Source organism: Psychrobacter okhotskensis (genome assembly GCF_013248965.1).
GTDB classification, from domain to species: Bacteria; Pseudomonadota; Gammaproteobacteria; order Pseudomonadales; family Moraxellaceae; genus Psychrobacter; species Psychrobacter okhotskensis.
The window spans coordinates 1-57671 of sequence record NZ_JABRVQ010000002.1 but is presented as its reverse complement, the minus strand read 5'-3'; the positions used below and the strand labels follow the sequence as shown (position 1 = coordinate 57671).

Annotated in this window: 45 protein-coding genes, 1 other RNA gene and 2 pseudogenes; 16 read left to right on the top strand and 32 right to left on the bottom strand. The window is 43.3% G+C overall.

Translation table 11 applies throughout. The annotated features are described in order from the left end of the window. Window positions 1-26: 26 nt before the first annotated feature. From HQR03_RS01680 to HQR03_RS01660, 5 genes are all read left to right on the top strand, one after another. Window positions 27-728, top strand: a complete 702-nt coding sequence (locus HQR03_RS01680; RefSeq protein WP_101211715.1) for an NAD-dependent epimerase/dehydratase family protein — start codon at window positions 27-29, stop codon at window positions 726-728. 89 nt (window positions 729-817) lie between these two features. Further along, window positions 818-1333 carry a ribonuclease E activity regulator RraA gene (rraA, locus tag HQR03_RS01675; protein ID WP_244951957.1) on the top strand — a complete coding sequence of 172 codons (516 nt, stop codon included), beginning with the start codon at window positions 818-820 and terminating at the stop codon, window positions 1331-1333. Window positions 1334-1567: 234 nt separating this feature from the next. Beyond that, window positions 1568-5341, top strand: a complete 3774-nt coding sequence (gene mfd / locus HQR03_RS01670) for a transcription-repair coupling factor (RefSeq protein ID WP_173238920.1) — start codon at window positions 1568-1570, stop codon at window positions 5339-5341. A 219-nt stretch (window positions 5342-5560) separates the two neighbouring features. Beyond that, the gene (locus HQR03_RS01665; RefSeq protein ID WP_173238919.1) at window positions 5561-5992 is read left to right on the top strand and encodes an HIT domain-containing protein; all 432 of its coding nucleotides are present in this window, start codon (window positions 5561-5563) and stop codon (window positions 5990-5992) included. A gap of 315 nt (window positions 5993-6307) precedes the next feature. Beyond that, window positions 6308-8509: a neutral/alkaline non-lysosomal ceramidase N-terminal domain-containing protein gene (locus HQR03_RS01660; RefSeq protein WP_244951954.1), complete on the top strand. Its 2202-nt coding sequence runs from the start codon at window positions 6308-6310 to the stop codon at window positions 8507-8509. A gap of 87 nt (window positions 8510-8596) precedes the next feature. On the opposite strand, the gene HQR03_RS01655 is transcribed toward HQR03_RS01660, so the two are convergent. Next, a complete protein-coding gene (locus HQR03_RS01655) occupies window positions 8597-8761 on the bottom strand; it encodes a hypothetical protein (protein ID WP_156915669.1) in 165 nt (54 codons plus the stop codon). 40 nt (window positions 8762-8801) lie between these two features. Here HQR03_RS01655 and HQR03_RS01650 point away from each other — a divergent pair, with 40 nt between their 5' ends. Then, window positions 8802-10202 carry an adenylate/guanylate cyclase domain-containing protein gene (locus HQR03_RS01650; RefSeq protein ID WP_101211719.1) on the top strand — a complete coding sequence of 467 codons (1401 nt, stop codon included), beginning with the start codon at window positions 8802-8804 and terminating at the stop codon, window positions 10200-10202. A gap of 474 nt (window positions 10203-10676) precedes the next feature. Here the strand turns inward: HQR03_RS01650 and fdx are convergent, their stop codons facing one another. The 8 genes from fdx to HQR03_RS01610 all read right to left on the bottom strand — a co-directional run bounded on the left by fdx (window position 10677) and on the right by HQR03_RS01610 (window position 18077). Continuing rightward, window positions 10677-11015, bottom strand: a complete 339-nt coding sequence (gene fdx / locus HQR03_RS01645) for an ISC system 2Fe-2S type ferredoxin (RefSeq protein ID WP_173238918.1) — start codon at window positions 11013-11015, stop codon at window positions 10677-10679. A gap of 93 nt (window positions 11016-11108) precedes the next feature. Further along, window positions 11109-12989: a Fe-S protein assembly chaperone HscA gene (hscA, locus tag HQR03_RS01640; protein WP_173238917.1), complete on the bottom strand. Its 1881-nt coding sequence runs from the start codon at window positions 12987-12989 to the stop codon at window positions 11109-11111. Between the two features lie 249 nt (window positions 12990-13238). Then, window positions 13239-13820, bottom strand: coding sequence for a Fe-S protein assembly co-chaperone HscB (hscB, locus tag HQR03_RS01635; RefSeq protein WP_025653018.1), 582 nt, complete (start codon window positions 13818-13820; stop codon window positions 13239-13241). Window positions 13821-13997: 177 nt separating this feature from the next. Beyond that, window positions 13998-14318, bottom strand: a complete 321-nt coding sequence (iscA, locus tag HQR03_RS01630; RefSeq protein WP_025653020.1) for an iron-sulfur cluster assembly protein IscA — start codon at window positions 14316-14318, stop codon at window positions 13998-14000. Between the two features lie 266 nt (window positions 14319-14584). After that, window positions 14585-15001, bottom strand: a complete 417-nt coding sequence (gene iscU / locus HQR03_RS01625; RefSeq protein ID WP_025653021.1) for a Fe-S cluster assembly scaffold IscU — start codon at window positions 14999-15001, stop codon at window positions 14585-14587. A 194-nt stretch (window positions 15002-15195) separates the two neighbouring features. After that, window positions 15196-16422 (bottom strand): IscS subfamily cysteine desulfurase, encoded by a 1227-nt coding sequence (locus tag HQR03_RS01620; protein ID WP_025653022.1) that lies wholly within the window; start codon window positions 16420-16422, stop codon window positions 15196-15198. Next, the gene (locus tag HQR03_RS01615; RefSeq protein ID WP_173238916.1) at window positions 16419-16928 is read right to left on the bottom strand and encodes an Rrf2 family transcriptional regulator; all 510 of its coding nucleotides are present in this window, start codon (window positions 16926-16928) and stop codon (window positions 16419-16421) included. Before HQR03_RS01615 ends, HQR03_RS01620 begins: the two co-directional genes overlap by 4 nt. A 504-nt stretch (window positions 16929-17432) precedes the next feature. Next, window positions 17433-18077 carry a hypothetical protein gene (locus HQR03_RS01610; protein ID WP_101211722.1) on the bottom strand — a complete coding sequence of 215 codons (645 nt, stop codon included), beginning with the start codon at window positions 18075-18077 and terminating at the stop codon, window positions 17433-17435. A 572-nt stretch (window positions 18078-18649) separates the two neighbouring features. Between HQR03_RS01610 and HQR03_RS01605 the strand changes: the two genes are divergently transcribed. Together HQR03_RS01605 and HQR03_RS01600 are read left to right on the top strand one after the other, a co-directional pair. Beyond that, the gene (locus tag HQR03_RS01605; RefSeq protein WP_025653024.1) at window positions 18650-18922 is read left to right on the top strand and encodes an HU family DNA-binding protein; all 273 of its coding nucleotides are present in this window, start codon (window positions 18650-18652) and stop codon (window positions 18920-18922) included. A gap of 374 nt (window positions 18923-19296) precedes the next feature. Beyond that, window positions 19297-21171, top strand: coding sequence for a SurA N-terminal domain-containing protein (locus tag HQR03_RS01600; protein ID WP_173238915.1), 1875 nt, complete (start codon window positions 19297-19299; stop codon window positions 21169-21171). Window positions 21172-21325: 154 nt separating this feature from the next. On the opposite strand, the gene purH is transcribed toward HQR03_RS01600, so the two are convergent. The 6 genes from purH to mrcB all read right to left on the bottom strand — a co-directional run bounded on the left by purH (window position 21326) and on the right by mrcB (window position 29317). Further along, on the bottom strand, window positions 21326-22906 hold the full coding sequence (purH, locus tag HQR03_RS01595; RefSeq protein ID WP_173238914.1) for a bifunctional phosphoribosylaminoimidazolecarboxamide formyltransferase/IMP cyclohydrolase: 1581 nt from the start codon (window positions 22904-22906) through the stop codon (window positions 21326-21328). Window positions 22907-23058: 152 nt separating this feature from the next. Beyond that, window positions 23059-23304, bottom strand: coding sequence for a helix-turn-helix domain-containing protein (locus tag HQR03_RS01590; protein ID WP_037026284.1), 246 nt, complete (start codon window positions 23302-23304; stop codon window positions 23059-23061). A gap of 325 nt (window positions 23305-23629) precedes the next feature. Continuing rightward, a complete protein-coding gene (locus HQR03_RS01585) occupies window positions 23630-24826 on the bottom strand; it encodes a DUF3426 domain-containing protein (protein WP_025653028.1) in 1197 nt (398 codons plus the stop codon). A 196-nt stretch (window positions 24827-25022) separates the two neighbouring features. Beyond that, window positions 25023-25949, bottom strand: a complete 927-nt coding sequence (gene prmA, locus HQR03_RS01580; RefSeq protein WP_173238913.1) for a 50S ribosomal protein L11 methyltransferase — start codon at window positions 25947-25949, stop codon at window positions 25023-25025. A 122-nt stretch (window positions 25950-26071) separates the two neighbouring features. Continuing rightward, window positions 26072-26938: a tetratricopeptide repeat protein gene (locus HQR03_RS01575; RefSeq protein ID WP_173238912.1), complete on the bottom strand. Its 867-nt coding sequence runs from the start codon at window positions 26936-26938 to the stop codon at window positions 26072-26074. A 33-nt stretch (window positions 26939-26971) separates the two neighbouring features. After that, a complete protein-coding gene (gene mrcB, locus HQR03_RS01570; protein ID WP_418889561.1) occupies window positions 26972-29317 on the bottom strand; it encodes a penicillin-binding protein 1B in 2346 nt (781 codons plus the stop codon). 536 nt (window positions 29318-29853) lie between these two features. Between mrcB and HQR03_RS01565 the strand changes: the two genes are divergently transcribed. After that, on the top strand, window positions 29854-32688 hold the full coding sequence (locus HQR03_RS01565; protein WP_173238910.1) for a heavy metal translocating P-type ATPase: 2835 nt from the start codon (window positions 29854-29856) through the stop codon (window positions 32686-32688). 118 nt (window positions 32689-32806) lie between these two features. Here HQR03_RS01565 and HQR03_RS01560 read toward each other — a convergent pair whose 3' ends face one another. Further along, a complete protein-coding gene (locus HQR03_RS01560) occupies window positions 32807-33529 on the bottom strand; it encodes a Bax inhibitor-1/YccA family protein (RefSeq protein ID WP_173238909.1) in 723 nt (240 codons plus the stop codon). Window positions 33530-33826: 297 nt separating this feature from the next. Here HQR03_RS01560 and HQR03_RS01555 point away from each other — a divergent pair, with 297 nt between their 5' ends. Then, complete coding sequence (locus tag HQR03_RS01555; RefSeq protein ID WP_173238908.1) at window positions 33827-34831, top strand: NAD(+) kinase; 1005 nt, start codon at window positions 33827-33829, stop codon at window positions 34829-34831. 38 nt (window positions 34832-34869) lie between these two features. Beyond that, window positions 34870-35181: a YeaC family protein gene (locus tag HQR03_RS01550; protein WP_025653035.1), complete on the top strand. Its 312-nt coding sequence runs from the start codon at window positions 34870-34872 to the stop codon at window positions 35179-35181. Window positions 35182-35448: 267 nt separating this feature from the next. Here the strand turns inward: HQR03_RS01550 and HQR03_RS01545 are convergent, their stop codons facing one another. From HQR03_RS01545 to HQR03_RS01525, 5 genes and pseudogenes are all read right to left on the bottom strand, one after another. Further along, the gene (locus tag HQR03_RS01545) at window positions 35449-35823 is read right to left on the bottom strand and encodes a HopJ type III effector protein (protein ID WP_037026278.1); all 375 of its coding nucleotides are present in this window, start codon (window positions 35821-35823) and stop codon (window positions 35449-35451) included. A gap of 168 nt (window positions 35824-35991) precedes the next feature. Continuing rightward, window positions 35992-36159 (bottom strand): annotated as a pseudogene (gene csrA / locus HQR03_RS01540) (carbon storage regulator CsrA); the annotation flags it as partial. Window positions 36160-36530: 371 nt separating this feature from the next. Beyond that, window positions 36531-37817 carry an aspartate kinase gene (locus tag HQR03_RS01535; RefSeq protein ID WP_101211731.1) on the bottom strand — a complete coding sequence of 429 codons (1287 nt, stop codon included), beginning with the start codon at window positions 37815-37817 and terminating at the stop codon, window positions 36531-36533. Between the two features lie 342 nt (window positions 37818-38159). Beyond that, window positions 38160-40835 (bottom strand): alanine--tRNA ligase, encoded by a 2676-nt coding sequence (gene alaS / locus HQR03_RS01530; RefSeq protein WP_173238907.1) that lies wholly within the window; start codon window positions 40833-40835, stop codon window positions 38160-38162. A gap of 155 nt (window positions 40836-40990) precedes the next feature. Further along, window positions 40991-42874: a DUF389 domain-containing protein gene (locus HQR03_RS01525; protein WP_173238906.1), complete on the bottom strand. Its 1884-nt coding sequence runs from the start codon at window positions 42872-42874 to the stop codon at window positions 40991-40993. Between the two features lie 309 nt (window positions 42875-43183). On the opposite strand from HQR03_RS01525, the gene HQR03_RS01520 reads away from it, so the two are divergent. Then, window positions 43184-43396, top strand: coding sequence for a hypothetical protein (locus HQR03_RS01520; protein WP_025653040.1), 213 nt, complete (start codon window positions 43184-43186; stop codon window positions 43394-43396). Between the two features lie 297 nt (window positions 43397-43693). Here the strand turns inward: HQR03_RS01520 and HQR03_RS01515 are convergent, their stop codons facing one another. Then, window positions 43694-45094 (bottom strand): L,D-transpeptidase family protein, encoded by a 1401-nt coding sequence (locus tag HQR03_RS01515; RefSeq protein WP_037026291.1) that lies wholly within the window; start codon window positions 45092-45094, stop codon window positions 43694-43696. Window positions 45095-45620: 526 nt separating this feature from the next. On the opposite strand from HQR03_RS01515, the gene prmB reads away from it, so the two are divergent. Both prmB and aroC read left to right on the top strand, forming a co-directional pair. Next, window positions 45621-46796, top strand: a complete 1176-nt coding sequence (gene prmB, locus HQR03_RS01510) for a 50S ribosomal protein L3 N(5)-glutamine methyltransferase (protein ID WP_173238905.1) — start codon at window positions 45621-45623, stop codon at window positions 46794-46796. A gap of 76 nt (window positions 46797-46872) precedes the next feature. Next, window positions 46873-47976 (top strand): chorismate synthase, encoded by a 1104-nt coding sequence (gene aroC / locus HQR03_RS01505; protein ID WP_173238904.1) that lies wholly within the window; start codon window positions 46873-46875, stop codon window positions 47974-47976. Between the two features lie 154 nt (window positions 47977-48130). On the opposite strand, the gene HQR03_RS01500 is transcribed toward aroC, so the two are convergent. The 5 genes from HQR03_RS01500 to HQR03_RS01480 all read right to left on the bottom strand — a co-directional run bounded on the left by HQR03_RS01500 (window position 48131) and on the right by HQR03_RS01480 (window position 53627). Further along, window positions 48131-48616, bottom strand: a complete 486-nt coding sequence (locus HQR03_RS01500; RefSeq protein WP_157824067.1) for a hypothetical protein — start codon at window positions 48614-48616, stop codon at window positions 48131-48133. Window positions 48617-48642: 26 nt separating this feature from the next. After that, window positions 48643-48843 carry a hypothetical protein gene (locus HQR03_RS01495; RefSeq protein WP_101211734.1) on the bottom strand — a complete coding sequence of 67 codons (201 nt, stop codon included), beginning with the start codon at window positions 48841-48843 and terminating at the stop codon, window positions 48643-48645. Between the two features lie 110 nt (window positions 48844-48953). Continuing rightward, window positions 48954-50714: a two-component system sensor histidine kinase CreC gene (creC, locus tag HQR03_RS01490; protein ID WP_173238903.1), complete on the bottom strand. Its 1761-nt coding sequence runs from the start codon at window positions 50712-50714 to the stop codon at window positions 48954-48956. Window positions 50715-50796: 82 nt separating this feature from the next. Beyond that, entirely contained in the window at window positions 50797-51612 is an 816-nt protein-coding gene (locus HQR03_RS01485; protein ID WP_173238902.1) for a response regulator, read from the bottom strand. A 653-nt stretch (window positions 51613-52265) separates the two neighbouring features. Continuing rightward, on the bottom strand, window positions 52266-53627 hold the full coding sequence (locus HQR03_RS01480; RefSeq protein ID WP_025653047.1) for a glycerophosphodiester phosphodiesterase family protein: 1362 nt from the start codon (window positions 53625-53627) through the stop codon (window positions 52266-52268). 160 nt (window positions 53628-53787) lie between these two features. Here HQR03_RS01480 and HQR03_RS01475 point away from each other — a divergent pair, with 160 nt between their 5' ends. Next, window positions 53788-54459 (top strand): alpha/beta hydrolase, encoded by a 672-nt coding sequence (locus tag HQR03_RS01475; RefSeq protein ID WP_173238901.1) that lies wholly within the window; start codon window positions 53788-53790, stop codon window positions 54457-54459. A gap of 85 nt (window positions 54460-54544) precedes the next feature. Beyond that, window positions 54545-54922: a transfer-messenger RNA gene (gene ssrA / locus HQR03_RS01470) on the top strand. 77 nt (window positions 54923-54999) lie between these two features. On the opposite strand, the gene HQR03_RS01465 is transcribed toward ssrA, so the two are convergent. From HQR03_RS01465 to HQR03_RS01445, 5 genes and pseudogenes are all read right to left on the bottom strand, one after another. Then, window positions 55000-55995, bottom strand: a complete 996-nt coding sequence (locus tag HQR03_RS01465; protein WP_101211750.1) for a hypothetical protein — start codon at window positions 55993-55995, stop codon at window positions 55000-55002. Window positions 55996-55998: 3 nt separating this feature from the next. Beyond that, window positions 55999-56481 (bottom strand): peptidoglycan recognition protein family protein, encoded by a 483-nt coding sequence (locus tag HQR03_RS01460; protein WP_265089684.1) that lies wholly within the window; start codon window positions 56479-56481, stop codon window positions 55999-56001. An 85-nt stretch (window positions 56482-56566) separates the two neighbouring features. After that, the gene (locus tag HQR03_RS01455) at window positions 56567-56977 is read right to left on the bottom strand and encodes a DUF5991 domain-containing protein (RefSeq protein ID WP_173238900.1); all 411 of its coding nucleotides are present in this window, start codon (window positions 56975-56977) and stop codon (window positions 56567-56569) included. A 16-nt stretch (window positions 56978-56993) separates the two neighbouring features. Continuing rightward, a complete protein-coding gene (locus HQR03_RS01450) occupies window positions 56994-57425 on the bottom strand; it encodes a hypothetical protein (protein ID WP_173238899.1) in 432 nt (143 codons plus the stop codon). Between the two features lie 65 nt (window positions 57426-57490). Further along, window positions 57491-57671, bottom strand: a pseudogene (locus HQR03_RS01445) (IS3 family transposase); the annotation flags it as partial.

The following is a 57671-nucleotide window of genomic DNA, read 5'->3' as shown; positions in this document are numbered from 1 at the left end:
TTATACAAAATACAAATGGATAGGGTATGCAGCGAAAAGCAATTATGATTGGCGCGACAGGATTGGTAGGTCAACATCTTGTAAAGCAGCTTAGTGAGATTTATGATACGTTGATCGTGATTGCTCGGCGTCCACCACGCTATATCAATGCCAGTATGCGTTTTTATCAGGTCAATGATTTTGATAATTTAAGCGAAATCTTTGCCAGTGTTGGGGTTGATCGAACAACGGATGCCTTTAGTTGCCTTGGTACTACTAAGAAACAAGCGGGTAGTGATGAAGCTTTTCACAAAGTCGATCATGATTATAATGTCAATTTCGCTAAATTATGCCGCGATAAAGGTGTTGAAAACTTCTTTTTGCTGTCATCGATGAACGCTGATATCGACAGTCGCTTTTTATACAATCGGGTCAAAGCGGAAACTGAGCAGTCGATTGTGGCCTTGGATTTTGCCCAGCTAGTGATTTTTCGCCCGTCTTTGTTACTTGGCAAACATAAAGGTCGTCCACTTGAAAGTATTGGCCAAAAAGCCTTTCAGCTTATATCACCGTTGGTGTCTGAATCGTTATCATTGCATCCTATTTCGGCCAAGCGTGTTGCCAGCGCCATGGCTATGAGCGCCCATGACATTTATCAGCGTAGCAAATACCGGACCGAACCGTTATTGGAGCACACGGATATCATTGAAAATAAGCAGATGCTGGCAATGACTAGAGTGAAAAAATAGCCTAAGCAGCACATAAAAAAATAGTTAAAATCAATTATAAGTAATTAAGGAGCCTCATCATGTCAAACACGATGCCAGAAGCAACCGCAATGAATAAAGAGAGCTTTGTGACCTGTGATTTATTGGATGCCAATCCTGAATCGCAGGTATGCCTGCCCAATATCGAAGGCAAGTCATTTCATAGCTTTGGTGGCAAGGACAAGTTCTGCGGTGAAATCGTGACCGTTAAATGCTTTGAAGACAATAGCCGCGTAAAATCGTTATTAAACAGCGAGGGTAAAGACAAAGACGGTAATGGCAAAGTATTGGTGGTCGACGGTGGTGGCTCAATGCGTTGTGCGCTGTTAGGCGATATGATTGCGCAGTCAGCGATTGATAATGGCTGGGCAGGGGTTGTGGTGTACGGCTGTGTCCGTGATGTTGATGATATGGCAGCAATGGACATCGGTGTCATGGCACTAGGTTGTATCCCGCGCAAGTCAAATCGCCGCGATGAAGGACAAACCGACATTGAAATTAGCTTTGGTGATTTAACCCTAAATTCTGGTATGTTTGTTTATGCAGACAATAACGGCATTATCGCGAGCGACAAGCCATTAATTTAAAAACCGCTTATAATTTAAAAGCAGCTCAATGCATACAACTCAAAAACCTCAGCTTAACCGTTGAGGTTTTTACATTTACTCTGTCTTTATATACGAATATAAGTTTTATCAACTATTTAGCTATTGGTTTTTTATTAAAAATGCTAAGTGACAAACCGTTACGGCATAAATTTTGGTAATTGCTGAAATATTCGTATAATAGCTTTCTGACTCTTAACGTTGATCCTATTCTTTATGCCTATCACTGCTTTGACTGACGCCTTTGACCCGATTAACCAGCAGTTATTCCCTATCCAGAATGCCCAGCGCCGTTGGCTGGCACCTGTGCATGGGGCAGTCAGTAGTTTGTGGCTGGCAAGTCTGGTGCAAACGCCGCTATGGAATGTTGCCGACCGTTTGAAAGTCGTGGTAACTCGTGACCAAAACCAGCTTAACCAGATAGAGACAGAGTTGGCATTCTGCGGCGTCGATGCTTATGTATTCCCTGATTGGGAGACATTGACCTATGATGAGCTGTCACCGCATCAAGATATCGTCAGCGAACGTATCAATCTATTAACCGATATGCCAGCGTCAGGCGTGCTGCTCATCTCGGTACAGGCGTTGATGCATCGGGTCGCACCGCCAAGCTGGCTGATAGGGCAGCATTTTGATTTGAGTGTCGGTGATCGATTCGATATCAATACCCAACGTGGCTTATTGGCAAAGGCCGGTTACCGTGCCGTTGAAAACGTCTTTGAGCCGGGCGAATTTGCCGTACGCGGTAGTATTATTGATATCTTTGCCATGGGTCAGCCGTTTCCGCTACGTCTAGATTTATTCGATGATGAAATTGAAACCATTCGCTTCTTTAATCCGCAGACTCAGCGCACACTGACCGTCGATGACATCAAAACCATGATGAGCGGCAACGATAGCAGCATGGGCAAAGAGTCGCTGTCGCTACTGCATAAACTGCCAGATATCTCAAAGCCCATTAAGCAGTTTCAAATCTTACCCGCCAAAGAGTTTCCGCTTGATGAGGGGCGCGAGACCTTTCGCACTAACTTTGCTGCGATGTTCCCTAATACCAGCAGCCGTAAGTTTGAGCTGCATAAAGACGTCATGGCAGGTATCGCCAGTAGCGGACTTGAATACTACCAGCCACTATTCTTTGACTTAAAGGATTGGGAAGCTGAGAGTAGCTTATTTGCTTACCTACCAAGTGATGCGCTATTTATAACAGATGAGCTGATCAACGAAAAGCAAGCAGATTACTGGTCACAGATTCAGCGCCGTTATGAAGAACGTCGTCATGATATTGATAAACCCATCGTCGCGCCTGAATGGTTGTATTTATTATCAAATACGCTTAACGAGCACCTCAATCATTATCCACGCGTGATACTCAGTGCCCGTAATGAATTGGCTACCATGACCGATGTCGCTGCGATTGATAGCGATGCTTCGCTATTAGAAGATGCGTCATTGTTAGCAGACAAATCATTGCTGCAAGTTGAAGAGCAGTCAGATTCACAGCCACAACTGCCGCTTGTGGCAAATAAGCAGCAAGGCTTGGTGACGTTAAGTGCGCTAGAGCCGCCGCAATTATCAGTCAATCATCAAAAAGCTGAGCCACTGACTGAACTGCTAGAATTTTTAGCGCTGCAAGCGCAAACAGCAACACCTGTATTGATTGTCGCTGAAACAGCGGGTCGCCGCGAGATTCTCATCGAGCTGTTTAAAGGTAAAATTGATATCAAAGCTTATGACAGCTTTGAGGCATTTTTAGCCGCCGACAAAACTACTGGTCTTAATGCTAAAAAGCTGCCACAGGTTGGGCTAACCGTTGCACCTATTGAGCGCGGGGTATATGTCCCTGAACGTTTGGTATTAATTAGTGAGACACAGTTATTTGGTCGGCAAGTACTACAAACGCGCCGCCGTCGTCAAAGCGGTGTGTCAGAAGAGTTTTTGGTTAAAAGCGTTACCGAGATAACCGAAGGCAGTCCAGTGGTGCATATCGAGCATGGTATCGGACGTTACAATGGACTGATTACGCTAGATGTCGGCGATGGTGAACAAGAGTTTATTCATTTGAAATATGCCGATGATGCCAGTATCTATGTACCGGTTGCCAATTTACAAATGATTAACCGTTATAGCGGCGGTGATCCTGCACTTGCGCCATTGCATAAAATTGGCAGCGGCAAATGGGATAAAGCCAAGCAAAAAGCGCTCGAGCAAATCCATGACGTGGCGGCTGAACTGCTTAATATGCAAGCACGGCGCGAAGCCAAAGTTGGTATTCATTTTAAAATAGATCCATCACAGTACGAGCTGTTTGCCAGTCAATTTGCTTTTGAAGAAACGCCCGATCAAGCCAATGCTATCCATGCGGTGATGGAAGACATGAGGCAAAACCAACCAATGGATCGCCTTATCTGCGGTGATGTCGGTTTTGGTAAGACTGAGGTGGCCATGCGCGCGGCGTTTATCGCGGTCAGCGCCGGTTATCAAGTGGCAGTATTGGTGCCGACAACCTTGCTAGCCGGCCAGCATGAAGACAATTTCCGCGACCGTTTTGCTGATTGGCCAGTGCGTATCGAAACGCTATCGCGCTTCGGTGGCAAAAAACATCAAGAGACGGTATTGGCTGATTTAGCAGCTGGCAAGGTTGATATCGTTATCGGCACGCATAAACTATTACAACCCGATGTGAAATTCTCTAATTTAGGCTTGATGATTGTTGATGAAGAGCATCGCTTTGGCGTGCGTCATAAAGAGCGTATCAAGGCGATTCAGACTGATGTGGATAGTATGTCGATGACTGCGACTCCCATCCCTAGAACGCTTAATATGGCGCTCTCAGGTATGCGTGATATGTCGATTATTGCCACGCCACCGGCACGTCGTTTGGCTATTAAAACCTTTGTCATGCAAAAAACAGAAGCCCTAATGAAAGAGGCTATCTTGCGTGAGCTACTGCGTGGCGGGCAAGTTTATTTATTGCATAATGATGTGGCGAGCATTGAGCGTATGGCAGAAACCATACGTGAACTGGTTCCTGAAGCACGAGTAGGGGTTGCTCATGGACAAATGCAAGAGCGCCAACTTGAACAAGTCATGCAGCAGTTTTATCATAAAAAGTTCAACGTGCTAGTCTGTTCGACCATTATCGAAACCGGTATTGATGTACCCAATGCCAATACCATTATCATTGAGCGCGCCGATAAGTTTGGCTTGGCGCAATTGCATCAGCTGCGAGGTCGTGTTGGCCGTAGTCATCACCAGGCTTATTGTTATCTGCTAGTGCCTTCTATCAAAGGTCTTAAAGGCGATGCTAAGCGCCGTCTGCACGCGATTGAGCGCGCTAATACACTGGGCGCAGGCTTTATGCTGGCAAGTGAGGATTTAGAGATTCGCGGTGCTGGCGAGATACTTGGTAAGCAGCAAAGTGGTAATATGCAAGCGATTGGCTTTAGCTTATATATGGATATGCTTGAGCGAGCGACAAAAGCGATTAAAGCTGGTAAAGAGCCTGATTTGAGTACGCCATTGTCGCTGACCAGCGAGATTAACCTGCATAGTTCAGCGTTGATACCAGAAGAATATCTACACGATGTGCATCAGCGCTTATTATTTTATAAACGCATCAGTAATGCCGATGACAAAGAAGCTCTGACTGATATTCGTACCGAAATGATTGACCGTTTTGGCATATTACCCGATAAAACCAAGCAGTTGTTCGCTATTCACGGACTGCGTATACAAGCTGAGCCGCTAAAGATTAATAAGATTGATGCCAATAGTAATAGCATGACATTAGAGTTTGCACCTGATACGCCAGTCGATGCCTTAGCAATTATTAAGTTAATTCAGAGCAATGGTCAGCGCTACCGTATGAATGGTGCCTCTGGTATTCGTTATCAGGATGCCGATAAACTGGCAACTCCGCAGCAGCGCGTCAGCGCGATTCAAGAGCTATTACGCTATTTTAATGAGCATATGGTGGCAGAAACTGTTTAGCTTTATTGATTTATTCGTTTAACCTAAGTAGATTCGCTAAATGAATTAGCTCAGGTAAATATCAAACCTTAAGTCAATCAGTCATGGCGCTATTTTATCGATTGGATAACTGATAAAATAGCGACATCCTATATTTAGCTTATTATCCTTATAGCTTATTAATTTTTGAATTAATTCTAATTCCTTTTATTCAAGCGTCATAACAAGAGAACCGTCATTATGTTCCAACTTCATCATAAACTTGCTGCTGATAGTTTTTTAGTGGGTGATTTCCCATTATCGACCTGTCGTTTAATCAATGATTGTCAGTTTCCTTGGTTGATATTGGTACCACGCGTATCCGGTATCAAAGAGTTATATGAGCTATCTGAGGCTGACCAAGTACAGTTTTTGCGTGAATCTAGCTGGTTATCAAGCCAATTGGCCAAGACCTTCCAAGCTGATAAAATGAACGTGGCAGCACTCGGCAATCAAGTACCGCAGCTACATTTCCATCATATCGTTCGCTATCAAAACGACATGCAGTGGCCAAATCCAGTATGGGGGGTACCTGCTATACCGTATACCAACGAAGTATTGGCGCAGATGCAGCAAACGCTGATGATGGTATTACGTGGTCATTATCAAATGCCGTTTGATTGGCAAATGTAATCAGGCATTAAATGATGAGTTGTCAGTTTTGCCTCAATGTTTTTATTAAAGTAGTTTTTATTTAAAAAAAGTCATAGTAAAGTTAGATTTAATGATAATTTCAGCTGAGTTAACATAAATCGTTTTACATTTGTCTGTTATTCATTATATTAGAGAGTGAGTTGGTTAAATGGATATAGCCAACTTATCTGCTCGCAGTCGTTCTTTGCGTATTAATCAGTATGCTTGATTTAATGCTTTGGAAACGCTTCGAGGTATTTAGTCTTAGATTGAAAGTTTTCAGTCTGAGATTTTACTCTATGTTAAGGATAACAGATGGCTACTTCCTCTATTACATCCCCATTACTACGACCTTCTATGTTACTTATCTCTATTTGTACCGCGGCTCTCGGTTTGACTGCCTGTGAGACGGATTCAACTGAAGACTCCCCAGTAGATAGCTCTGTCACATTAAATTATAGTGCTTCTACGGCAGCGACATCTACAAGAGCAATGCCGACAACACAATATCTCGTTGGTAGCGGTAAGGCAGATATCACCGGTGCTGCTGCCGAGACGGGCATGTTTGGTTATGCTTCTGGACAGGTTGTGCAAGGTATTAATGACCGCTTATATTCTCATGCTTTTATTATCGGAGAGGATACGAATAGTCAAAATCAAGGTAAACGCGTCGTTTATGTCTCAGCAGATATGGGGGCGATGTTTACCGCGGTAAAGCTTGAGGTCATCAAGCGCTTAGAAGCAGATTATGGCGAATTATATAATGATGATAACGTCATGCTTACCGCCACTCATACCCACGTGGGTAATGCCGGCTACTCGCATCAACAGCTGTATCAAATTGCCAGTACTGATGATACCTTATCAGGCTATAGCAGCCAAAACTTCAATGCTATCGTTAATGGTATTGTCACCTCGATTAAGCGTGCTCACGATACCTTGGCTCCCGGGACGCTATCTTTGGCGCAAGGCGAGCTAAAAGGTGCAACGCTCAATCGCTCAGAATTTGCTTATGACAATAATGTCGATGCAAAAGACTTTGATAGTAATGTTAACGAGACCATGACTCAGCTGCGCCTGAATGCTGCCGATGGCACGCCAGTAGGTCTGATTAATTGGTTTGCACTGCATCCAACCAGTTTTAGTAATCAGTTTATGCATCTAAGCGCTGACAATAAAGGTTTTGCTCAGCGCGGCGCTGAAAAGATTTTTGGTAAAAATTCAGACAAGCCGTTTGTCGCAGCTTTTGCCAATGCTGATGAGGGTGATGTGCTGGCGGCAGGCGGCAATGCCAACTCAAAGCCAGGCTATCAAGGCAGTGATAATGAGTGGGAAAACGTCAGGCGTGATGGGCAACTGCAGCTTGATAAGGCGGTTGAGCTTTGGAATCAAGGCGTGGCCGTTGCTGGACCAGTAGACGTACGCGCCCGTTGGGTTGATTTAAAGGGCTATCAAGTCGATGGTAGATTTACCAATGGCGCGGGCAATAAAATTCTATGTATGCCAGCTCGCGGTTACTCGTTTGCTGCTGGCGGCGAGAATGGTCCATCGAACATACCGGGTATGTATGAGGGCATGACGCGAGAAAATTTCCGCATTAATGATGATATTAATAAAGTCGACCAGTCTTTCCTAGGTAGTTTGACGCGCGGCGCCTTTGGTATTGTTTCAACCGTCAGCCAAGATGATTGTCAGGCTGAAAAACAGGTGTTATTACCGACTGGCAGCTGGGGCTGGATTAATACTGAACAACCTGTTCAGCTGATGCGTATCGGTAATATCGCTCTCGTTGCTATTCCTGGCGAGCCGACCACCATGGTCGGACGACGGATGCGCGCGGCAGTACTTGCACAGCTAAAAGACTCAGGAGTTGATACCGTTATTATTAATGGCTTGGCCAATAACTATAGCGGCTATTTAAGTACGCGAGAAGAGTTTGCCACCCAGCATTATGAAGGGGCGTCTACTGAGTATGGCCCTTATCAAGCTGCTGCTTATGTCCAAGAATATACGCAACTGGCCGAAGCGCTACGGGATGGCATAGAGGTTTATGACAGCGCCACGCCGCCTGATCGCTCAGGCAAATCGTTTAATGAGCGTCCGGGGGTGGTGTTTGATGACAAGCCTTTAAGACAAAGTTGGGGACAAACCCTCACTCAGCCCAAAGCCAGTTATCAAAAAGGTCAGGTTGCCACTGCGGTATTCCGCGGCGCTCATCCTAAAAACAATCTACGTACCGAAGACAGTTTCTTAAAAGTACAGCGTTTTGAGAATGGTCAGTGGGTCGATTATTTGAGTGATAGCGACTTTGATACCACTTATACTTGGCAGCGTGAAGGCGCGGCTTATAGTAAGGCTATCGTTGATTGGCGAATCAGTAACGATACCCCAGCGGGTACTTATCGATTGACCCATCAAGGCGACTGGAAAAATGGTTGGACACGTAAAATTAAGCCTTATTCAGGCATTTCTAATACTTTTACTGTTCAACAGACCCTAGTATTTTCCATCTTTTGAATGCTAAAAAGCCAGATATTAAATATCTGGCTTTTTGATAATTGTTTTAAGTGATAACTTCCGTAAATTATTTTTATTTTGAGAGTCTTAAAAGTATTTGAAAGAAAAAGGAACGACCAAGGGTATTCTTTTGGTTACCAATGACATAGGTTGTATAAGCTTATTGTCGTATAATAAGCAATCACTATTATTATCCTCTTTTTTGTCATTGTCATCATGGCTACTATAGACATGCGCTGATGTATTTGTCATTGACTCTCATTAGTTTGTCTTGCTTAAGCGAACATTCCTTATGACCCTTTTAGATAAGTTAAGACCGAAAATCCTGTTGCAGGACGATGGGATTTATCGATTTGACTATCCAGAAGTCTTCGTTTTAATCCTAACTGTTGTACTGATGGCTGTGCATTTTGAGTTTAGCCCAATGTCAATGGCTTTGCTCGTTATCATCTCTCTGCCAAGCCTCATGATTCTTATTTACAACTATCGTCGCCAAACCAGCTTTTGGACGTCTAATATTGTCATTATTTTGTTGTCTGCAGTGATAGGTTCTCTACAGTTCTGCACCGTGATGTCCATTAGCTTAGCGGCGTTGATAGCTATTCGTATTATCATAAGTAGTCCTGAAAATCACTTAAAGCTGATAGCGGTATCGGTAGTAACCATCATTATTTTTTATTATGTCAGCGTTACTTTACACGGTACTGGGATGGACTGTTATGAAGGTTGGCTACCGGCCATCGTGCTGATTACGAGTATGACCGTCATTATTTTTCATTTTCGCTACATTTATCATCAATACATTGGCTACGAAGCCAGCGCGTTACAAGCAGGTGGGCGTCTAAATACTATGGTGTCTGTCATTAGTAAACTGACACGCTTTGTTCCTCTACAAATTTGGGAGCCCATTGTAAAAGCAGATAGCCCTATTAGTGTCTCGAATAAACGGGCCAAGCTCACCATCATGTTCTCAGATATCGTTGGCTTTACTGAATTGTCTGATAGTCTAAGTGCTGATAATTTGGCCGATATTCTGAATACCTATATGCACTGTATGACCTTGATTGCGCATAAACACGGCGCAGTACTTGATAAGTTCATTGGTGATGGTATGGTGTGTTTTTTTGGCGAACCGGACAGTCGTGGCGCTCGGCAAGATGCCTTGGACTGTGTTGCCATGGCTATAGATATGCGCCGTGAAATGCGCACGTTACGACAAAAATGGCGACTCATGGGTTTTGATGGTTTATACATACGTATTGGTATTACCACCGGTTACTGCCATGTCGGTAATTTTGGTAGTAACAATCGCCTGAGTTATACGCTGATTGGCAAAGAAGCCAATTTAGCATCAAGGCTTGAAGCCAGTGCTGGCAAGGGTGAAATACTCGTTAGCGAAAGTACGCATGATTATATTTGTCACGATTATGAGTGTGATTATTCAGGTGCTTATCAATTAAAAGGCTTCGATGATAAGATTAAAGCATGGCAAGTACTTGATCCTGATGCCAATAAAGGTCGTTTATCAAAGTGGGTCGACCACACACTCCCTGGCTTTAATTTGCACCTCAACTTCAAAGATATGAAAGACAGTGATTATCAAGATGTGAGAAACCGCCTAAATCTTGCACTTGAACGTATTGAGCAAGAAGAGGCGGTGGCGCTTGAGGCTAATATAGTCGATACTAAATAAAATGGATACGTTATTTAATAACGCGAAACTGTTATAAGTTTTTCTGGCTTGCTGTGCCTACGCCGACAGAGGCTGCAAAACTCATATTAAAAACTAAGCATCCCAGTCCCGCTGTATCTTTTTAATATTGGACTGACTATAGCTTGAATAAGAGTAATAATAATCGTCATTAGGGCGTGTCCTCAATTCAACCAATAGCAATCTAAATGGGTTAAAAATGGTTAAATCTTGCCAAACATCGTCAAATAGCTAGGTAATATCTCGATATTATCTGCACTATTTTCCTTGTTTGACTGCAATCTACCTCATTTTTATCACCATTTTTAAAATGAGGACACGCCCTAGAAAAGCTTTAGATACGCTCTTTCTTTAAGTTTTTCCAAAAAAAAGGTCAGTTCATTGTTTTAACAATGAACTGACCTTTTTTACAATACCTAGATATTATAGGGAGCAAGAAGCTAATGCTGCGAGTGCTTAATGATTTTCTTTTGCATGGTTAAGCGTATATTTAGGAATCTCAATAGTTAAGTCATCATCATCAAGCATGACCTGACAGGACAAGCGTGAGTCAGGTTCTAATCCCCAAGCACGATCTAATAAGTCAGCTTCGATATCATCCATCTCATCTAAACTATCAAAGCCTTTACGGACAACTACATGGCAAGTCGTACATGCTTTTGACATCTCACAAGCATGTTCAATCTTAATGCCTTTTTCTAATAATGCTTTACATAAATTTTTGCCAGCTTCTAGCTCGACTTCAGTGCCTTCAGGGCAAATTTCATGATGGGGTAGTACGGTAATCTTTGGCATAAATTGTCTGTCCGATGCTAATCAATTAAAAAAATAAAAATATAAGAGGTCAGCTTAGTAAAATTGCTAAGCTGTATTGGTTCGATATTTTTGCTACCAGTCTTTAGCACTCGTACCTGCCATGCTGGCTTTGACGCTTTGATTCATAATTCGAGCAGCAAAGGCATCGCTATGAGGCTTGAGTTTTGTTTGCTGTGCCTCAATAAGCGCCAAATCATCAGTACTGAGCGTGGTTTGTAATGCTTGTATTTGCTCAGCCAATAATTGCTGTTCATCAGATGTCAGTAAGGCAGCAAATTCATTAAGTGCTGATTGCAGTGCTAAAACTTCACGTTCCGCTTCTACTTTGGTCTCAATTAAAGAGCGTGCATTTTTATCTTCTTCTGCGTATTTAAATCCAGCAATCAGTAACTGTTCTTTTTGTTCATCAGATAGCCCATAAGACGGCACGATTTCAATCTTGCTTTCTGTCTTAGTCGTGGTTTCTTGCGCACTGACGGTCAGCTGACCATTGGCATCAATACTAAAGGTCACTTCAATACGGGCAAAGCCAGCTTTCATTGGCGGGATACCGTATAGCTCGAAGCGGCCCAGTGAGCGGCAGTTATCTACTGTCTCACGCTCGCCTTGTACCACATGAATCACCATACCTGTTTGACCATCTTGATAGGTAGTGAATACTTGGCGTTTTTTGACAGGAATAGGTGTATTGCGTGGAATCAGTACCTCAACCAGACCACCCATGGTCTCAAGACCGAGCGATAGCGGCGTTACGTCTAATAGCAATAGATTGTTATCACTATCACCGTTGACCAATTGATGCGCCGTTTGGGCAGCGCCTAAAGCCACAACTTCATCTGGATTTAGACGGCAAAGCGGCTCTTTAGCAAAAAACTCAGTCACTACCTGCTGTACAGCTGGCATACGGGTAGAGCCACCGACTAAGATAACTTCATCTAAGTCTGAGGTAGATAGCTTGGCATCACGCAGTACTTGTTCACAGACACTTATCGTGCGGCGGCTAACGGGCTCTGCAATAGTTAGCAAGTCTTCACGGCGTAGCACACCTTGATAAGACTGCTCATTGACAGTGATATCAATATCGACCTGTTCAGCATCAGTTAGTGCTTGCTTATAAGCTTTGGCTTGTTGCGCAAGTATTGACTTGTCATGCAAGCTTACGTCTTTGGGGTCGATATTTAATTGCTTAATCAGCCAATTGGTCAGTAAGCGGTCAATATCATCACCGCCAAGCGCACTATTGCCGCCTGTGGCCAATACTTCAAAAACGCCGTCATTTAGTTTTAAGATAGAAACGTCAAAAGTGCCACCACCCAAATCATAAATTAAGTAATAACTTTCTTTATCACCTTCTTGATTAGGCTGATCGAGACCATAGGCAACGGCTGCGGCAGTCGGCTCATTTAATAGACGCAGTACATTGATACCAGCCGCTTGCGCCGCATCTTTGGTCGCTTGACGCTGCGCTTCATCAAAATAAGCAGGTACGGTAATGACAGCACCTGCAATACTATCTTCAGGCAATGCGCTTGCTGCACGTTGCTCAAGAGCGGCTAATATACGAGCTGACACCTCAACAGGAGATACTTCACCCTGAGCGGTGACAAAAGCTGGCATGTCATCTTTATTGCCACTTAATTCGTAAGGATGAGAGAATTTTATATCCGCTTGGCTGCGACCCATAAAGCGCTTAGCCGAGACGATCGTATTTTTTGGATCATCCGCTAAGTGGGCTAGGGCATCATACCCAACCAATGGCTTGCCAGTACTTGGATAATAGACCACAGAAGGTAGTAAAGTGTCATTAGCTGCGCCTGCTTCTAATACTTGCGCCTTGCCTGAGCGCACCACAGCGACCAATGAGCGCGTGGTACCAAGGTCTATCCCTAGGCCAAAACGATGCTGATGAGGTTGGGCACTTTGATTGGGTTCGGCAATTTGCAATAAAGACATAAGATAACTCAAAGATAAAATGAATAAGTGAAATGGGGCAAATACAACATAGGCGCTATGACAGTTAACGGCTGCGATTCTTCTCTAACATAGAAGAGAGTAGCGTTTAATAGCGCTTAAAATATGGGATTATACGGTATCGTTGAGACTATTTTAACCACCGCTTTAGAATATTGCTTTAAATAAGAGCGATAAATTAGAAAAGCTTACACATACTATCAATGATACAAGCTTTTGAGTATTCATTGTCTAAACGTATAAATCATCATCATCTGAATGCTCAGACGTTGCGACCTCATCAAGACCCGTTGTCACATCAGCATTTAACTTGACCAAGAATTTTAATTTTTGCGTCGCATCAATCGCGGTTTGCCAGTCTTTGCTTTGGTAAGCATTATTAAAACGCTGAGACTGTTTGGTCAAACGTTCTGTAATCTGCGGATGTAGCTGTTGTAACGTTGAGAGATTTTTATCTTCAATCGCCTCATCCAATTCGATACGCATCTGCATCGCATCTTCTAAAAAGTCTAAATCAGCGATTGAGTGTTCTAGGTTTTGTGCTTGTCCTGCCACATCTAACAGATAGCTTGCACGGCTATCAGGCGCACTCAGCGCTTGATAGGCTTGGTTAATCAATGCTGATGCTTGCTCAGACTGCTGTTGCGCTTGGGCGGCGTCTGTCAAGTTCTTGGCGACATTATCAGGATGATAGCGTTTTTGTAGCAGACGTAGATGCTGATCGAGACTCTCTTGATTGACGTCAAACTGTACCGGCTGCTCAAATAGGGCAAAGAAGTTATCAAACTGGGCTTCTTGAGTAATGTCTGTCATATCATACGCCTTGCTTTTTTTATTTATTTTTAAGGTTTTATCTAGCCAGTGGCTACTTTACTATTTGGTTGGCTGCACTGCTTACTGATTTAAGATTGGCTATTGCAGCACTTATTTACCATCGCCCGAATGTTAGGTCAAAAACCCTAAACTCAGAAAAATCAAATTATTTTATCATTAAACCGTAAAGGATTCGCCGCAACCACATTCGCCTTTCTGATTGGGGTTGGTGAACTTAAAGCCTTCGTTTAATCCTTCTTTTTCGTAGTCCATCAACAAGCCATCTAAATATACCAAGCTCTTAGGATCAATAAAAATACTGACGTCACGGCTTTCATAGCGCGTGTCATTTTCGTCAGGGGTATCTACGAACTCTAAAACGTAAGCTAAACCTGAGCAACCCGCTGTGCGGATACCCACTCGAATACCTTCGCCTTTACCGCGATTGTCCAAAAAGTCTCGAACATGCTGAGCGGCGCGTTCTGTCATTTCAATCATGCCAACTCCCATTGACTATCAATAATAGAGATAATAATTTAAGAAAACTGTAGATGATCTGACAACCAAAACAACGGGCTTGCCAAAATAACATCTGGATAACGATGAGTTAATAACTAAATTAATAATTAATAACTGCTAGAAAATAAAAGGTGACAATTACATAAGCGTCATTGTCACCTCTATAGCGTTAGTAGCGATGCTAAACACAACTACTAAAGTATTGCTATTATAATACTCAAAATACAATGCTTACGCTAATAGGCTTAGCTAGTCGCTTCTTCTGCCATAACAGCAGCTGCTGCGCCATGCTTACCTTTATAGTCGCTAATAGCGGCTTTAATGGCGTCTTCTGCAAGAACAGAGCAATGCACTTTTACGGGTGGTAATGCTAATTCTTCAGCAATGTGACTGTTCTTAATCTCACCAGCTTGATCCAAGCTTTTGCCTTTTAGCCACTCGGTAACGAGCGAGCTTGAGGCAATTGCTGAACCGCAGCCGTAAGTTTTGAAGCGTGCATCTTCGATGATACCGTTATCATCGACTTGGATTTGTAGACGCATCACATCGCCACAAGCTGGGGCACCAACCATACCAGTACCAACGTTTTTGGCATTTTTATCAAGATTGCCGACGTTGCGTGGGTTTTCGTAATGATCAATAACTTGGTCACTATAGGCCATGGGGTTTTCTCCTAGTTAGATGATGAGCAGTGGCTTCTGAAAGTTGAAACACTACCCACTCATCGATAATTGGGGTCAAACATTTAGGTAATAAAAACGGTATTTATAAAATAAAATTCATAAAAACTATATTTATAATTGTCTGATTCATCATTTAATAGCTGTATCTAATAAGTACTTCATTGTTTCAGGTTTTAGTGTTCAGCCCACTCGACTGAATCTAAATCAACACCTTCTTGATACATATCCCAAAGTGGTGATAGGGCACGTAATTTATCAACCGCTTCGTGCATCTGCTTGATAATCGTATCGATGTTTTCTTCAGTAGTATAACGACCGAAACTAAAGCGAATTGAGCTGTGTGCCAATTCGTCTGGACGACCAATAGCGCGCAGTACATATGATGGCTCAAGGGTCGCTGATGTACAGGCTGATCCTGACGATACGGCTAAGTCTTTTAGCGACATCATCAACGACTCACCTTCAACGAAGTTAAAGCTGATGTTTACAATGTTAGGAACGCTGTGCTCTAAATCACCGTTTAGGTAGATCTCTTCGATATCTTGTAGACCATCCCACAGTTTTTGGCGCAGTTTTGCAGCATGGGCATGGTCTTCTTCGTAACGCTCATTGGCAAGGGCAAATGCCGCGCCAAGACCAACGATTTGATGCGTTGGCAACGTTCCTGAACGCATACCGCGCTCATGACCACCGCCATGTTGTTCTGCTTTTAGACGAATACGTGGCTTACGACTGACAAATAGCGCACCGATGCCTTTAGGACCATAAGCTTTGTGGCCTGAAAAGCTCATCAAATCGATTTTCATCTCTTCAAGATTAATGAGTATTTTACCGACTGACTGGGCACCATCCACATGGAAGACCACACCAGCTTCGCGAGTAATTTCGCCAATAGCAGCGACATCAGTAATCGTTCCAAGCTCGTTATTTACCATCATAAGTGATACTAAAATCGTATCGTCACGTAGCGCTTCTTTCACTTGCTCAGGTAAGATAAGACCGGTGCTTGGCTGTGGCTCAAGATATGTAATTTCAAAGCCTTCTTGCTCAAGCTCGCGGCAAGTATCTAATACAGCTTTATGTTCGATTTTACTGGTGATGATGTGCTTACCGCGAGACTGATAGAAATGTGCCGCCCCTTTGATCGCTAAGTTGTCAGACTCAGTCGCACCAGAGGTAAAGACGATTTCGCGTGGATCGGCGTTGATGACTTCTGCCACTTGTTGACGCGCCACTTCGACCGCTTCTTCTGCCTGCCAGCCGTAGCCATGCGAGCGCGAGGCGGGATTACCAAAGATGCCATCTACCGTCAGATATTCGCTCATCTTAGCTGCAACTGACTTAGCAACTGGGGTGGTGGCGGCATAATCTAAGTATATAAGGTTGTTATGTTGGCTCATGCTGGGTTTGCCTCGCTGGTCGATAGGGTAATAGTATTGATGTCTTTTATAGAAATATCTTTGGTAGATTTGTGCTGACGTTCTGAGACTGACTGCACGTTTTCCATATCTAATAATTGCGCTAATGTTATATTTTTCAAGTACTGTTCAATATGATTAGACAACGCGCACCATAAATCATGGGTTAAGCACATTGTACCACCTTGACAGTCTCCACGTCCTTCACATTGCATCGCATTAACTGATTCATCGACGGCAGATATAATAGTCATTACATCTATCTCATCTAATGGTTTGGCTAAATGATAACCACCTGCAGCGCCACGAATACTAGTAACCAAGCCACGTTTACGAAGTTTGGAAAATAACTGCTCAAGGTAAGAGATAGAGATAGATTGACGCTTAGCGATATCGGACAAGGATACTGCGCTGTCTTGTTGGCTAGTTTGTAATGCCAAATCCAATAAAGCGGTAACGGCATATCTGCCTCGAGTGGTTAAACGCATAAAATCTCTCCAAACTGATCAGTTATAAGCCAAATTCAACAACGAGCTTAGTATGTTAAAAATATAATATTTTCATCAATATGAATCGTACAACATAAGATGTGCAATACATTATTGATCGTACTAATTTAACTATACAAAGTTACTCGTCCTCGCTATCAAAACAGCAGATGGTTAAACCGTTATGTGCTGTAATAGAGCTATTATACTTAATCCTGAGTAATTTAGTCAAGATTGAAATGTCAATGAATGGTTAATCCAATTGATTACTACGATTGATAAAAACAATGGTGGCTAAGGTAGGGTAAAAGCTGGCTTGTATAATAAAAGTTTTGTACCGATTTAAGCTTTTATATTTGTTTCAAGTTCACGGTTAGCAAATTAAAGCGATAAAAAAAGCGTTTGGTAGCTTATTGCAGCTATCAAACGCTTAATGGTCATTAAAGCAATCACCTAACAGGTGCATTATTATTTATCAATAAATATCACCATCATTAACGAAAACTAGTTCATCAATAGTGCTATGACTGAGCCAATCATAATGACAAGCGCCATAATAGTCACAATTATCAATGTCTTCTGTTTACTCTGCAATTCCTTTACGGTGGTTTCAAGCTCACGATTCTTAGTCGTTAATGTACTGATTTGCGTCTGCTGCTCTTTGATACGGAGCTTATAGCCATCTTTCTTTTCGGCCATTTCCGCGTCAGTCGGCTTAGATTTGCCTTTGCCGCCTTTGATTTTTTTGATCAAACCCTGAATCAAGCTACCAAGACCAAGCTGCATAATAAATTGCTTAACCAATTGTACTTGTACGGACTCACCGCGCATCTGTAGTTTTTCAGTCGTTTCGCTATCGTGGGTCGTGATGGCATTGATGACTTGGATACTATAAGCGTTGATGACCACGTCAGGCTCACTACGATCAATGGGTAACTGCGCATCTAATAACACGCCCTTGGTGCTAAAAGTGGCAAAAATCTCGACATGAGGCAAATACAAACGCAGCGCAACGACAGTGCCTTGCTTGGCAAGTGGATAAGCGGCTTTACGTAGCTCGGGATCTAAACGTAACAGTAGGGTCAGAGCCGACTCGACGAACACGAGAATAATATTAAGAAGAGAGGTGGACAACGTAGTACGCTTCATGTAAATAATCCGTTTTTTATTTGGCAAGTTAGAGGCAAAAAGACAAACAAGAGTCAAAGCCGACTCAAAACATATAGCAAGATTTTGCTTATAGTAACGTCTTTATAATAAAAAGTAACGTTGGTTTCTGTCACTTAGCAAATAATTGTCTTAAAATCATCTCACTAATGCTTAGCGTTATGTCACTAATCCCTAGAGCTATATTGCTAACAATATATCGTTAACGAAACTGTTAGGATTTGCGCGTAGTAATATCTGTAGTGCTGTCATCAAAAGCTGAATAACTCGTAAAGGTAATAACTCATAAAGGTATTATTTAATGTATGAGTTAAAAAACAGTCAGATGTTCAGTTGCATATCTTTTGCGTAACATTGGGTGTCAAATACGTAGTACAGTGCACAAAAATATGTAAAATTGCTTGCGCTCCTTATGCTGCCTTGATATAAAGACGTTAACAAAGCGAAACCTGTTTATGCGTGAGTCAGGTGGTTTTTATTGCTTAAGTGCTATGAGAGCGATACAATACCTGGCGTGAGCGTTTATTATCCCCCTTAAACTTGAAGGAAATTTTATGAATAAGTCAGAATTAATTGATAGCATCGCCGATAAAAGTGGTCTAAATAAAACTCAAGCTGGCGATGCATTGAATGCTGTTATGGAAAGCGTTGGCGAAGCTCTAGAAGCTGGCGAAAGCATTTCACTAGTTGGTTTTGGTACTTTTAGCGTAAAAGACCGTAAGGCTCGTACTGGCCGTAACCCTAAGACTGGTGAAGAGCTTAGCATTCCAGCAAGCAAAGTACCAAGCTTCAAAGCTGGTAAAAACTTAAAAGAGCGCTTGAACTAAGCCGATATAGTTAAGTCACTCTATTACAGACAAACCCTACATAATGACGTGTCATACGAATAAAAATAGCGTTTGTTGATAGTAAAATGATAGAGAATCGCTTATTGATTGGCTACAGCCTAAGTAATAAGTGAAACCGCAAAAAAAGCACCTAAATATTAGGTGCTTTTTTTACAGCCATCGTTTGTATCATATAACGTGAATATTTTGAGTCTAGCGTAAAAATCACGTATCATAGGCGCGCGATAGTGGGGTTGTTTAGACAAGCCTTATTTTGCCCTTATAACTTGCCCAGGTTTTTACCCTTGCCATTGCCTGCTTAGATAGCATTAAATGGTCTTTCATCAATATAGGTTAATAAAGCAGAGATAACTATGGATAAATTGCGCGATTTCTTAAAAAGCTGGCCAGGTCGCATTTTATTGATTTTATGCCTATCGCCGCTCGCTCTATTGGGTGTCGAAAGCTACTTTGGTGGCGGTGTCGATCCCAATCAAATTGCGCAAGTAGGTGAGGCAAGTGTTGGATTATCAGAATATCAGACTGCTGTTAATAATCGCCGTACTGAGACCTTAGAGCAAATTGATGATGCCAGTTTATTGAATGAAGATGTGCTGCATGAGCAAGTACTAAAAGGTCTGATTGATCGAACTTTGCTAGAGCAGCAAGCGGGTAAGCTGGGTATGACGGTCTCTGACGACACCATCAATCGTCTACTGCGTCAAGAAGAGATCTTTAAAGATGCGGATGGCAATTTTTCAAACGATCAGTTTTCAAACTTTTTGCGTCAGCGCGGTATGACCAAAGATCAGCTGTTTGCTGAGTTTCGTAACCAGTTAAGCCTCGATCAGCTGAATGCCAGTATCGTTGGTACGGCAGTGTATCCGATGCAAGCGGTTAGTCAGCTAATAGATCTACAGCTAGAGTCGCGTAATATTTGGTTGCATCGCTTTAATTGGCAGGATTACCAAGAACAAGTGAAGCTGAGCAAAAACGATATACAAGCCTACTATGATGCCAATAAAGACACGCTAAAAAGTGCGGCAATGGTCGACTTGGCTTACCTGCAATTGAGTCCGCAGACGGTTCAAGTTACTGATGTCACGACAGAAGATTTAGAGCAGCAGTACGCTGCCTATAAGCAAGGACTGGCTGTAGTCGATGAGCGCAAAATCAGTCAAATATTGATAACGGGTAAGGATGCCAAGGCTCGAGCAGATAAAGTAAAAGCTCGTTTGGATAAAGGTGAGGCTTTTAGCAAGCTTGCTAAGACGGAATCTGACGATCCATCAGGAGAGACGGGTGGTGACATCGGTCGCTTCAATCCTTCTGTATTTGGCAATGACGCAGCAGCAGTTAAAAAAGCCTTGGAAGGCTTGAGCGTTGGCGATGTGAGTGCACCAGTTAAGACCAGCTTTGGTTATCAGATATTTACTGTAACCGAAGACAATGGTAGTAAAGTACCTAGCCTCGAGAGTATGCGTGAAGAGCTAACGATTAAGGCCAAAGAGTATAAGCGTCAGGAAATGTATGCCGATAAAGTCACGGCGATTAATGATTTGGCAGCAGATGGTTTTAGTATCGAAGATATTGCTCAGCAAGAGGGCGTGACGCTAAAGCGTATCAAAGATTATCGCAAAAAAGGTAACCAGTCAGCATTGTCGCAACCAGCAGTGATTAAGCAAGCTTTTGATGAGTTTACGATTCAAGACCAAGCGGTGACGGCAGGTATTGAAGTTGGTAATGGCACGGTATGGGTACAGCCAAGCAATTATCGTCCTACCAAAACGCTTACTCTGGCAGCGGCTACGCCAAGAATCACACAGATATTACGTCAGCAAAAAGCTACAGCATTGGCGTTAAAAGACGCTAAAAAACTGGCGGCTGGTATTAAAACAACGGCCGATATCGGTAAGCAACCGGTCAGATTTCAAGCCTTAGGCGAAGTCAATCGTCAAACCACACGATTGACAGAAAAAGAGCGCGGCTTGGCATTTAGTCAGCAAGCGGCCAATAATGGCGTCGTTGCCATTGCGAGTAAAACAGAGATGGGTGCGACGTTATTGGTTGGTGATCGTATCAAGACCGAACAACAATCACCACTGTCTGATATGCAACGTGCGCAAACGGCATCTATTATCCGTGATAATTTGGGTCAAGATCAGCTACAAGACTATCTAGAGTATCTACGTTTAGTGTATAAGGTTGAAATTAATGAGACTAATATGGCCAATGCGCAAGGACGTTAAGCCACTTATAAGGCATTTGTTAAACCCTTTGTCTAAATAAGCTTTATCAAATCTTAAATAAAAAAAGCCACTATTGATAGTGGCTTTTTTTATGCAATACGATTTTGATTTATTCTTAAAAAATTTGTCTGAACAGCATTATCTTGACAGCAGATTAATGACGGAAATGACGCATACCAGTGAATACCATGGCGATACCATGCTCATTAGCCGCAGCAATCGTTTCGTCATCACGCATAGAACCACCCGGTTGGATAATCGCCGAGATACCTACTTCAGCAGCGTTATCAATGCCATCACGGAACGGGAAGAAGGCATCTGAGGCCATAACAGCACCTTCTGTGGCTAAGCCTGCATGTTCAGCTTTGATAGCGGCGATACGTGCTGAGTTGACACGGCTCATTTGACCAGCGCCAACACCAATAGTGCGTTGACCCTTGGCATAAACGATGGCGTTAGATTTGACGTATTTTGCGACGTTCCAGCTGAACAGTAAATCTGCAATCTGCGCTTCTGTTGGTTGCACGTCAGTGACGATTTTTAGGTCATTAGCGGTAATCAAACCCAGATCCTGCTCTTGTACGAGTAGCCCGCCGTTAACACGCTTATAGTCGAGCTGGCTTTCGCGCTGTTCAGGTGTTGGTAGCTCGCCGCATACCAAGACGCGCACATTTTTCTTAGCAGCAGTTGCTTCAAGCACCCCATCTTCGATACTAGGTGCAATAATGACTTCTACAAACTGATTGTCGATAATTGCTTTTGCTGCTGCAACGGTCAGTGGGCGGTTGAAGGCAATAATACCACCAAAAGAAGATTCAGGATCGGTGCTAAAAGCGGTGTTGTAAGCAGCGACTTGGTCGGCATCGACCGCGACACCGCAAGGATTGGCGTGTTTAACGATGACGCAAGCAGGGGCGCTGAACGCTTTTACGCACTCAAGTGCTGCATCAGTATCAGCGATGTTGTTATAAGACAGTGCCTTACCTTGTAATTGCTTCGCCGTGGCAATAGAGGCTTGCTGACTTTTTAGCGGATGATTTTCCGTATAAAAAGCGGCGTTTTGATGTGGGTTTTCACCGTAACGTAGGTCTTGTACTTTTTCTAGTTGCACATTGAAGGTGCGTGAAAAATTCTCTGGCTCTTGAGTCTCATTAACTCGGCTACCTAAGAAGTTGGCAATCATACCGTCGTATTGTGCAGTATGTTCAAAGGCTTTCACCGCTAAGTCGTAGCGTAGGGACGTGGTCAGTTTAGTGCCATCACCCAAGGCTTCAAGTACGCGCGTATAATCAGCAGGATCGGTTACGATACCAACGTGGGCGTGATTTTTCGCTGCAGAACGTACCATCGTAGGACCACCGATATCGATGTTTTCGATGGCATCGTTCATGGTGACATCTGCACGAGCAATCGTCTCGGCAAATGGATAAAGATTTACCACGACCAAATCAATACGCTCAATTTGATGATCGCTCATAACCGTATCGTCAGTGCCACGGCGTCCTAAGATGCCACCATGAATTTTAGGGTGTAGCGTCTTTACACGACCGTCCATCATTTCAGGAAAACCGGTATAGTCTGACACTTCGGTCACCGCAACATTATTCTCTGTCAGCAGTCGATAAGTACCGCCAGTAGATAACAAAGCAAAGCCTGCTTTAATAAGGCCTTGAGCAAATTCGAGGATATTGGATTTATCGGAGACCGACAGTAGGGCAAGTGGGGCTGTACTCATAAGAAATTTCCATAAAAAAAGCCTGACGTAAACGTCTGGCAAGGTGATAATGACAATCGCTGCCGACAGTATCACAGTGGATAAGGTCATAAACGATAAATTGCCATACATAATGAGGGTTAATGACGATCGGTAAGCTCATCTGGCCGAGGTTACATTAAGTTATAGGTTTTAAGTTTTTTGCGTAACGTACCACGATTGAGACCCAAGATTTGCGCGCATTTGGTCTGATTGCCGCGCGTTTGCTCAAGGACGACAGACAATAGCGGCTCTTCGATTTGTTTTAAGATAAGCTCATACAAATCGGTGGGTATCTCATCGCCTAACATCGCAAAATACTGACGCACCACTCGCTCTACGTTCACACGCAAAGGTTCAGGAGTATGCCCATTGTTCATAAGGCTATCTAGAGAAGGCTCTAAATCACGGATAGAATGCTGATAATCGTCTTTATTATAATCGGCAAGATGCTCAGAGCTTTGGGCAAAACGATTGGCATTATGCTGTGCATGAGTTGCCATAAGATAATGTCCTTGAGATTAAAAAGAGTCAAACCATAGGGGTTTAGACGGGTATTATAACAAATTAATATCGGTTAGCATTGACAGATTGGACGTTATCTCAGTAGCAATGCTATTCAATGAAGACTGTTCAATTCCAAAGCATTTCGTTACTGCTATTTATTAAGGTCTCGCTTATTACTTCTATTTATTAAGGTCTGCTTCAATAAATAGGATTAATACGGACTTCACGGATTTGAGCATTGGCAACCGGTATCGTAAATAGCAGTTGTCTGCGACTGGCAGCCGCTATTTGGTTTTGGGTACTCAATAGATAATCATCTGGTGCTGCAATAAACTCTCCGAGTAGGGCATCTGTCCCGTAAACACTGACCTTAACATTAGGGTAAAGCTGGGCTTGTGGGCTTTGGTTGTTTAACGTTGCACTTACCTCACTAAAAGTCCCCGTTTTTTTAATTTGGCTAGGCTTGTGATTGAGCTCAGTGATCGTCAAGGCAGATAAGTCAGCGCTAGGAAGGCTGCAAGCCGCGATTGTGCAGATTGTCTGTAGGCGTTCTGCATGAGCGGGATTTTTTACCAAGGTTTCTAAATTAAAAATAACATACTGGGCAAAAAGTAGCAGCGCCAGTACCAAACAGCCTAGCGTCCACAGTAGCGAGGCAATTGAATGCCGCGCTGGTGTCGGCGCGAATTTCGCTTGCGCTTGCATTTTTTTGACCCGCTCTTCATGTGTTCGGTCTTCGTCTCTAAAGGGCACGCCCATGCTGAGCAATAGCTGCGATAAATCCGTATCCTCTTGGATGCTATTGTCATTTTTATTTTGCTCTTTGAGCAGATCTTCGAGCCAAGCGTTGTCAGTCGTATCATCAATATTGGCATGGATGTTATTGGCCGCCGCTGAACTAAGTGCAACCTGAGCAGGTGAGGTAGACTGCGTTGCTGCCGACGCTGATTGCGCTGCTGACTTGGGCGTTTTATCAAGCTTATTACTGGCTATAGAATTAGTATGACTACTGTCGGTTGCATGGGTCAGCCAAGCGTCCATATTTTCTAACGAGTCATATTCCAAACTGCTTTCATCTGCTTCGTCGATATCCATGTCATCATAAATTAAACCATCATGAATTAAGCTGTCAGAAGATAAGACGGCTGAAGATTGCTTATTAGAAAGTTGTTTATGAATAGGCGGTTTGACATTACTTGTGTTATTTGGGTCGGTGGTGGTGCTATCTGCCATTTTTGGTGGCGTATCGGTGGTGACGATAAGGTGCTTATTGACCAAAAAACTCTGCTGACACTGATCACAGCAAACGGCGGTGTTTACTTTATTTAACTGGGTTTGTTGTAATTTAAAGCAAGCTTGGCAATGAGGGCACTGAGTTTTTATTGGCGTGGTCATAGGGTCGAATCCAAAAAAGTATGGTTATCAATACCGCGTAGCCACTCACCAATAGCTGCCTCTAATACTCAGGCTTCTACTTAGATACTCATCGTTAAATGCTTGATACATTTATGAGTGATAGACAAGGACAGAGTGGCGTCAAATACATAACATTTGACTGCCCCTCTATCGTAACAGATGTAATTAAATGTTGCTAGCCTGTAAATGTACCAGATAAACGCTGCCAATGTTGGTCCTCTTGCGCCGTAAAGGCGTGCTTCGGATCGAGCGCAAAATAAGGCTGATACGCAGCAGTCACTTCTTCAGTTTGTGACTCGATTAAGCCGGCTAACACGATACGACTTTTTGATGCCATTAAGGTGACAAAGTAAGGTGCTAAGCCAATAAGGGGCTTGGCTAAAATGTTGGCGACCATCACTTCTACAGGTTTGACGTCGTTTTGTTTCCAGTAATCAGTAAAGTCTTCGGGTAAAAATGCTTGCAAGCGATCATCGACATGATTGCGTACGGCATTTTGGTTGGTCGCCAGCACAGCTTGTGGATCGATATCAACGGCATAGACCTGACGTGCCCCTAACAATAATGCCGCAATACCTAAAATTCCTGAACCACAACCATAATCAATCACCACTTTATCACTCAGATCTTGCTCTGTTAGCCAGTCGAGGCATAAGCGAGTGGTGGCATGATAACCCGTACCGAAAGCTAAGCCAGGGTCCATAATAATATTGATCGCTTCAGGATTGGGCGGCGTTATCCAGTTAGGCACAATCCATAAGTTATTGGCGCATTCTATAGGATGATAATTGCTCATCCATTCACGTTCCCAATCTTTATCATCCACAGCACTTAGCCAAACACGACTGGCGTGTACTTGTGCACCAATTTCGTGACTTAACTGTTCAACCGCATGACGGCTACCAGTGTCTGTGCTGGCATCGAACAATCCTGTCAGGATCACTTCATCCCATAAGGGCGACTCACCAGGCAATGGCTCAAACAAGGGTTGATCCCCTGCGTCATCTAACGCGATTGATAGAGCACCTGCTTCTAGTAACAGCGCCTCAGCCAGATCGACGTTTGCTTTTTCACACTGTAAGTGCAGTTGTTGCCATGCCATAACGATAACCTTAATTAAAAATAAATGTATATTTTGGATAAATGATGGGTGTGCACAATATAAAAAGTGAGTAGATAGCAAGTTATAGACTTAGTATTTACTCACTTCGGTATGTCTTGATACTAACGCAGTGCTTGCTTTGCTTCATTGATGATGCGTGAGTTACCCTGCGCTTGCCCTGATTGCAAAATAATTTGCCAGAGCGCGCGTCTGCGATTGGCATCTTGCGAGACGCTAAGACCACGGCGAGCCATGGCTTCTGCCTTGCGCGGTTGGTTCTTTTTGAGAGCGACTTGTGCCAGATAAAAATACACCGCTGAGGATTTGGGCGCGAGGCGCTGGGCGCGGGTAAAGCTGCTCTCAGCATTGGTCAGCTTGCCTGATTTTAACTGACCAATCCCTGTTTGCATAAGATTGCGAAATGCTGGCAGGTCACTGTTGTTAGTAGCCGCTTGTTGACTGCGTTGTTGCGAGTTTTGGCGCGCGCGCTCTAATAGGTCATTGTGCGACGGTATTGAAGGTTCAGAAATTATATAGTCATCACGGGACGGCGTAATGATTACGGCATCGGGCTGTGAAAACACAGGACTGGATGGGGAGTTAGGCGCTGTGTACACTGGAGTTTGTTGCGTTAATGGGTTTGTCGCTGAAGATGGGCCAGACGGCGCATCAGACTGGATAGGGTAGTCATTTTTTTCATCATTATCGTCGCCTTCTCCATAGCCCCTGTGATCAATAATCGGCGCTTGAGTCGCAGGTTTTACGTTGGTAACCGATGAGGGCGCTGCTGTCTCTTGACGTTGCGTTGCTGGCATCGTTTGAGCAGGTGTTGTTCTCGTCGCAGTAATGGGCGCCGTTTGACAGGCACTCAAGCTCATTATGCCAACGAGCGCACCAGCAGCAAGGACCGTATTCGCTAGGGTATTCTTTTTAGCCGTGCTAATAATGTCCTGCTTAACGGATACGCTTTGCTGTATAGATGACACCATGTTAAGCCCCTTTTTAAGTTTTTAAAAACAATGTTAGAACCATTCAACCGCACGGTCGTACCAAGTATCAGCACCGCCCTGCGCATCACTATCATCTTGGCTCTCGGTCTCAACCGCTTCGCCATTTGGAATGTCTAAGCCTTCGCGGCGGCGTTGCTGATTGATAGCGCCTTGCTCACTCTGTTCTTGAGCGCGATCTTGTTGATACAATCCGATGGCACAACTACTGGCTTCTTCGGGCAAATGTGCTGACATTACTGGCAAATAGCGCGCATCAGTACAGCGCTCATTTGATAGCTTACCAGAATTGTTTTCAAGCCATAACCACTCAATACCTTCCGGCTCAGGTAGTGATACTGGCGTCAATTTTAAGCGACTCATATAGTCGACCCAAACTGGTAATGCACCTGTGCCACCACTCAGACCGATTGGCTTATTATCATCACGACCGACCCAAACCACGCTGACATAGTTACCACTATAACCAGCAAACCAAGCGTCGCGATAGTCATTTGTGGTCCCTGTTTTACCAGCGAGATTCAGGTTGCTACCAAGCGACTGTGCTCGTTTAGCCGTTCCGCTGGCGACCACTTGCTGTAGCGCGTAATTGGTCAAAAAGTTGGTCTCAGGCGGGATACTACGCTGTGTATTGAGTCCAGTGCGCTGCAAGATACGACCGCGATCATCAATGACGCTACGAATACTATGAATGGGCGTGCGAAAGCCACCAGTAGCAAAAACTTGATAGACGCCAAGCATATCCATTGGGCTAAGATTGACCGATCCTAATAATGCAGAAGGATAAGGCGATATTTTCTCTTTAATACCCATACGCTGTAGCTGCTTGGCAAAAGTATCGATCCCAAATTCCATGCCTAAGCGTACCGCTGCTTGGTTATAAGACTGAGACAGTGCAGTGGTAAAGGGGACATAACCATGATCACGCTTGTCATAGTTTTGTGGATTCCACTTCGTACCGTCATTTAGGTTGACGGTAACTGGTGAATCATCGACCGAACTTGCCAAATTATAGCGACCGCTTTCGAGCGCTGTCATATAAATGATCGGTTTTAATAAAGAGCCCACTTGACGCTTGGCATCGACGGCGCGGTTAAAGCCCGTAAATTCACTGCCGCTACCGACCACAGAGACCAGCTCACCAGTCTCTGGATTGGCACTGACCAAGGCACCTTGTAAATCTTTGGTTTTGCTGCTGCTACGACGGAGCTCGCCCAGTTTTTTATCGACTGCTTTATCGGCGGCTAATTGGGCAATAGGGTCGAGCGTACTAATAATCGTCAGACCTTCATTTTTTAAGTCATCAGAATAATAGACGGTATTCAATTCACGCTTGACGATATCGAGAAAGTCAGGAAATTGGCTTTTGCCTTCGACAGGCTTGTCAGCGATACCCAGTGATCTCTCTATGGCTTTATCATAGTCTGCTTGACTGAGCGTGCCCATCGCTAGCATGTTGCTAAGAACGACATTACGACGTGCTTTTGAATCGTTTGGATGGCGACGTGGATTATAGACACTCGGGCCTTTTGCCATACCAACGAGCAAGGCTTGCTGGTCTAAGCGCAGCTCGTTCAGCGGTTGATTAAAATAGAACTGCGCTGCCAAACCAAAGCCATTAATAGAGCGGTTGCCGTTTTGTCCTAGGTAAATCTCGTTCAGATACGTTTGTAGAATTTCATCTTTACTATAATGGAGCTCAAGTAACACAGCCATTAGGGCTTCATTGGCTTTGCGTTTTAGGGTGCGATCTGAATTCAGATAAAAGTTTTTAATCAGCTGCTGGGTGATGGTCGAACCACCTTGTCTAGAGCCGCCAGAGAAATTATTAATGACTGCACGGGCGATACCGCGTATCGATACGCCTTTATGCTCATAAAAGCCGCGATCTTCCGTGGCTATTAATGCATCAATCAATGGCTGTGGCACCTCATCTAAAGAGACGACCATACGATCTTCATTGCTGTCTGGGTAAATGCCGCCAATACTAACCGGCTCAAGGCGAATAATGCCGCTCTTAGCCGGTAAAGTGCTTTGAATCGACTCAATCTTATTACCAGCAATCGTCATTTTGATGACTTGCTCAGTGTCTATATCGTTGGAGCTATAAGTAAAACCGCGCGTATGGATATAATAGGTATTGCCAGACTTACGATAGGTACCGGTGCGATCATAGGCTTTGTTGCTTTGATAATTAAGCAGCTCAAGCCATGTCTTAATCGTGCTGTTATCGACGCTGGCACCTTGGTAAAGCTCAAGTGGCTGCGAGTATACCTTGGCAGGAATATCCCAGCGCTTACCTTCGAACTTGTGGGTAATGGTGCGATCAAGCTTGATCAAATACAGCGCCAATAGCACCATGCCAGCGATAATGACAATTAATAAAATACTACTAAAGACCAAGCCGCGCTGCTGTGAGGGTAGCGTGCTGATAGCAGACGTAGATGATGAAGGAAGCTTGGAGATTGGTCGCTTAGAATTAGATTTTTGCACGGATGATGCACCATTTAGGGATAAAAAACTGCCTCATAATGACGCAAATTGACAAATTTTTCAATCTATCATCATCAACTCAGGCATTCAGTGGGATGACTCTGTGAGGGGTTATGCTGTTCACAGCACCGGCTTATAGTATAATCGATCTATTGACAGCGATGTTTATACAAAAACACAGCGCGCTTTTAATTTGCTTTATCAGTGCCATATAAGATAACAATTTACGATTATTCTAACGATGTTTTTTGTATGAATTAGCGGTTGATTCTCTATCTGTGCTAGCCGTGTCGAGCTTATTTAAAATAGCTGTTTTAAATAACATTAGGCATATTTGATGATAGCAAGTTTTCTCAAAGTGAATTGGGTTCGAGCAAACCTGTCTAAAGGAAGTAAGCGCGATTATGTCTAGTGCCCCCTCACCAATACCAACCTCCAGCCATTATTATGAAGACAACTCTATCACCGAAGGGTTGGTCCTGCCTCTTGTTGGTCATTGTTTTCACTGTGGCGACCCAGTACCGCAGCCGCCGTTTTATGCCGATATATTGGGTAAATCCCGTGAGATGTGCTGCATGGGTTGTCAGTTGGCATCGCAAAGTATCGTCGAGGCAGGGCTTGAGCAATATTATCTTGATCGTTCGGAAATCAACCGTACGGCAAGTTTGCCTACCCAGCTGACGCGCCTCGAAGCCTATGATCATGATGAGATAAAGTTACAGTTCGTTTATGCTCAAGATGGTCTGTCGGTGGCGGAATTGTCCGTTAATAACTTACGCTGTGCTGCCTGTACGTGGCTCATCGAATCGCGTCTTTATGAGATTGATGGCATCAGTAAGTGTCAGGTCAATTTGACCAATCAGCGTATGCGCGTCATTTGGGACGAGAGTAAGCTGCCTATCAGCCGTATTCTAGCCGTTATCAATGAAATTGGCTACGAAGCCAAGCCTTACCGTCAAGACACCCATGAAGCAATGCTGGCTAAGCACAATAACAAGATGCTGCTACGTCTAGGAATTGCTGCTCTGGGCGCGATGCAAGCGATGATGTATGCGGTCGCACTATATTTTGGTGAATATAGCGGGATGTTGATATTGCAGCGCGATTTTTTGCGTTGGGTGTCGTTATTCGTCAGTATTCCCGTGTTCTTTTATGCGGGCATACCGTTCTTTACGTCTGCATGGTCGGCAGTTCGCGCGCGCCAAGTCAATATGGATGTACCGGTCAGTATCGCCTTGATTGTTACATTTTTCGCCAGTTTGTACGCCACCATTACTGGAAACGGTCAGACCTATTATGATTCGGTCAGCATGTTTATTTTCTTCTTATTGGCAGGGCGTTATATCGAGCATAATGCCCGTCTAAAAGCGGCGACGATGGCCAATGACTTAGTAGTGGTGGAGCCAGTTTTAGTACAAAAAATTGCTGAAAACAAAGGAGACGCTGCGCTCATTTTGCAGCAGTTACAACAAAATGTTTCGAATAAAACAGATACGAGTGCTATTAATCAGGCAGTTCATGAGACAGGTGCTGATAGTGCAATAAGTGCCGCAGTCAGCGCTCCAACAAAGTATACACCCAATTTTATGCAGAGTATGGATGCCAATGTTCATCAAATAACCAATCGTATAGCTCAAGACTGGCAACAAACCAGCCGTCAACCAGACCTATTAAAGCCAGATTTGTTAAAGCCAGTGTATGGTGCAGAACAAAAACAGATGGTGACCGCTCAAAGCTTGCAAGTGGGTGACATCATCATGGTTGAGGCTGGCTCTGAGATTATCAGCGATGGTATTTTGCTTAGTCCAACTGCGACCGTCTCCCAAAGTCTGCTGACGGGTGAGGGTGATTTAATCATCAAGTCTCAAGGCGACTATATCGTCGGCGGCGCACAAAACGACAGTCAGCCGTTTGAGATGCTGGTCACGGCACTGCCAGAAGACAGTCAGATTGGATTAATTGATCGGCTGATGAACCGTGCCATGAGTGAAAAGCCCAAACTGGCACAGCAAGCGGACAAGCTGGCTCGTTGGTTTGTGGCGCGGATTTTAGTATTGTCAGCATTGGTATTTATCGGCTGGTATTTTGTCGATCCAAGCCAAGCTATTTGGGCAACGGTTGCAGTCTTAGTGGCGACTTGTCCTTGCGCGCTGTCACTAGCCACACCGATTGCTTTGACTGTCTCTACCAATCGATTGGCCAGCTATGGCTTTTTGACCACGCGTGGTCATACGCTGCAAACCTTAGCAGAGATTACGCATGTGGCTTTTGATAAAACAGGGACATTGACTTATGGCAAGCCAAACTTACTGAACATTGAGCTAATAAAATCGTTCAGCCAAGATGAAAACGATGACTCAAGCGCGTTGCCTTTGCAAAAAGACCGTTTCTTAGCCATTGCTGCGGCCTTAGAAGTAGGCAGTCGTCACCCGATTGCTCATGCGCTACTGACCGCCGCTTATCAATTACATCTGCCGCCCACTCAAGCCTTGCTGCATTATCCAGCAGGCGGGGTAGAAGCCATGATTGATGGCGTTCTATATCGTATTGGTCATGTAGACTTTGCTTTGGATAAAGGTGCTACTGGTGCAAAGGCAGACAATGATTTAACGATCGATTTACTGAGCCAGCGTGCCAGCTCAGCGGTTGTGTTGTCTTGTCAAACAAGCTCCTCAAGTGGATGGCAAGCGCTGGCGTGTTTTTACTTTAGCGATAAAGTGCGTGATAACGCCCGCTCAATGCTGGATACGCTCAAAGGCTTAGGTATTGAGTCTGTGATGCTGACGGGCGACCCCAGTCCGCAGGCGCTGGTCATGGCGGAGACTTTGGGCATGCAGGCGGCATATAATGGTCTGTCACCAACGGATAAGGTCAATCATATCCAGCAGCTGCAAGCACAAGGGTCAGTCGTGCTGATGGTTGGTGACGGTATTAATGATGCGCCCGTGTTGGCAGCAGCAGATGTGTCGACTTCGATTGCTGGCGCGGCAGATTTGGCGCAGGTGTCAAGCGATAGCATCATCCTTAATGGACAGATTGAAGCCATCACGGCCGCCAAGCGTATCGCGGATAAAACGGAACGCATTATCAAACAAAACTTCCGCTGGGCACTGGCTTATAACAGTATCGTATTATTACCTGCCGCGTTTGGTTATGTCCCACCTTGGCTTGCCGCCATTGGGATGTCGCTGAGCTCATTATTTGTGGTATTAAATGCATTGCGTCTAAAACGTGCTTAGTTTCTTATACGTGGTATTTATCTGCATATAATACCTACTTTGGTTCAAATATAAAAAAACCGCCTTTAGCAAAAGACGGTTTTTATTTTAGGTATCATTATTATTAGCCAGTTATAGATTAGTCTTGTAGGTAGCTAAGCAGACGCATAAATTCGATATACATCCATACTAGCGTCGCAAGAATACCGATACTAAATAACCATTCGTAGTCTTCAGAAATACCAGCTGCTACGCCGCGATCAATGTTATCAAAATCAAGTAATAGCGTAAAAGAAGCGATAACAATCACAAATAAACTGAAGCCAATAGCGATAACGCCACCTTCAAATAAGAAAGGTAAGCTCGAACCGAACGCTAAAGAAAGAACCCATTGCGCAACATAAACGAGCATGATGGCAATAAGCGCTGAGGTGACGATAGAGCGGAATTTCTGCGTCACCTTAACGAGACCAGAGCGATATAGCCCTAGCATAACCGCTGCCGTCACAAAGGTTGCGCACATCGCCGTGACTGGTACGCTTGGGTACATTCTCATAAAGAATAGCGAGATGCCGCCTAAGAAGATACCTTCTAAGAGCGCATAAGGGACCGCGAAAGTTTTGGCTTTTTGTGGCTTAAAAGTGATAAAGATCGCGAGACCAAAAGCGGCAAACATACTACCAAAGGCCGCCATGGTAATAAAACTTTGTGATAGACCTGCCATCAGCGCATAAAAGAAAAAGCCGACACCAGTGATAGCAGATAAACCAAGCAACAAGCTGGTCTTTTGGATGACACCTTTGACGGTCATCGGCTGACCGCCGATCGCAAGCTCTGCGCGACTGACAATAGGATTGGCCATACATATGTCCTTAATTAAAAATGATATAAATTACTGCTACTTTAGCAAAAGCTTGGTTATTGTCAACTGTGTTTGCGTGACGGCTGTCAAGGATTGACGCAGCCATCATCTGACTTATTATTTGGACTAGCTAGGGATGCTCAGTAGCGCGGTAAGCAGGCCATAAATGGGCGTGCAATGGTTGTTATATGGGGTTGATTACGACAGTTAACAACGATAATTGATAAAACATGCTAGTTTAAGCGCTCATTTATCGCTATCATTGCCCTGTATTTTACCGTTATTCCGAGTCGTTTTATGGAAAACTCCGCGCAGTCCGAAAGATTGCCACACTTACATGCATCAGAGCTGTTCCACGCCATCAAAAATCCAGCGTTTCGGCGTATTGGATTAATGGGGCGCGCAGGCAAGCGCAGCGTCACCCAAAGTCTGGTGCAGATTGCCCAAACTATCAATGAGATGAATCTCACCCTGATAATGGACATGCAAACTGCCCATCTACCAACCTTGGATCTTACTGAGATCGAAAAAGTCAAAATCGTTAAGCGTAGCTTGATAGGTGAGATTTGTGATTTGGTTATCGTCGTCGGTGGTGATGGCTCTATATTGCATGCTGCTGAAGCACTGGCTCGATATCGCGTGCCAGTCTTGGGTGTCAACCGTGGTCGCCTTGGTTTTTTAGCTGATGTCAAACCTGATGAAGCTGCTTTTAAATTGCGTCAAGTATTGATGGGCGATTATCAGTTGGATCATCGGTTTCTCTTGACGATGGAAATACGAGAAGGGCGAAATATTATCCATGAAGATATGGCGCTCAATGACATCGTATTGCATGCTGGTAAGTCAGTACATATGATTGATTTTCAGATGAAAATTGATGGTCACGATGTCTATAGACAGCACAGCGATGGCTTGATTGTGGCGACGCCTACTGGTTCCACAGCCTATGCACTATCTGGTGGTGGCCCTATTATCCATCCGAGTATGGATGCAATATGTCTGGTGCCCATGCATCCGCATACCTTGTCCAGTCGTCCGATTGTAGTCAGTGGCAATAGCGAAGTTTGTATTCGCATCCATGAGGACAATCGCACGCAGCCGATGGTTAGTGCAGATGGCAAGCCCAGCATACCGCTCGACCAAGAGCAGCGGCTTTATATTCGTAAGCACCCTGATAAGCTAACGCTGCTACATCCTCCAGGATTTGATTTTTATGAGGCTTGCCGTACCAAACTACACTGGAACGTCCATGCCGAAGAATTCAGTCTTGATATTGATGATGATATTATGGATGATGAATAAAAGCAGTTGTCGTATAAAAAATAGTCGTGGAGAGTGAGATGGATAAGCAAACAATATTAGCAACGCTAACACCAGACGTGGTCGATAAATTCCGTATGGCCATTGAGCTTGGCAAATGGCCAGATGGCCGTAAATTAACCCCTGAGCAGCGCGACACTTGTATGCAAGCGGTAATGGTTTGGGAGCATGAGCATCTACCTGCGGCCGAGCGTACCGGTTATATTCATAAACCTGTAAAGGACGATGGCTCAATCGTCGGTGCTGAATGTGATGTCGAGCACGAACATCATTATCCCAATATGCCCAATCCTAAGGGCGCTATCCAGCCAGTTAAGTTTCGTGATAAATAAGCAGAATGGTCGTGAATTAGAGTAGCCGTAGTTAACTACAATAAAAGCAGCTATAGTCAAAATACCCTAAAAACGCGACGGTATTGCTGATATCACTTTTTTGTCGCCTCTGTCTGCACAGGCATAGCAAGCAAGAAAATGGATATCAGCAGTGCGTCATGTATCGACAGTGCTTTTCACTGACCATATTAAAGATAAGATTGAAAGGCTCAATAAAAAAGCCACGCTATATTATATAGCGTGGCTTTTTTTTGTGCTTAAAAATGATTAAAGCGCAGTCGTATCAACACTTGGACGGACCGTCAATGGATTCTTTTGCATCAAAAACCCTTGCCAACCCCAATGCAAAAAATTGCGGATATTGGCATGATCAGTGCCTTTAGGCGTCTCTAGCACTTTGGTATAATGCTCACCAAATAGTTTTAGCGTGTCTAATTGATTGAGACCATGGTGTTTGGCAAAACCAAAAATTTTCGCACTGCCTTCGTTTTCGCCAGCGGCATTGTGCTGCATGCCATTAACGAAAGGGGCGGGCGCATAACGATAAAAATCATCAATAAAACTGATGACATCATTGAATCCAATGGCTTTTTTATTCAAACCATTAAGTAGAGCCGATACATCTGATTGGCGAATACTCATAAATAAATGACCTCAGAGCAGATTAAAAAGCAAAGTACGGTGCTTGGTGTGTGCTCAATGATTATTAGTGGTTAGGTGTTAAGACTCAGCTTAGCGATTAAAATAGTCTTCATCATCAAAGGAAGGCGCAAAACTGCCTTGCTCAAGATGCTGCATTTGTGATTGTACCGAACGCTCATGCTGTATGCGTTGGTAAATCTCTTCGCGGTGTACGGCAATGTCTTTTGGCGCATTAACACCGATACGCACTTGATTGCCTTTAACGCCTAGGACAGTCACACTGACCTCGTCACCAATCATTAACGTTTCGCCCACGCGGCGTGTCAAAATTAACATGCGTCACACTCCTTATGTCGCATCAACAGATTATTACTCATCAGATTACTTCTCAATTACAGGACATTACCGCCGCACTAAACACACCTTGTATTTAGCTTACAAGCTACTATGTCTAACGTTAGGCGAATAGCGGTAATGATAGGTAGATTCATTTAGCCCAAATGAAAGCCCCATTATAGGGGGCATAACAGATACTGTCACGGGTTTTCACAAAACTATTAGGTATATACCAATCAGAACAATAATAAAAATAAAAATAGGATCTAAAAAGACCCTATTTGGATAAACACATTATTGAAAGTAATTGATGCTGATGTAATCGATAACTGTTAATGCTATGTCTATATTTTTAATGGTTTTAATATAAATTATAGCCCAGCGATTTTGCTGTCGCCATCTTCACGATCAAGACCAAATGCCGTGTGCAGTGATTTAACTGCTTTTTCTAGATACTGCTCTTGGATAAGCACAGATACTTTGATTTCACTGGTCGATATCATTTGAATATTGATGTTGTTTTCTGCGAGGGTTTGGAACATGAGGCTAGCAACCCCAGCATGCGAGCGCATACCAACACCAACCAAAGAAACTTTGACGACTTCGCTGTTACCCAAGATTTCTTTGGCACCAATCTCGTCTTTGACTTCATCGTTTAACACTTTCATGGTTTTGTCCATGTCAGTACGATTGACCGTAAAGGTAAAGTCAGTGGTGCCATTGGTTGATAGGTTTTGCACGATCATGTCAATTTCGATATTGGCGCGACCAATAGGGCTCAAGATAGCAGAGGCGATGCCAGGGTGATCGGGCACACCGCGCACGACTATTTTTGCTTCGTCTCGATTAAAAGCGATACCTGAGATGATTGCCTGTTCCATATTGTCTCCTTCGTCTATCGTAATTAGGGTGCCGACATTGTTCTTAAAGTCGTCGTCAAAGCTACCATCGGTATTTTCATCAAAGCTAGAGAGGACGCGTAGCGGTACGCCATATTTACCCGCAAATTCTACTGAGCGAATTTGTAAGATTTTTGAGCCTAGGCTCGCCATCTCCAGCATTTCTTCAAAAGTAATTTTTTCAAGCTTTTTGGCTTTTGAGGTGACGCGTGGATCAGTGGTATAGACACCATCGACGTCGGTATAGATTTGGCATTCATCTGCGCCCAAGGCTGCGGCAATCGCAACACCTGTCGTATCAGAGCCGCCGCGACCTAACGTCGTTGCATTACCATCCTCATCGATACCTTGAAAACCAGCCACAATCACGATATTACCAGCATCTAATTGCTCACGAATGTTTTTATCATCGATGCTTTCGATACGGGCTTTATTATATGAGCTATCAGTTTTAATAGCGACCTGACGACCAGTGAATGAACGAGCACCAATACCAAGATCTTTGATGGCCATTGCAAGTAACGAGATAGAGACCTGCTCACCCGTTGAGACCATTTGATCGTATTCGCGAGGATCAGGCTGGGTGCTAATTTGGCGTGCCAGATCAATCAAACGGTTGGTTTCGCCGCTCATGGCAGAGACAACGACCACCACTTGATGACCATTATCATGCCAGCGCTTAACTCGTTTGGCGACGTTTTTGATGCGGTCGATACTGCCCATCGAGGTGCCGCCGTATTTCTGTACTATTAACGCCATAAAAATCTACCTATTATTCATTAATGGCCTTTTATTATCATCGATAAGCAGCAATGTATCTGTCAATCAATGCTTGCGTAGATAAAGCCGTATTATAAGAGTTGCGCCCTATGCCTTTTGTTTATCCAATGGTGCCTGCGTTAAACTGAATGAGCGATATGAATGGAATTAAGGATATGCCCAAACGTCGACCTTTATACCATACTCGGCTTGTAAGGTTAAGTGTCAGTACGGATTAGATATATGGCGATTGGTTATAAAGCGTATAACCAATCGTATCATTCCTGCTGCTCGCCCATACTAATGGCGTTTAACGCACTGAATGGCAGTCAGCTAAATGGCTTATTCACCAAGCTGGGTAGTTATCCAAGCGGGTAGCGCGTCAATGACTGCTTTACTGTTGCCAGACTTCGGTGCGCCGCCTTGGGCGTAATCGGGCTTGCCGCCGCCTTTACCGCCAAGCTCACTTGCCAAATGACGAATGATATCACCGGCTTTTACTTTAGCAGTGACAGACTTTGCGACACTTGCGGCTAAGGCTAGCTGATCGTCTTTATCACCAACCAATACAATCACGCTATCAGGCAGTTTGGATTTGATATCATCCATCAGCGTACGGATTGATTTGCCATCCACACCGCCTAAGGTACTGATAAGAACTGGCGTACCGGCGATAGTCTGCACATCATCAAGCAAGTTAGCGGCTTGCGCACTGGCCATTTTCTGTTCTAAACGCTCTAACTGCTTCTCTAGGTCGCGCTGCTTATCCGCCATAGTACGGACACGCTGTGCCACTTCAGGGCGTTTTACTTTTAGCTGACTGGCAAGCTCGCTGAGTTGTTGCTCACTTTGCTGAATGTTTTTTATGGCATTCATACCTGTGACGGCTTCAATACGGCGGATACCTGCGGCAATACCTGATTCGCTAGTAATTTTAAAGACACCAATGTCGCCCGTACGCTGCACGTGAAGACCACCACACAGCTCAATAGAGAAGGGCTGACGCTGACCATCGACAATGCTGTCGGTGCCCATAGTAAGCACGCGAACGTCATTGCCATACTTCTCACCAAACAGTGCCATGGCACCTTGCTTCATCGCTTCATCGATAGACATATGCTCGATACGGGCTGGGGTATTGGCTTGGATTTGCTCATTAACGAGACGTTCTACACGTGTAATCTCGGCAGCAGTGAAGGGCTTATCATAGGAGAAGTCAAAACGTAGCACGTCGCTTGAGACCAGCGAGCCTTTTTGTGTGACTTCATCACCCAATACCTCTCTTAATGCGGCATGCAATAAGTGAGTGGCCGAATGGTTTTTGGCACTAGCAGCACGGATACTAGATAAAACTTGGGCGTCAGCTGTTTGCTTAGTGCTGATATCACCCATGGTCACGACGCCATGATGAATAATGGCTTGCCCGGATTTTTTGGTATCTTGCACTTCAAAGACGCCGGATGCGCTACGAATTTCACCCAACTCACCGACTTGACCACCACCTTCAGCATAAAACGGCGTACGGTCAAGGACGATAACGCCTTCCATACCTTCGCTTAAGCTATCGACAGGATTGCCATCTTGATAAAGGGCATTAACAGTCACGCCATTTTCTTCAAGTTGCTCATAGCCGATGAATGTCGTTGGGTTGTCTACTTGAATGACACTGCTATAATCAACATCGAATTTGCCAGCATCACGGGCGCGTTCACGTTGTGCTTGCATGTGCTCATCAAACTCCGCTTCGTCGATTACAATACCGCGTTCACGAGTGATATCGGCGGTCAAATCAAGCGGAAAGCCATAAGTATCATAAAGTTTGAAGGCGGCTTCGCCAGAGAGGGTATCGCCGTCTTGTAAGCCTTCAAGTTCGCTGGCAAGCAAGCGTAAACCCTGTGCCAATGTCTTGGCAAACTGCGCTTCTTCTTTTTGAATGGCGTTTTCGATGACGCTTTGTTTGTCTTTTAGCTCTGGGTAGGCAGTGCCCATTTCAGCGACCAGTGGCGCGACCATCTTATAAAAGAAATCACTATCAGCGCCCAACTTATTACCATGACGTACGGCACGGCGAATGACGCGGCGCAGCACATAGCCACGACCCTCATTACTTGGCGTGACACCATCAGCAATCAAAAATGAAACAGCGCGAATATGATCAGCGATGACTTTTAGCGACGACTGCTGCTGATTTTCAATGTCTAAAATCTCAGCAGCGGCATCCATTAAGTGCACAAATAAATCGATTTCGTAGTTGCCATGCACACCTTGCATGATAGCGCTGATACGCTCAAGCCCCATGCCAGTATCGACACTAGGAGCAGGTAATGGCAACATGGTGCCGTCTTTTTGACGGTTAAACTGCATAAAGACACAGTTCCAAATCTCGATATAGCGGTCGCCATCTTCTTCGGGTGTACCCGGCAAACCGCCTTCAATGTCTGCGCCATGGTCATAAAACACTTCGGTACAAGGGCCACAAGGGCCAGTATCGCCCATCGTCCAAAAGTTATCTGATGCGTAAGGCGCGCCTTTATTATCACCAATACGGATAATACGCTCGCTAGGAATACCGATGTCTTTATGCCAAATATCAAAGGCTTCGTCGTCAGTCTCATAAATGGTCACATATAGACGATCTTTATTGATAGCCAACCATTCATCGGATGTCAAAAATTCCCAAATGTACTCGATACCCGCTTGCTTAAAATAATCGCCAAAGGAGAAGTTGCCCAGCATCTCAAAGAAGGTGTGATGACGCGCCGTATAGCCAACATTGTCCAAATCATTATGCTTGCCGCCCGCTCTTACGCATTTTTGCGAGGTTACTGCACGGGTATAATCACGCGGCTCCATGCCCAAAAACGTTTCTTTAAACTGATTCATACCGGCATTGGTAAATAGCAATGTCGGGTCATTGTGCGGAATTAGGCTAGATGAAGAAACAGGGGTATGCTGCTTGCTTATAAAAAAATCGATAAAAGCTTGACGAATATCGGCTGAGCGAAATGGCTGGCTCACAGCGGCTCCTTACTGACGGATAGAATTGAATAGATAAAGTAAAATAATTTTGCAAGCGATTTTAGCACAAACGCCCAAGCTCTTGATACAAGAGTTACAACTGCTAGGTTATTCTGCGTCTCTAAATAGTCGATGGTTTTGGTAGCGCATAAAAGCTAATTGGTCAAAATCGCCGCATCGGTCTTGTCGAGTTTGTCTTGTATCAATGGATTGGACTCAATGACTTGTACTGGCAAGTAGCGCAGCTGTAGCTTAATGGGTAAATACTCAGGGAAATTCTCTGCCATATCTTGGGTAATGACAGTTTCGATTTGTCGTACATCGTATGAGGTAGGCGTCGTCTCTCCGCGAATGACCGCACGTACGACTTTATTTTCTTTCGAGGTATCAAACTGAGTATTGGTCAGTACGTTACCCTTATCAATAAAGTAGCTGTTGATGGCTTCTTTGACGCTGCTTTCAAAGACTTGCTGCTTGGCGTTGGTTTGTAGATTAATAGTTAAATAAGTGCCCAACCCTGCTAACAACAATAGGGTCACTGCATTACGTTGCAAAAAAGTCAGGTAGGTGTTTGATTTGTAGTCGTCCTTGACCAAACGACGAAAGCCTAAAAGCCATAATACAAGCGCATTGGTAAATTGGATGGCAATAATGTTGGTAACAGCTAACAGTAAGGCGCCAAAGCCTAGCTGAATCTCGCCATTGGCAAATAAAATACCACTGGCAGCCAGTGGCGGCACCAAAGCGGTTGCTACTGCTACGCCGACCACTGCCACTGATAGGTGCGGTGATACCATCGCATAAGCACCAGCAGTACCACCTGCTAAGGCAATCATCAAATCCATCGAGGTCGGCTGAGTGCGCGATAGTATCTCTGTCGTTAATGGCTGATCTTTGTGCAGCCAACCGACGACGAAGCCGACCAGTACGACCAATGATACGCCGACGATAACCGTAATCAGTGATTTACGTAGCAATGGCATACGATGATCAATAATCGCTAATGCTATGCCAGTAATGGGACCTAACATCATGGCAACCAACATGGCGCCAATGACCACGGCAGCTGAATTGGTTACCAACCCATAACTGGCGATGATGGCAGAAAGTATATTCATAATGAAATACATTTTGCTAGGCAGAGCGTTGGCCTCGATTCTGACTCGTACTTCTGGATAGTCTACCTTTTGGTTGCTGAATTGCTCAGCAACAAACTGCTTATAAGACTCCAGTTTGGCTTCTTTTTGTTCTTTGACTTCGTCCTCTTTCTCTTCCTCTTTGTCGTTATTCTCTGCCTCGTCGTTAGGCATTTTTTCTAGTGCATCATCTTTGCTTGACTCATTTTTAGATTCATTTTCAGTAGCAGTCAACGCTTTGGCATTGGGCTGCGTTTTTCCTTTGGAGGCTGGCGTGACTAGTGTTTCAGGTTCTACTGTATTTTCTGCACTTGTACCTTGTATGGACATACTTTCGTCTGTTTTGGGATCCGTCGCATCCGCCGTGGATTCATGGTCAATTGTTTTGCTAGCGTCGGTTAGCACCCTAGAATCGTCAGTAGCTTCTGCTTCAACGGTGGCTTCATCAACTAGGGTTTCCTGACTATCTTCAGTACCTTGCTTTTCTACATCATCAGCATTTGACGCGCCAACTTCTGTTTTTTCCATGTCGGCAGATGCTTGGGTTTCTGGCTCCGATGTTTCAACACTCGCCACTACCACATCGGGTCCAAGCGACTCCATCTTTACTTTAGCTTCAGGATGTTGAGCACCTAGATCATTTTCCTCAATGCCGTCTTGCTCAATGTCATTTTGCTCAATGTCGCTTTCAGTATTGCTTGGATTTTCATTGTTTAAGGTTTCATTATCCAAGGTTTTATGAGTCTGGATTTTATCATTTGGACACGACATTTCATCGACATTAGCTTCATCAGTTGCATTATTATTAGCAATAGACTCTGACACCTGCTGAGCATCAATCTGGTCTAAGGCATCTTTTGTCGTTGCTGACTCAACAGCTGACTGTTTATTAGATAAGGTCATAGTGAAAAACTTTCTTAGCGAATGACAGAAAGTCGCTATTGTAATGATAAATGTAGAAAACCGTAGGAGTTTTTTGCGACTAGGCAGGCGAGAAGTAAGCGGATGGGAAATCAACTAATACTGATAAAAGCATCATACTTTACGATTTTTTACGATAAATAATATTGCAGATAATTCCCTTATTATAACAAGGCTTTTATGCTGAGTCACCCGTTATAACTGGCTTAAAGGTTTGGATTAAATACTTACTTTCCTTGTGGATTTAGTGTATAAAGGGAGTATACCCACAACAAAAATGAGGAATAAATTATGAACTGGCCATTATTTTCTGTCATCTACTCCATAGCAGCAACCGTCACCATTGGCGTATTCATGATTGGCGCCTTGGTTACAGGGTTTAATCAGATTCCACATATCCAAATGGCAGTAGCCGCAGGTATCTTGATCTCTATTCCTGCAGGATTGTACTTTACCAAAAAAGTAGGCAGCATCACTGGTAATGAGGAAGGCTATAAAGTATAAGTCATAGGGCAGTGGGCAATTTTTACTTTACGGGTTATATTTTAAATTGATGTTCTAAGCGAGTGCTTTACATCGTTATTTTATACCGTTACTTTACATTGGCACGTTAAATACGGAAAGCTTACTTTGTAGAGTAAGCGTGGATGTATCATAAGAAAAGCGCCAATAAGACGCTGCTTTAGGAAGCTGTTTTGCTGCTCTCTGATAGTAAGTATCTAAAAATTGAGTGAAACTCAGTCATAAAAAAAGACCCTCTTAACAGGGTCTTTTTTTCATTAAGCATTTTGTTAAACTAAACTATTTTAGGACAACGGTTGCGCCATTCTCAATGTTGGCATACACCTCTAGTACATCCCAGTTAGTCAAACGTACACAACCTGCTGATGCTTGACGGCTGATACCTTCAGGTTTTGGCGAGCCATGCAAACCATAAGACGGTTTAGACAAGCCCATCCATACAACACCGACAGGGTTGTTCGGTCCTGGTGGCAGCATATGAACCTTTTTCTGAGCACCGTCACCGACAGTCGCTTTATACCAAGGCATTTTTACCTTGTTGATAATTTTGAAAGTACCCTGTGGAGACGGTGTGGCATCGCTACCAATAGTCGTTGGGTAGGTGGCGACCAATTTGTCATCATTGTAGGCGTACAATGTTTTGTCTGCTTTATTGGCGACAACGCGGTTGATGCGCTGATTCAGCGGTCCACGGGTGTTAAGGACTGTAATGGTTTCACCAGCTTGGTAAGCTTTATTTTTATTTAGCTTATCTAAGTAGCGTACGTCCATGTGGAAGCGTTCGCCCAGCATCTCTTTGATATCTTGATAATACAAACCTTTCATTTTCGACTTCGCTTCTGAGCCAGCAGGGGTAGGCGCGAAGTTGGTTTTGAGATCATCTTCAGTCAGTGTGTAAGTCACTAACACGGGCTTATTGGCAGGAATGTTTTTGATTAAGGCATTCCATGTTTTTTGATCCATTTTGCCGGTTGCTGGCAAACCTTTCATGGTTTGAAAGTTGATCAAGGCTTTTTTACTGTTCATACCCCAGCCGCCATCGATAGGACCCGGTGAAGCATGGTTCCAATCGAGTAATGCCTGCATTTTAATAGTCATCGCTGAGTTGACCTTCATGCTTGGTGACCAGACGGCATCATTGACTTGTTTGGCATAGTTGGACAAGTTTAGCGTGGTGTATCTTTTACCATCTTTGTCTTCGATGTTTTTGATGGTAGGGTCATCGCTAAAATCTTGACGCTTTTCGCTTTCAGGTAACTCAAAAGACAAAGGGTCAGAGGAGTCAATAGATGAGACATCGCTAGGGGCGGCAACGGCTTGACCTTCACTAATATCATCAGTGCTGTCAGATTGCTCATCTTTACGAGTCAGCTCTTCTGCGCTCATATTATCAGCAGTGCTCGATTGAGCGGCTGCCATCGGCTTTTGGCCTTGCTTTGAATCAATCAATTGCGTCATGCGGTCAGCTGGCTTAGCAGTAGTGGCGGGGGCGCGACCATCGACTGAGCGGCTACGATTCTCTTGCACATCAAGGCTCACTTTCTTAGCGAGGCTAGGCATGGAGTCGGATGTGCGTACTGGCAATGAGCGAGTATTATCAGCGGTGGCGGCAAGCGCACTCACGCTGGCACTAACGACTACGATAGATATGGCGGTAATAAGAGGCTTTATTTTCATCATATTTAAGTTACTTGTGGTTGATACTAATGCGGCTATTATGCGCATAATTGAGACGCTTCGCAAACTTTTGACACATATTTTTATACCTATATAGTACTAAACGTCAACTGCTGACGTATTCACTACAGTTGGGCAATAATTTAGCCATGGTGTGTATGGATTTTTGCTAGATTCTAGGGCGTGTCTTCAATCCAAGCGCTTGTATTTAAATGGGCTAAAAATGGCTAAACTTTGCCAAACGTCGTCAAACAGCTGATTAATATCTCGATATTATTTGTGCTATTTTCCTCGTTTGACGGCAATTTATCTCATTTTTATGACCATTTTTAACATGAGAACATGGCCTAACTCAATACACTCAGTGTTTTTCTGTTTTTAGTAAACTAAAAAACACAGTGATTGGCGCAACCTAGTGTTTGCGTCTATAATGTAGGGCTAGATTATTATTTAATAAGTCGGCTTTTTATAGAGAGCGATTTAACCCATCCGCATGTAGTCAGTGAACATGTAATCAGCAAGGTGCGATATGTCAGAAGACCAAACAATGAGCGCAGAAGAGTTTCAAAACCAATACTTCAATGAGACTGAGCCTAAGGGCTTGGACGGTGATATGGAGTACGATTTGAAGACAGGCCTTCTCGGTGAGCACGATGAATTTGCCAACTTGCATGCAGAGCTCGAAGAAGCGCGCGAGCAACTGGTTAGTATTCGTGATTTTATACGTTTTTCGGTCACTCAACTTCGTAACTATGATGTGGTCGTGGCTCAAGGCACGACAGATGAGTTTGCTGAAGCATCAGCGATTGTGTTGCACTCGTTGTCGTTAGATTGGTCCGCGAATGAGCAGATTCTAGACTGCCGGCTGACCACGTCAGAGAAGCAATTGGTATTGAGCCTGTTAGAAGAGCGTATCGCTGAGCGTAAGCCTTTAAGCTACTTGATCAATTTATCCTACTTCTGTGATTTGCCTTTTTATGTTGATGAGCGCGTGCTCATTCCGCGCTCGCCTGTAGCAGAATTAATACGTCAACAGTTCCATCCGTATTTTGATGTCAATGAGCTGGCGAAGCCACTGGGTATGACGGTCAATGATAAGGCTACTGCCTTCTATGATCATGGTTTGGATGTCAAGCAGCTATCACAGCCTGAGCGTGTTTTAGACTTATGCACCGGCTCTGGCTGTATTGCTATTGCCTTGGCGACGCGCTTCGTCGATGCCTTGGTCGATGCTGTAGATATTGATAAAGGCGCGCTTGAAGTGGCGATGGTCAATGTCGATCATCATGATCTTGGCCATCAAGTGAATGTGATTGAGTCGGATCTGTTTGCCAAGATTCCTGCTGAAAATCAATACGAGCTGATCGTTACCAATCCGCCGTATGTCGATGCTGCTATCATGGCAGACTTGCCACCAGAGTTTTTATACGAGCCTGAGCATGCGCTAGCAGCAGGTCAAGATGGACTGGACTTGGTACACCGCATTCTTTTTGAAGCGCCAGACTATCTCAGTCCAGAAGGCTTACTGGTCTGTGAAGTGGGTGATAGTGAGTGGGCGTTAAAGCAAGCCTATCCTGAGATTCAGTTTGACTGGTTAAAGTTCGCTCATGGTGGTCATGGGGTGTTTGCGATTACTTATGATGAGCTAATGGCACATCGTCAGCTGTTCGCTCCTTTTGTGCAGATGTTAGACAGTCATAAATAAGTATAAATTAGCAGTCAAAAATTACAAACGATTGATCAAAGAAGCATAAGTTACGTTTACTTGTTTAAGGATAAATATGGCAGGCAATAGTATCGGGCAAGTTTTTACGGTCACCACCTGCGGTGAGTCGCATGGTGCCGGTCTCATGGCAATCGTTGATGGCGTGCCACCGGGTTTAGCATTATCCGCAGAAGATTTGCAGATTGATTTGGATCGCCGAAAGCCGGGCACGTCTAAGTACTCGACCCAGCGCCGCGAGTCTGACGAAGTTGAGATCATCTCTGGTGTATTTGAAGGCAAAACCACAGGTACTTCTATCGGTCTGCTGATTCGTAATACCAATCAAAAATCCAAAGACTATAGCGAAATCAAAGACACCTTCCGTCCCGGTCATGCCGATTATACTTATAGTATGAAGTATGGTTTTCGTGATTATCGCGGTGGCGGTCGCTCTTCGGCGCGTGAGACTGCAATGCGTGTGGCGGCGGGCGCTATCGCTAAGAAGTATCTGCAAGATCGCTTGGGCGTACAAATTCATGGCCATGTGACGCAGATTGGTAATGAATATAGTCAGGTCACCAACCCCGAGCAAATCGATTGGGACTTTGTCAATAGCAACCCGTTCTTTTGTGCGGATGCTGATACCGTCAGTCGTTTTGAAACCTTGATAGATAGCTTGCGCCGAGAAGGCACCAGCTGCGGCGCCCGTCTAGAGATTATTGCTAGCGGTGTTCCAGTCGGTTTAGGTGAGCCAGTATTTGATCGCCTCGATGCGGACATTGCTCATGCAATGATGAGTATTAATGCTGTCAAAGGCGTTGAGGTTGGTGATGGTATGGCGGTCGCAGGGCAGTTTGGTCATCGCTCTCGTGATGAGCTGACGCCGGACGGCTTTACTGCCAATCATGCTGGTGGTATTTTGGGTGGTATCTCATCGGGTCAAAATATTCGGGTCAGTATCGCGCTCAAGCCAACTTCTAGTATTACTACCGCTGGCAAGAGCATCAATACAGAGGGTGAAGCAATTGAGATGCTAACCAAAGGTCGTCATGACCCTTGCGTGGGTGTCCGTGCCACGCCGATTGCAGAAGCCATGTTAGCCATTGTTTTGCTAGATCACTATCTGCGCCATCGCGGTCAAAATGCGGATGTAAAGCCACCAGTAGAATCGATTACTTAGTGGTTTGATTTCGCTAATTATTCAAGAAAAGTCTTTTCCCTGTTGATGGATTTCATTGATAAGGTAAAAGACTTTTCTATTTTAGAACTTATAAGCTATTTAGTGATCTAACCGTAATGCACTTTACCACTCAGCTTTTATAGCTTGAAGCTATTTACCCTTCTGTGACAATGATATTTTTAGCGTAATGTAAGAGTATTCTTCTATAACAAAAATTCTTGTTAGATCCTTTAGCTTCGGCGTATTGCTCATGAATAATGATGTCGTAGTCGCAAAAGCCATCTTCTGAAAATATGAAGGAGCTACCTTGACTGTCTATCATTGAGATACGGTCGCCATTATTATCATATACGCGCGTATCCCAACCTATTGAGATGTCTATTGGGTGATTTGCTGTTTGCGCGCTAAAACGAATTGAATACTGCTCCTCACTTTTAGGTGTGATAACTAACCTCTGTTGTTTATCTATCTCTTCTGAGCTTACGTCTGTGCTTTTAGAAAGATACTCGCCTTTTACTGAGTAAATATCATAGTTTGTTTTATTGATTAATTTAATATGAGTAGCAAAAAATTCGCTGTAAATAAACCATACTACAAGAAATAGTAGTAATACTTTTAGTGGTTTGTTTAGTGATGACATGTTAATCATATTGGGCACTTATTGATTTAAGCAAGCAATGGATAATCATTAACCGCCACACATTGCTGATGACGAAACACCAGAAGTAATTGCTGACTAGGAATGGCTAGCCAATGCCCAAAATCAATACTATCAATACCTTCGCATGACAGCGCTTGTAGGCAAAAATGACGACTACCGCCTAAACAGTTTTCTAGAACTTGGGTTTGATTAATAAGGTTTTTCATAGTGTTTCTACTTTTACTGTTGATGACGAATTTGAATAACAGCATCATAAAATAAAGAGATAGAAAACCTGTGTAGGAATGATGGAAGTTTAATGAATTGTCATAAATTTTTATTCTTGAGCCAAGGGTAGGGTAATGCTGACCATAACCCCAGAACGTTGCTTGATACCCGCAAATTCTCCCTCACTATGCGTATGAATATTATTAATAGCGACCTGACCACCGTGATGCTCGATGACTTGTTTGACCAATGTTAACCCCAGTCCTGTGCCCTTTTTGGGTGTAGGCGCGGATGCGGTAGAGGAATCTGCTTCATTAGCGTTTTGGCCAACGCCATAAGTAGCATGGCTGTTATGTGGGTGGCTGTTATGTGAGTGGTCGTGATGCACATGACCGTGATGAGACAAGCTAAAATAGCGGTCAAACGCTTTAGTCACCGCGTAATCTGGCAATAACTGACCATCGTTAAATATATCAATTTTGACGCTTTGTGCTGAGCGATGAATATAAATATTAATTGTGCTTTCAGCAAAATGAATGGCGTTGTCCAATACGTTTTGCAGTACTTGTACCAACCAAAATTGATCGGCAAAAACGTTAATATCAGCAGATATATCTGCGTTTAAAGGTGCTGATTCACTAACTACTTTATCATCTACATAGATATGAATAGGTACTAGGTGCTGCTGCTGCAGCATCGCGGTATTGTCTTTTGCAAGGCTCTGCATCAACGGTAATAAGGGAGTAAGTTGTTGATTCAGTTTAAAGGTCGGTTGTTCAATCTTAGCGAGTAACAGTAGCCTATCGATTAATTGCTGCATTTTTATACTTTGTTCACCAACGGTTTGGATAAGCATCTGCCGATCGTCTTCATCCAAGCCGTCGTCCTCTAGCAGCTCGCTACTGGCACGAATGGCCGTCAACGGGCTTTTTAGCTCGTGGGTCAACGTATGCACATAGTCGTTGACATAGCCTCTATTCTCTAAGCGATGCTTCATGGTTTCAATGGTATCGGTCAAGCTATTGAGCTCATGACCTAAGTAAAAATAAGGCTTTTTGGTGTCTTCTGCCAGCGCCTTGGTATATTGAGTCACAAGGCTGATGCTTTGTTTAAGCCACCATGCCACGAGCCCAGCTAAAATAAGAGCGACAATACTAATGAGCAAGGCAGTAATCAGCATACGCCGACGAGTATTGTCCAAGTAAGGCAGCACGCTCGCGACTGGCTTACCGACGCTAACGACGCCAATTATATTGCTTGCCTCATCCTTGATTGGCTGCGCCACATACATGACCGTACCATCGCGCTGATTGTGATCTCGTGTCGTACTTCTCGCGCCGTATTGACCTTTTAAGGTTAAATAGACGTCATTCCAGCGGCTATAATCCTGTCCTTCAGCATTGTTAGGCGTGCGGAATGAATCATAGATGACCGTGCCTTGCTTGTCTGTGACATAGACTCGAAAGCTACTATAGGTTTTTTCATCATACTTGATGTCTGGGCGGGTTATATTGTTGTTTGCTAAGGTATTAATAAATGCAGTATCAAGTTGGCTTTGATAATCCTCATCATACAGCTCTTTTGATTGCAGTGGTTGCTGTAGGCTGGCTGCTAGTAGTTTACTGGTGTCTAAGAGCGTGTCCTCAATCACTTGCTGCACGGTCGGCTTGACGTAGCTAAAAAGCTGAGTAAACACGACGATGCCGCAAATAATCAGCACTAAAGCCACTGCCAACCAAATCCTAAAAAAGATACTTAAATTTAGCAACTTTTTTGGGTCAGCCGTTTGTTGTGCCGTGCCAATGGGATGCAGTTTTGCATACCAATTACTTTGGCTGGTATTAGCACTGTTATTGGTTTGATGAGTCATAGGTTTGATACTGCTATTAGTACTCGGTAAGGTCGCTTTGAGCGTATAAATATACTATTTAGCAGCGAATGAACATCAAAGCCTAAGCTGGACATAACGCATAGCCAAGACCACGATGGGTATGAATGACTTCAATGCTAGAATCGACGCTTGCCAGCTGCTTACGAATGGATTTGACATGACTGTCAATCGTCCGTGCCAAGCGATGGTCAGGATAATCACTGACAGCATTGAGTAGCTGTTCACGGCTAAATACTTGATTGGGCGCTTTTAATAAGGTCAATAAGATTTTGCGTTCAGTGTTACTCAGTTCAAGCTTTTGCTCTTGCCACAGTAGCGAGTAATTGAGCGGTTGATAATGCCAGATACCAGACTGACACTCAAACGTCAGCGCTTGCCCCGACATGTTATTAGAAGAGCCATTGCTTAGTGAAGTATTGTTAGATAAAGCATGGTCGGCGCTATTATTTGCTGTTACTGTATGGTTATTGGCAGCCTGCTCATAAAGTAATTGCTCACGTCGCCAAATCGCTTTTAGGCGGGCGACCAACTCTCTAGGGCTAAAGGGTTTGGCACAATAGTCATCACCGCCCATCTCTAAACCTAAGATACGATCGACCTCATCACTACGTGCAGTCAAAAATACCACAGGCACATCCTTGAGCGTTCCTACATCAGGCGCATGACGTATCTGCTGGCATAGGCTTAAACCATCACCGTCTGGCAACCCTACGTCTAAGATAATCGCTGATAAATCTTGCGCTTTTTCGCTACGTAGCAACGGTAGTACGCTGCTGGCATTATCTAACCAAGTGATTTGCCAGCCTTCACGCTTGCAAGTCACTTTAAGCGACATAGCAATAGCGGGATCATCTTCTACCAATAAAATATGAGTCATAAGCGTTATATCGTTTTATAAAAAAATTAAGCTAAAGTATAGTCGATGAATAGTAAAGCTAGTACAGCTGTATTAGTGTGCTATTGGGATAAGTTTTTCTGGCGTGCTGCATACGCAGAGGCTGCGCAAAATTTATCCCAATAGCACTGTAGTCATTCTAAGTTTTTTGACTGTAGCGTTAGTCACAGCTATATTTACAAAGATTAAAAAATGTTGATAAGGCGTCATACAGTCAGTATCAATCCATTAAATTATCGTAGCATAAAAGTAGTGCTACATTTTGCTAGCACTCATCAATCGCTGTGAAAAATTGATGGAAAAGCTGAGGCAAGTAATAGTAAGTAAGATAATGGTAGGACATTGAACCTTACTGACACTATAGTCTATTCACAATAAAAGAGCGTCACTATATCAACGTGCTACTGGTATAAATTTTTCTTGCGTGCTGTTCGCCAGCGTGACAGAGGCTGCAAAAAATTCATTCCAGTAGCCTAGTAAAATTGTATCGTTTTTAAATTGAATCTATCTTACTTTTTAGAGAGAGATACTTAAAAATTTATTTAACAGAGTTAACCAAAAAAGGCCAACTTAGTCTCAGCTAAGTTGGCCTTTTTACTAAATATATTTACCGAGATGTTTTGACCTCATAACGACTATGTCAGGCCTTTACAATTGGCATAATAGCTGACGGTCGCGGGCCAATCTGAGAAGATGCCTTTGACACCAACGTCTTGTGCCAGTACATCGATATAGTTCATCATATCGCCATCATTATTAATGGCATCGCCCAGACCACTATAATACCAGTCGCCGCCACCTGCAAGTGGCCCTGAGCGTTCGAGTGACCAGGCGAGAATATTCAGCCCGTTGGCTTGGGCTTGTGTTGCGTATGCAGAAGGCATCATTTTACCCTTGCCATTGGTAGTGACCAATAGCCACGATGCCGGTGCGATAGTATTGACACCGCGAGCTTTGATATCGGCTAATGAATGCTTCCACGTGGTCGGGTCATTTTTGTCAAAAGTCTTGCCTGCAGCAGTTTCATTACTGTCATCAATTAAGTAGACGGCATTGGCAGCAAAGAGGGGCTCGTTGTTAAGCCAGTATTCGATATCTTCAATATTAAAGGACTGCGGGTACACCTCACTAGCGGACACGCCTGCATTCTTATAAGTGTCAATTAACTGTTGACGATAAGCATCCAAACTATAACCGTTGAACGGCATAGTAACGACTGGGGCTTTCAGCTCAGGCGTATGCTTCATGCCCAAGCTGCTGGCAAGTGTAATGTGCTCTTTTAAAGTCAATAACTCACCATTTTGTGAATACAAATCCGTTCGCCACGGTGCTGTTGCATTCATATACCCACTAATACTAATCGCTTGAGGGTTCGCAGCGTCCATTTTCCCTTTGAGGCTTTTGAATTCACTCGCGCTAATATCTGAGGTTCGGCATTCAATATCCGCCGCATTGGTCAGTATGCCATTGGCGTCCACTATTGGTGGTACGGTACATTGGTCAGCCAGTGTGGTCGCGAGAATGTTGGTGGTGGTATGTAAGTCGTTTTGCGCGTGGCGACATACCAACTCGCCATCTTTGGTAAAGGCAACATCACACTCCGATATGCCTGCGCCCATTTGCGCCGAGGCAACATAGCCGTCATAAGTATGCTCAGGGAACTGTAGTGGTGCGCCGCGATGAGAAATAGAGAAGTCTGTCTTGCTGGGTATTTGCGTTTTACATGCCAGCAACTCGTCTTTGAGCGGGCCCTCATCCATATCATTGACCAAGTAAAAGGGTCGAACCCCGTAAGTGTATGCGACGGATTGGGTCGGCTCAGTAGTAGGCGGTGTAGGTGGCACTGCAGTCGAAAAGTCGTCATCTTCCTCGCAGCCTATTAGCAGTAGGGTACTAACAATTACTAACGGCAAAGTAAGATTTATTTGACCGATTTTTTTAAGTGGCACTTTCTTAAGCTGATTGCGTTTAAGCACTGAATTATCCGAAATTGTCATGTAAACTGTCTCCATAAAAAGTGCAAAATAATAAGAATAACTTTTATTGTCATTTAACTAGCACTCAAAGTACCGAGTTATGTTTAAGGAATGATGACAACCGAACCTATTTTGTAACTTTAACCCTATTTAAATTTTTGAATATTATTAAGGATAAATGATGAGTGAATATCTAGAGTGCGTTATCGTTGAGCATAACCCTGCCAAAAAAACGATAGATCGAGCCGTTATTTGGCTACATGGTTTGGGCGCGAGTGGTCATGACTTCGAGCCAGTTGTGCCGCAATTGGGATTGTCTGATGATATGGCTGTACGCTTTATTTTTCCACATGCGCCCAACCGTCCAGTGACTATCAATGGTGGGATGGTGATGCCAGCGTGGTATGACATTTTAGAGATGAGTCTTGAGCGTAAAGTTGACATTGCCCAAATCGAACAATCTTCTCAGAAAATACATGATTTGATCAGTCGTGAAATTGAGCGCGGTGTCGCTCCTGAACATATTGTAATCGCAGGGTTTTCGCAGGGCGGGGCAGTGGCCTATCATGCGGCACTTGGTTATCCAGAGCGCTTGGCTGGCTTGATGACGCTATCGACTTATCTGGCGACTAATGATAATATTAGCTATAGCGCTGCTAATAAAGATATGCCAGTATTGATTGAGCATGGTACGCATGATCCAGTTGTTCCTGTAATTTTAGGCGAGCAAGCACAGCAATTATTATCCGCAAAAGGCTATAATGTTCAGTACAATACTTATCCGATGGCACATCAGGTCTGCATGCCGCAGATTCAAAATATCGGTAAATGGCTAAATACTGTTTTGGCCTAAAAATCTAAGCTGTAACATAATGTAATGCCAACTGTATATAGGTTGAAACAACAGGGGTAGTTACTATATAATGCACAGTCTTATTGGGGATGTTCTGGCTTCGACGCTGGTGATGAAACTCAATGATGCATGTCGAGAGTATATGTCCTCTCGTTAATCAAACATATATTGTTATAGTCGCAAACGACGAAAATTACGCTCTAGCAGCTTAAACCCTGTTTACATGGTTTAAACCTGTTTACTTAGCTGCTGATCACCTACAGTTGGTCAACTAAGTTGAAGCGTCCGCATGTAGGCTCGCCACAAGTGATTGTCTCAATCGTTTGGGTTCAAAAGTAGAGAATCGTCCAATCCATCCTGACTGTCGGATCGGTGCGGATTAAAACCAAAGACAGAAACTAAACATGTAGATTCATGAGCGTAATGCTGGCGGACGCGGGTTCAACTCCCGCCATCTCCACCAAATATTAAAAATCCGATCACTCAATGTGGTCGGATTTTTTTTGGTTTAATTTTAAATGTAGATAGTTGAAATAAAAGTTAAAAGGGACAATCAACTGGTTCTTCATTAGCCAAAAAAGACATATGATAGTTGTAGGTATTATTAACACAGATTTCTGCGTCGTCAACGGTATCAAATTGCTCTGCAGTTCTATCAATAGAGGACGTAAAATCGATCACTTGCTGTGGCGATCTCAAATCTTTAGTTAAGTCACTAGCAGTAAAGTGAATCTTAGCGATGTGGTTCTCAATTTTCACTGTAAAATTTTCATTGCCAAAATTACTAGACTCAAACCCTAGTTTTTTCTCTTCTGGTGTTAAACCGTTCAAGTATTCTTGAATAGTGTTCTTTAGTGGTGAATCTTTATCTACATGTCGAATAACATAGCTTGAATCATCTAAATTTGGGTTTTCAAAATAGACTTTGACTGCTAGTTTGTCTTTGACTGATTGGCTGCTCGTTTTTTTAAGGTAGGTGTTGTAGTTATAGGTATATATAGATGATATCTTAGTCATCATTGCATCAGCTAATTCAGGATTATCTCTTATAGTTGACTCTGTAGCAAAACCCCATAGAAATGGCTTAGAGCAACTATCTTTATTACAGATTAGATTGATAACTTCATTTCCATTTGATAGTTGAACTCTAGAATTTGGAAAAATATTGGCCTTATAATTCTTGTTTTTATAATAGATATTTGTAGTTGTAAAAAAATTATACTCAGTTGGAGATAATTCATGGACTTCTATAAGCGAAGGATAAATTTCATATTCTTGAATTTTTATCTCTTTCTCAAATTTCTTAGAGTTGTTCCAGTAGGTGCAGACTATATTATCTTCTACATCTAGATTAAACTGTTCGCATTTTAATTGAGGTTCAGATGTTTTTAGTGATTGTATTTTTGGTTTATCTAAAAAAAAATCTTCTTTATCAGTCTGAGGTAGCACTGATTTATTTTTATTCTCCGCATTACTGCAACCTGCTAATGCAATAGATAATATTGTTAGGAAAATCCTGTAAATATTTTTTTTCATTTCTCATCCCTCAGGAAATCTTGGATCAAGTATAAGCTTGCTATTGCGATAAGGTGTGGGTTTGTTTCCAGAAGGAGGATTTGGTAAATATTTTTTCATAGCTATCCAAACTAAGCGCCCTTCATATCTTTGTTTGTTACATAAGTCTTCATGAAAATGAACTTTCTCATATGTGAAATTATATTTTTTCATTAAAGCAACCAGTAAGCAAGCTACTGATCTAGCTTGTTTATCCGTTACATCCTCCCAATGATCAACATCTACCCAAGTTTGCTTACCGTTTTTGTCATACGAAAGACCAGCAACTTCAATTGATACTGAATAAGGATTTGCATTACCAGCATGTATGGTAAGTTTATTTAAGTTTGCTGTTTGATAAATTTTACCATCTTTGTCTACAACAAAGTATGTGCCATATGGTTTTGACCCTCTATTAAAAAAATTAAATGTCGATTGATCAGAGCTATTGACAGTTCGATGCAAAATTATTTTTTTAATTTCTTAAGTATAATTAATTATTTCAAGTTTAGAGGTGTAATATTTTTAAATATAGTCCAATGTTAAAAGAAAACTATTCTGTCTTTTCCATATAGTAAGAGTAATTGTCACCTTCTAAATAATAGCTCATGTCTATAAAATATTTATTATCATCAGTTTTTTGAATTGTACCAAATTTTTTATCTTTTCCTATGTCATAAATTTCTATACCATTATTATCAACTGGCTTTATATAACATCTTAATTGTTTGTCTGTTTGGTATCCCTCAATATTGATTTGACAAATTTCTTCAAATATTTTTAAATTATAAAAAACACCAACACCAGTTCCAAGATCTTCATCAGTTTGATAATTATTGTACTCATACATACCATAAAATTGTGAAGCATAATTTTTTGGAGTATTTGAGATACTATCAATCGTTGATGGTTTAGAACAAGAAACTAATCCAATTATAAATGTGAGTAGTATAGTTATTCTCATATGAACCCTTGTTAACTTAGTTTTTAAATTTACACTTTTTTAAATTTTCACTTCGAATATAATTTAATAAAGCTAAAAAAGAAATTTTAATATCTTTATCTTTTGATAAATTTATGATATTACTTTTTTCTATTTCTGGTTCTGATTCAACAAAAAGTGGTTCTTTATATTTGTTTTCAATGATAGTAGCGTTAATTAAATTTTTATTATTAAAAATATATTTGTACTCGTAGTTCCCATAATCTGAATAGCTTTTCCCTTGCAATATACATCTATCATTTTTTGAAAACAAAACAAAACTCCCACCTTGTGGAAAAACTTCTGATGAGTCAAACTCAATCTCTTGAAGTTTAGTGATATTGTTATTAGAATAGCTAGAACAACTGATACTAAGTAAAATCATGATACTTATTAGAGCGTTATAAAGATACTTTTTCAATATTTCCATTAGCATTCCCGTATAAATTTCTAAGTTGCGGAGTTTTTCAAGCTAGTTGTCACCATCAAGCCCAATTAAGCAGCTTGTAATCTCATCTTTTCTGGCTCTTTTGCAGGATTCAATGTCGTCGGACCCACAGGCTCACAATCTCTCACCTCTTGACTGCCCCAACGTATTGGATTTTGAGCTTTAGCTTGCTGCATCGTCAGCTTACGTTTTGCCAGTATTTCCTTATCCTCACCCGTATGGCGCTGA

What these genes read in the sequence shown, in the direction of transcription:
- HQR03_RS01680 (WP_101211715.1), top strand. Translation starts at nt 27, where the DNA reads ATGCAGCGAAAAGCAATTATGATTGGCGCGACAGGATTGGTAGGTCAA.
- rraA (WP_244951957.1), top strand. Translation starts at nt 818, where the DNA reads ATGAATAAAGAGAGCTTTGTGACCTGTGATTTATTGGATGCCAATCCT.
- mfd (WP_173238920.1), top strand. Translation starts at nt 1,568, where the DNA reads ATGCCTATCACTGCTTTGACTGACGCCTTTGACCCGATTAACCAGCAG.
- HQR03_RS01665 (WP_173238919.1), top strand. Translation starts at nt 5,561, where the DNA reads ATGTTCCAACTTCATCATAAACTTGCTGCTGATAGTTTTTTAGTGGGT.
- HQR03_RS01660 (WP_244951954.1), top strand. Translation starts at nt 6,308, where the DNA reads ATGGCTACTTCCTCTATTACATCCCCATTACTACGACCTTCTATGTTA.
- HQR03_RS01655 (WP_156915669.1), bottom strand. Translation starts at nt 8,761, where the DNA reads ATGACAAATACATCAGCGCATGTCTATAGTAGCCATGATGACAATGAC.
- HQR03_RS01650 (WP_101211719.1), top strand. Translation starts at nt 8,802, where the DNA reads ATGACCCTTTTAGATAAGTTAAGACCGAAAATCCTGTTGCAGGACGAT.
- fdx (WP_173238918.1), bottom strand. Translation starts at nt 11,015, where the DNA reads ATGCCAAAGATTACCGTACTACCCCATCATGAAATTTGCCCTGAAGGC.
- hscA (WP_173238917.1), bottom strand. Translation starts at nt 12,989, where the DNA reads ATGTCTTTATTGCAAATTGCCGAACCCAATCAAAGTGCCCAACCTCAT.
- hscB (WP_025653018.1), bottom strand. Translation starts at nt 13,820, where the DNA reads ATGACAGACATTACTCAAGAAGCCCAGTTTGATAACTTCTTTGCCCTA.
- iscA (WP_025653020.1), bottom strand. Translation starts at nt 14,318, where the DNA reads ATGATTGAAATGACAGAACGCGCCGCTCAGCATGTTCGAGACTTTTTG.
- iscU (WP_025653021.1), bottom strand. Translation starts at nt 15,001, where the DNA reads ATGGCCTATAGTGACCAAGTTATTGATCATTACGAAAACCCACGCAAC.
- HQR03_RS01620 (WP_025653022.1), bottom strand. Translation starts at nt 16,422, where the DNA reads ATGAGCCAACATAACAACCTTATATACTTAGATTATGCCGCCACCACC.
- HQR03_RS01615 (WP_173238916.1), bottom strand. Translation starts at nt 16,928, where the DNA reads ATGCGTTTAACCACTCGAGGCAGATATGCCGTTACCGCTTTATTGGAT.
- HQR03_RS01610 (WP_101211722.1), bottom strand. Translation starts at nt 18,077, where the DNA reads ATGAAGCGTACTACGTTGTCCACCTCTCTTCTTAATATTATTCTCGTG.
- HQR03_RS01605 (WP_025653024.1), top strand. Translation starts at nt 18,650, where the DNA reads ATGAATAAGTCAGAATTAATTGATAGCATCGCCGATAAAAGTGGTCTA.
- HQR03_RS01600 (WP_173238915.1), top strand. Translation starts at nt 19,297, where the DNA reads ATGGATAAATTGCGCGATTTCTTAAAAAGCTGGCCAGGTCGCATTTTA.
- purH (WP_173238914.1), bottom strand. Translation starts at nt 22,906, where the DNA reads ATGAGTACAGCCCCACTTGCCCTACTGTCGGTCTCCGATAAATCCAAT.
- HQR03_RS01590 (WP_037026284.1), bottom strand. Translation starts at nt 23,304, where the DNA reads ATGAACAATGGGCATACTCCTGAACCTTTGCGTGTGAACGTAGAGCGA.
- HQR03_RS01585 (WP_025653028.1), bottom strand. Translation starts at nt 24,826, where the DNA reads ATGACCACGCCAATAAAAACTCAGTGCCCTCATTGCCAAGCTTGCTTT.
- prmA (WP_173238913.1), bottom strand. Translation starts at nt 25,949, where the DNA reads ATGGCATGGCAACAACTGCACTTACAGTGTGAAAAAGCAAACGTCGAT.
- HQR03_RS01575 (WP_173238912.1), bottom strand. Translation starts at nt 26,938, where the DNA reads ATGGTGTCATCTATACAGCAAAGCGTATCCGTTAAGCAGGACATTATT.
- mrcB (WP_418889561.1), bottom strand. Translation starts at nt 29,317, where the DNA reads ATGGTGCTATTGGCGCTGTATTTGATCAAGCTTGATCGCACCATTACC.
- HQR03_RS01565 (WP_173238910.1), top strand. Translation starts at nt 29,854, where the DNA reads ATGTCTAGTGCCCCCTCACCAATACCAACCTCCAGCCATTATTATGAA.
- HQR03_RS01560 (WP_173238909.1), bottom strand. Translation starts at nt 33,529, where the DNA reads ATGGCCAATCCTATTGTCAGTCGCGCAGAGCTTGCGATCGGCGGTCAG.
- HQR03_RS01555 (WP_173238908.1), top strand. Translation starts at nt 33,827, where the DNA reads ATGGAAAACTCCGCGCAGTCCGAAAGATTGCCACACTTACATGCATCA.
- HQR03_RS01550 (WP_025653035.1), top strand. Translation starts at nt 34,870, where the DNA reads ATGGATAAGCAAACAATATTAGCAACGCTAACACCAGACGTGGTCGAT.
- HQR03_RS01545 (WP_037026278.1), bottom strand. Translation starts at nt 35,823, where the DNA reads ATGAGTATTCGCCAATCAGATGTATCGGCTCTACTTAATGGTTTGAAT.
- HQR03_RS01535 (WP_101211731.1), bottom strand. Translation starts at nt 37,817, where the DNA reads ATGGCGTTAATAGTACAGAAATACGGCGGCACCTCGATGGGCAGTATC.
- HQR03_RS01525 (WP_173238906.1), bottom strand. Translation starts at nt 42,874, where the DNA reads ATGACCTTATCTAATAAACAGTCAGCTGTTGAGTCAGCAACGACAAAA.
- HQR03_RS01520 (WP_025653040.1), top strand. Translation starts at nt 43,184, where the DNA reads ATGAACTGGCCATTATTTTCTGTCATCTACTCCATAGCAGCAACCGTC.
- HQR03_RS01515 (WP_037026291.1), bottom strand. Translation starts at nt 45,094, where the DNA reads ATGATGAAAATAAAGCCTCTTATTACCGCCATATCTATCGTAGTCGTT.
- prmB (WP_173238905.1), top strand. Translation starts at nt 45,621, where the DNA reads ATGTCAGAAGACCAAACAATGAGCGCAGAAGAGTTTCAAAACCAATAC.
- aroC (WP_173238904.1), top strand. Translation starts at nt 46,873, where the DNA reads ATGGCAGGCAATAGTATCGGGCAAGTTTTTACGGTCACCACCTGCGGT.
- HQR03_RS01500 (WP_157824067.1), bottom strand. Translation starts at nt 48,616, where the DNA reads ATGTCATCACTAAACAAACCACTAAAAGTATTACTACTATTTCTTGTA.
- HQR03_RS01495 (WP_101211734.1), bottom strand. Translation starts at nt 48,843, where the DNA reads ATGAAAAACCTTATTAATCAAACCCAAGTTCTAGAAAACTGTTTAGGC.
- creC (WP_173238903.1), bottom strand. Translation starts at nt 50,714, where the DNA reads ATGACTCATCAAACCAATAACAGTGCTAATACCAGCCAAAGTAATTGG.
- HQR03_RS01485 (WP_173238902.1), bottom strand. Translation starts at nt 51,612, where the DNA reads ATGACTCATATTTTATTGGTAGAAGATGATCCCGCTATTGCTATGTCG.
- HQR03_RS01480 (WP_025653047.1), bottom strand. Translation starts at nt 53,627, where the DNA reads ATGACAATTTCGGATAATTCAGTGCTTAAACGCAATCAGCTTAAGAAA.
- HQR03_RS01475 (WP_173238901.1), top strand. Translation starts at nt 53,788, where the DNA reads ATGAGTGAATATCTAGAGTGCGTTATCGTTGAGCATAACCCTGCCAAA.
- HQR03_RS01465 (WP_101211750.1), bottom strand. Translation starts at nt 55,995, where the DNA reads ATGAAAAAAAATATTTACAGGATTTTCCTAACAATATTATCTATTGCA.
- HQR03_RS01455 (WP_173238900.1), bottom strand. Translation starts at nt 56,977, where the DNA reads ATGAGAATAACTATACTACTCACATTTATAATTGGATTAGTTTCTTGT.
- HQR03_RS01450 (WP_173238899.1), bottom strand. Translation starts at nt 57,425, where the DNA reads ATGGAAATATTGAAAAAGTATCTTTATAACGCTCTAATAAGTATCATG.